The organism is Terriglobus albidus (assembly GCF_008000815.1).
In the GTDB taxonomy this organism is placed as follows: Bacteria; Acidobacteriota; Terriglobia; order Terriglobales; family Acidobacteriaceae; genus Terriglobus; species Terriglobus albidus_A.
The window spans coordinates 5,527,147-5,584,817 of the sequence record NZ_CP042806.1; the positions used below are offsets into that span (position 1 = coordinate 5,527,147).

Below are 57,671 nucleotides of genomic sequence, written 5' to 3' on the forward strand. Positions count from 1 at the left end.
GCAGGCTCACCTTACCCTGCGGGCCTTCAAAGGTGTAGGTCTTCTCGACAGGCATCCACGGCATCCGCCGGCGCTGGGCGGCCAGCGCATCCCGCGAACGGGTAAATTCCTTTTCCTTCACCAGGAGCTGCCGCCAGGCAGCCTCCCACTCCTGCTGGGACACGGTTGGAGGTGTCTTCATCCCGCGCAGCTCAGTCTCCCCGCTGCCGGTTGTCTGCGTTTTCACTGCGGTCGTCATCTGTATGTCTCCTTCGTTGCTTTCGTTGCGATCCTTGGAATGATCTTGATGGAAAGCGTGCCCAGGCTGAGAGTGACAAGTCTGACGTGATTCCGGCTCACGCTCATATCCGCGATACAGCTTCTTTTCTTTGTCATTTCGTAGCGGAGCGGAGAAATCTGCTTTTCTACTCGTTACTTTTGCCCGGGTCTCCCCCTGGGCCTGGAGAACTCAATTTGACATATTCCCATATCGGAATATACCGTTCTCCTCATGGCAAGAGCGAGCACAACCTCGGATGCATTCAACGCAATCGCTGAACCCCGTCGGCGCGAGATTTTGAGTTATCTCGCCGGAATCGAACGGCCGGTGGGCGAGATTGCGGAGTCGCTCGGTCTGGAGCAGCCCTCGGTCTCGAAGCACCTGCGTGTGCTGAAGGATGTCGGACTGGTCCGGATGCGTTGCCAGGGCCGCCAAAAGCTGTACCGCACCAACGCCGAAGCAATCCGGCCGTTACACCAGTGGGCCGCAACCTTCGAGCGCTACTGGCAGCACCAGTTGACGCGCGTGAAGGCACGCGCCGAAGCGATGGCTCGCCAGGGATCACCGCAATTGGATTCCGCGAAATCTAAGGAGAAATAGAGATCATGATGCCCACCGAACAGGCTCTCGAAAATCTGTCAGTCACCATCAATCAGGAGATTCACGTCGAGGCTCCGATCGATGTCACCTTTGCAGCGCTGCTGGAGCAGCTCGGCCCCGGCAACGAGACTCCCGACGGCAAGTCTCTCAACATGAAGATCGAACCATGGCCCGGCGGACGCTGGTACCGCGACCTGGGCGACAACAACGGACACTTCTGGGCCAACGTGCAGGCCATCAAGCGGCCTTCCCTGCTTGAGTTTGCCGGCCCCCTCTTCGCATCGTTCCCCATGGTTTCGAACGTGCAGTATCGTTTGAGCGAAGTCGACGGCGGAACCCTGATCGCCTTCCGGCACAGCGCGCTCGGCTTCATCCCTGACGAAGTGAAGGCGGGGATGGATAAGGGCTGGGCCGGGATGCATGAAGGCGTTCGCAAACTGGCTGAGGCCGCCGCGAGCAAATAGCAGCGCTCTCATCCGAATTCACCGTATCGCTACAGACTGAAAGGAAAACACCATGTCGATGGCGGAATACCTACTCGCAGAGTTTGAATCGCAGGCGCCGGTCACGCGGAAGTTCCTCGAGCGCCTTCCCGAAGATAAGCTCACCTGGAAGCCTCATAACAAATCGATGACCGCCGGCCAACTGGCTTATCATCTCGCCTTCGTTCCCGGTGGAGTTGTCCAGGGCGCGCAGAAAGACCAGATCCCGCCGCCGGGCTTCCAGTTCCCCCAACCCGCAAGTGTGCAGGAGATCCTCGAGGCCTTCGACAAGAGCATCGCCACCGTGCGCGAGGTTCTGCCGAGTTTCGATGATGCGACGATGAATGCAACCTGGCGCATCGTTGACGGCGACAAGGAGATCGCCGCCATGCCCCGCGCCGCCTTCCTGCGCAACATCATGCTCAACCACTGGTACCAGCACCGCGGCCAGTTCTGCGTCTACCTGCGTCTGCTCGACGTTCCTGTCCCCTCAAGCTGGGGCCCCAGCGCCGACGAACGCTCCGCACTTCAGCCTGAACTGCAGACGGCTTAAATCCTGGGCTTCGGCAGTGATTCGGAATGGACCTCGAATCACTGCCGCGCAGGCCTAGTTGCCGTTACCAGTGTTGCGGTTAGTTCTCTGTCAAATCGCCAATGTGGTCAACGATGGGGATATTCAGCATCGCTTTCTGGGGAGTAAGTTTCACTCCAAGCTGATTTTTGAGGGCTGATTCCAACGGCTCGCTGGAACTGTTTGCGTCTTCTCCCCCGGCACTCAGACGGGCCTTTGCATACTCCATTCCAAAGTCAATCGCATTGGAAAGGCCGCTTCCGTCCACAACGATGCGCCCAAGGCCGCCGACATTGGAGAGGAAAGCGCATAGCTGTTGCATGGTTGTATCGCGAGCAGCAACAAACACGCTTCCTCCCGGCCTATCTAGGGCAAAATACACATTGCATGGCAGCCAATCGAGAACGGTAATCGCCTCACCGGATTTCGGAGGCGCGCCTTCAACCGCGCAGGATTGGTGAAGATGGAGTCGGGGTCCCGGATGATCGGGCCGGATGAGGGTTAATACAAAGACTGGTTTCTCCTGCTTTTCAAAATGCATGGCCAGGTGAAACCTCTCTGCCAGCAGAGACTTCATCATCTCCCGGACTTGATCTTTGGTGGGGCTCCCTGGAACCCGTGCCCGGACGTTGTAGCTCTGAGTACTGGCCCATTTGGGCAGGTTCGTCAGCATCGAATTCTGCAGATCCAGCTTGTAGGCAAAAGCAATCAACGTACTCAAAGAAGCATCAGCAGCAAAGAACTCTTTCCCTGCGACAAAACTGTCATCGGAATCGAGTGAATAATCGGAAGTGAATCTCCACTTCTCATTCGGTCTTACGGACGCGACTTCGAAGCTCAGCTTTGTTGTCGAAGGTTCCGTCTGCGCCAAGCTTCGACCAGGAAATGCAAATGTCAATGTCAGGACGAGCGCCAAACTCCACATACCGATACGCTGCATACCAGTCTCCGATTTCCAGCTTCTTATCAGGCGAGTCTGCATTTGAGACGTGTTAGTCGAGGAATCGAAAGCACAGGGGCCCCCTCCTGAAATGCGCTGCTATGCCTCGCTTTCCTGCCCGACATCACGCTCTATAAAAAAACTGCGACGATAGCAGTACGATCATAATCCTATAAGTGATACTCGAACTCTCGACCTCCTAAAGGACTTTGTATGAAACTCACTGGTCGCACCATTCTCATCACCGGAGGTTCTGCCGGTATTGGGCTGGCCTTCGCTCTCAAGTTCTTAGAACTTGGCAATCAGGTCATCGTCACCGGCCGGCGCCAGTCGGTGCTTGACGAGGTAAAAGCGAAGTACCCAAACCTTCACACCATTCAAAGCGACGTCGCCGACCCGGCCCAGATTGCCGCGCTCGGATCACGCATCAAGAAGGACTTTCCCAGGCTCGACGTATTGATGAATAACGCCGGCATCTTCCTGCCCAGGAACCTCAAGGCTCCGACATCGGACCTCGATGGCTTGATGACGGAAGTGAACATTAATGTCGGTGGAGTGATTCGGACGACCTCGGCGCTTATTGACGTCCTGACGGCGAATAAGGGTACGGTCATCAACGTATCCTCCGGTCTGGCCTTCGTGCCGTTGCCCGCTGCGCCAATCTACTGTGCCACCAAGGCGGCTATCCACTCGTATACGATCTCGCTTCGGTTTCAATTGGAAGCGACCGGCGTGGAGGTTATCGAACTCATGCCGCCTGCCGTGAAAACAGATATGACGACAGAGCTTGTGGAGGGCGGTGCAAGTGCGATAACCACCGACGACCTGGTGAAGCAGTCCTTTTCGGCCCTGCGGTCTGGTTCCCTTGAGATTCATCCGGGACAGTCCAGAATGCTGGCGCTCCTGAGCCGCCTTGCCCCTAGTTTCATTAACAGGCAACTCTGGAAGGCGTCGAAGCCTCTCGTGCCGGCCAGGGCGTCGTGACTCCGTGGCGCGCTTGCGTCACACTCCAGGTCTTCTCTTACGTTCGTAATATGAACAGTAGGGACAGTGAAGAGAATGAGATACGAAAAGGGACACAAAGATGCCACGCGCGATCGCATCCTGGACGTTGCTGCACGCCGATTCCGCCAACAGGGTATCGCGGCATCAGGCGTTGCGGGCATCATGTCCGATGCCGGTCTGACAAATGGGGCCTTTTTTGCCCATTTCGCGTCCAAGAACGACCTGATCGCGAAGAGCCTCGAACGGACCACCGACGAACAGTGGCAGCAGTTCGAGAAAGCTCTGGAGGCGGGACGCCTGATGGAGATCGTACATGCTTATCTGTCCGAGGGACATCGGGATCATGCCGATGCCGGGTGTCCTTCGGCTGCGCTTCTTCCTGAAATCTCGCGCCAGGATCGTGCCACACGACGCAGCTACACTGCTTCGGTGAAAAGACTGTTGAGCTCAGTGGAGAAGCAATTACCCAGTATTCCGAAGGGGCCAAAGGGGCGCGAAATCGCCATCGGCCTCTTCGGCCTGCTCGTTGGCACGATCCAACTCTCCCGGGCCGTGGATGACCCTTCCCTTTCAAAAGCAATTTTGACCGCCGGCGCGCGTGTGGCCACCATGCTGATCGAATCATCCTTGCAAGCTGCAAAGACTTAATGAATGACCTTGCGGAATCTAGAGCATTTTCCCTGTACTTGCGGCTCGCTCAACAGTAAAAGTATTCTGGGTCCCCGCTCTGGAAGGGTGACTATGCCGAAAATTGTCTGTGGCTTCGCAGCACTGTTGTTTGGATGTGGGATCGTGAATGCGCAAACAGCACCGGCTGCGGCATCAACCCCTGCAACGACCCAGAACCCGTTGGCGAGGGCCGGTATATTTCCGTACGACCAGATGGCGGTAAGGAAAACTGCCAACGGAACTGAAAGCCGAAACGCCTTCACGGGAACCCTGGCTACAGGAGAAACGGTGGCCGTGCATGAATCCATGCAACCAGCGGGGACGGCGCCGGTGGAGCTTCACAGAATCGGCCATTCCGAGCTGATCGTAGTGCAGGAAGGCACCGTGGCATTCGAGCATGACGGCAAAGAGGAGCGGGTAGGGCCTGGCGGTTTAGTGTACGTCGCCCTGGGAACCGTTCACAGAATTAAGAACGTTGGCGATGTGCCTGCCAAATATGTGGTCATTGCGATCGGTGGCGACGCGAAGAAGTAGCGGCTGGAGCTTTTTCCCTGTAGGTGTAGTGCAGGGCTTCCGCATCTATGGGCGTTTTCCGCAATGAAAACGCCGCTGCAGAGCCTTTCCGGGCTAAGGGTTGCAGTCTTCTGGGCAACACAAGTCGGGTGAGCCGGCGAGCTCACAGGCAGCTCGAACCGGGTGGGAGCCGTGGGCTTCAGCCCGCGGTTTACAGGCTCTAAAAATGAACGGGCTTTAGCCCTGGGTTCTCTTGATGGGAAGCAAAAGGCCCAGGGCTAAAGCCCGACATTTTTTGTGGCCCAAATCAGCGGGCTGAAGCCCGCTGCTCCCACCCAGTCAATCAAACAGCAACAGGCGAAAATGCTCTAGATCGCTTCCCCTTCGCCGCACGGATTTGGCCTGCGGGAATCACAGAATCGATCGTGGTCGGTCGCAGGCAACGATAACCTCGATTGCGTCATCACACAAAAAGCGTCATGTCTCCCTTGTCTCCGAAGGCCATCGAAATGCTGCGCACTGCCCTGACACAAGTGGAGGGCCAGGCGGGCTTAACTTCCGATGATCCCGCACTTCTCGAGTTCAAGCGTTCGGTCATGCTCAATGTCGCGGCCTTGGAGATCGCAGAGACGGAGGGGATCGCCTCTTCCAAAACTGCGGATGCGTCCAAAGCGAGCGATTCTCCATCCAATAACGCGGCTTAGAGCCTTCTGCATCCAATCGGGCGTTTTTCGCAATGAAAACGCCGCGGCACGCCATTTTTGGAATACCCAGCTACCTTCGCACCCGTTCTCGGAACGCTTTCCTGGATTCACTGGGCTTTCACAATCACTCCATACGCAGCGCGCGTATCGGATCGGTGTTGGATGCCATCCTGGCCGGAATCATGCTGGCGACGAAGGCGCTCAGGATCAGGGCTACGGATGCGAGCAGGAAGATCGCCGGATCATACCCGCTTACCTGATAAAGCTGCGATTGCAGATAGTGTCCGCTCATGAATGCAATCGGAGCGCCTAACAGGAGACCGGCTGCGGTTTGCAGCAGGGCTCCTCGCAGGATCATCCGCATCACCTGACCGCGGTTCGCGCCGAGAGCAATCCGCAGACCGATCTCCGGGATTCTGCGCGCGACGGCATAAGCCGTAACTCCGTAGAGACCAACCGACGCAAGCAACAGTGCCAGTCCCCCAAAGATGGCCGTCAACCGGACGACCAGTTGTCTCTGTGTAAAGGAGTTGCTGATCTGATCCTGATAGGTCGTGACACGCGTGATCGGGATCCCCGCATCGACCTGTTCGATCGAGTGACGCATGGCCATCGCCGCGGCTGCGGGGTCTCCCTCATACCGGACGATGATGTTGGTCGCAAAGTGCTTGAACTCTGCCGCTTTATTCGACTGGTCAATGATCGCCGCGGTATATGGCTCGCTATTGAAGGTCGTAGTCTGTGACATCGGGATGAAGTACATTGGCTGGGGGCCCCTCGACGGGTCGCCGTACTTGGCGTCGTCGACCACACCTACAATCTCATACTCCTGGGTCATATCTACGCCGGGACCGAAGTGCATGCCGAGCGCCGGCGCGTCCTGCAGTACCCGGCGAACAAACTCACGATTCACGATCGCCACATGCCTGCTGCCGGCGTTGTCATGTTCCGTGAATGTTCTGCCCAGCAGCAAAGGGGTGCCTATCGCGCTGAAGTATCGAGTGCTGATCAGGCTGTAGCCGGCGCTTACCGTACGCTCAGGATGCGGCCCGGCGGCGTTTACCCCCGTTGCCCATCCATTGAAGGTCATGGGGCCGTAGGTCGCATAGGCCATGTCATGCAATGCTGGAACCGACGCGAAGGTTTGTTCAAGATGACGATAGAGCCCTTCGAGCTGCGGATAGGTGTATCCGGCGGCAGGCAGATCGATGAAGGCAATCAGCCGGCCCGTTGTCTCGAAATGTAGATCCTGTTGTTCAAGGCGCTGTAGGCTGCGGAGGAACAGACCCGCCATGCTGAGCAGCGCCACCGAAAGTGCCGTTTGCAGGATCACGAGCGCTCGCTGCAGCCCTCCGGAGTTGCCGGTGGCGCGATTGGCTGCGCGCAACGCATCCGCGGGATCCGCATTCGAGGCGATGAAAGCCGGCGCGATGCCGAATAGGATGCCGGTCATCGCCGATGCGATGATGGAGAAGGCCAGCACCGGCAACGAGGGCAGCGGAGAGAGCGGCACGATCGTCACGCCGCGCATCGCCAGCGCCAGCATTCCCTTCACACCGAGATAGGCGACGCCGATTCCCATGACTCCTCCCATGAGCGCGAGGAGCATGGCCTCGATCAGCATCTCTCGCACCAGGCGCACACGCGAGGCGCCCAGGGCGGCGCGGACACTCAGCTCCTGCCTGCGGGCTACACCTCGCACCAGCATCAGGTTTGCCAGATTCGCACAGGCAATCAACAGCACGAACGCCGCGGTTAGCTGCAGCATCAGCAGGCTTGTCTCATAGCTGTCGCGCAGTTCGTTAACGCCATCGGCTGCTGGAGCAAGCTCTGTCGACTCTCGCGCGATCTCCGCAATCGTGTGACCTGAACGAACATCAGGATTGGACATCAGCCAGGCGGTCAATCCGCCGCGAACGGCGCTCTCCACCGTGGCCACATTCTTTTTCTCGGGAATGCGCAGCATGATCCGCAGCCACTGGCCGTTCGGCGCTTTGTAAAGCTTCCGCGTGGGATTGAAGATGGGTTCCTGCGCCAGCGGAATCCACACTCCCGGCGGGTCGCTCATATTCCGCTCGCCAAGAAAGTCCTTCTGCGCAATGCCGACGATCGTGACCGGATGTCCGGTCATGATTACGGTGTCTCCCACAATGCCTGGATCGCTATGGAACTTCGACTTCCAGATCGCATAGCTGATGACGGCGACAATGGGAGCTCCCTCGCGGTCGTCCTCTGCGGTCAGCATCCTTCCCGCATAGGGAGCTACCCCAAGAACCTCGAAGTAGTTGCCCGCCACATGCCGTATGTCGAGTGGCTGAGCGTCAGTATCGCCCTTGCGATGCGCACTTACCTTAGCAGCGCCCGCCTGCATAGCCGTCATCTCGGCCATGCCGCCGACACGCTCGCGCATGGTCCGGTAGATGTCGTAGGAGAAGATGCTCCAGTGGCCCTGGTCTCCGCCACCGATGCAGCACTCGCTCTCCTTCCCGACCTTATAGAGCTGTTCCGGATGCTGCACCGGTATCGCTTTGAGAATGATCTGATAGGCCAGCGTGAAGATTGCCGTCGTTGCGCCGATCCCTAAAGCCAGGGTCAACAGGGCTGTAGCCATAAACCCAGGCGAACGCCTGAGTCTCCTGATCCCATAACGCACGTCCGCAACGATGTTGATCATCATCCTCTCCACTTGAAACCGAATCAGACTCTCCAGAAAGCGACTAGCAAGGGAAAGACCATCCGTCGGCCTCAATTTAATCCCAGAAGCAGCCTGTTTGCCGATGCCTGCAAGTACAGGGAGGAATCTCCATGTGTCCACTATCGAAAACGGTGTCCGCTAGTGAACACCGGGCCCGGCCCAAATGAACTGGTGAAACCCGACGGCTAGACGTAGAATGGCGCGGCATGAAACAAAGCGCTCCCAAATCGGTGGACGAGTACATCGCCGCGCAGCCCGAGGCGGTTCGGCCGAAGCTTGAACAGGTACGCAGTGCGATCCGGACGACGGTGCCGGAGGCTATGGAGGGCATAGGGTATGGCATGCCCGGATACAAGCTACATGGGAAGGCGATGCTGTATTTCGCCGGCTTCAAAGGGCACTACTCCCTGTTCGCAGCGTCAGGAACCTTCTTCGCGGTAATCGGAGATGAGCTTAAAGGCTATGAACTGCGAAAAGGGACGATTCATTTCCCTCTCGACCAGCCGGTTCCGGTAAAACTCATCCGCCGGATTGCAAAGCTGCGTGCGGATGGAATCGCCGCCACGATCAAGAAAACGCCGGCGGAGGGGAAAAAGCGCAAACCGGCATCTGTCAGGAGTTGAGGGTCTGTTTGGCAGGCGCTAGTGCGAGAAGCGCTACACCTATAAGGATAAGAACAGCCACACCGATCAGTTCACCACGCGCGACCATGTGACGCATTGCCTGAGTCCCCATCAACGCAGCATGGGCCAGGCTCGACCAGGCGGTGAACGCGATCAGGCTGCGATGCGCAGAGGGATTGCGAGCAGCAATCAGAAGGAAGATCCCAAGGGTGACGTAGAGGGACAGCATCATGGAGAGCGCCGGCTCCTCCCGCACAAAGAGCACCATGGGATAGGCCAGCGCCACAAAAATTATTCCGACCACGACCAGCACAACCTTGAGCGCTTTCATACCTGTCAGTTGCCGCGTGCCGCGGCTTCCAACGCGGGGATATCCAGTTTAATCATCCCCATCATTGCCTCCATGGCTTTGGGGTGATTGATCAACTCGCCGATATGGCTCGGAACGATCTGCCAACACAGCCCGAAACGGTCTGTCAGCCAGCCGCATGCCATGGTCTTCCCGCCGCCTTCCAGCAACTTATCCCAGTAGGCATCGATCTCCGCCTGGGTCTCGCAGCGGACAAAGAACGAGATCGCGGGCGTGAGTTGATGCGCGGGACCGCCGTTCAGAAAGACCATCTCCTGCCCTTCGAGCTCGATGGTGATGGTGGCGGTCTTCCCCTCGGGCCAGGGGCCTACTCCTTTCGAACGCACCTCGTCGATCTTGCGCGCGTGGGGGAAGACACTCAGATAAAACGCGGCTGCTTCTTCAGCGTTGTCATTGAACCAGAGGAAAGGCGCAACTTTGTTCATGGCAGGCATATTAGAGCATTTTCCCTGTTGCTGGGTATCCCGGAAGGGAGTGCAGCGGCGGTTCCTCGCGGAAAACGCCCATAGATACGGTAGCCCTACACTACACCTACAGAGAGAATGCTCTGGCCTGACAGCGTCGATTGAACCGTAATATTCCGTCAGCCTGGACGGTGAGCGGAGTTGCCGTTTGCGTCGGCTGCGGCCGCGACAAGGGATCAATCAAAAGGCTCAGGTTTTCAAGGATATTGTGCCAATGACGAGCATCGCGATTCCCTTTGTTCAATCGGGTTCTTATCCAACACGCTCCGGGAATTTGGTACGGCCGTTGATTGACGGGGAACCTGCATTTCGGCGCATTTGCGAAGTGATGGAGACAGCCCGACGGAGCATCTGGGTAACGGTGACTTTCATGTGGCAAGCCTGCGAGATGCCGGACGGCCGCGGAACCCCATTCGATGTCCTTGATCGTGCGGCGGCCCAAGGCATCGATGTGCGGATCATCTTCTGGCGTCCGGATGAGGAGACCGCGTGGCTACGGCAAAACGCGTTCTGGGGGTCGACGACGCACACCGACCTGCTCTCTCGGCGTCGATCTGGTGTGAAGATCCGCTGGGATCGGGCCGAACCAGGTTTCTGCCAACATCAGAAGAGCTGGCTTGTCGATGCCGGCGCCGCGGATGGAACGGCGTTCGTGGGCGGGATCAACCTCAATCCACATTCTATGGTTGCGCCTGGCCATCGCGGTGAAGGGCACAATCATGACGTGTACCTGGAGCTTGCAGGTCCATCCGTGGTGGACGTTCATCACAATTTTGTACAGCGCTGGAACGAAGCAAGCGAGCGATTGACCGAAGAAGGCCGCTGGGGGACAGGCAGCGAAGTAAATTTGCAGTTTCCAAATCGTGTTCCAGCAGAACGCGGCGCGGCGTTTGTGCAGATACAAAGAACGATGCATTCGGGACGTTATGCCGACGGACAAGCAACGCCGGACGGAGCACCGTACGACATTGCGTCGGGTGAGCGATCAAACTTCGAACAGTATTGTGCTGCCATCCTCGCTGCGCGCCGCTCCATCTATATTGAAAACCAGCAGATCGACGTGCCCGAAATTCTGGATTGTCTGCATCGGGCGCTTACGCGAGGCGTCGAAGTTGTTTTACTCGTACCTTCCGATCCGGAAGTCGCTGTGCAGACTCCGCTAGAGCTGCCGGCTTCTCTTAGACCTCTGGCAAAGTTCCGCATTTTCGATAACTTTATGGTGGCCGGTATTGCGGGAACAGGCGCTGACGGTCATCGAAAATCAGTCTATGTTCACTCCAAACTGATGTTAGTTGACGACGCATGGGCTACCGTCGGATCGTGCAACCTGCACCGCTTCTCACTGTTCGGAAACAGTGAAATGAATGCTGCCTTCTCAGATCCACGTACTGTTCGCACCTTCCGCTGCGAGCTCTTGCAGGAACACCTGGATCAGGACACATCCGGCGTCGATGATCGGAGCGCGCTCCGTCTATTCCGAGAGATCGCCAGGCAGAACCGTAAAAAATTAGAAGCAGGTGATTATGCCTGGCAGGGGCTGGCGTTCGAGCTTGAGTTAGCTCCCTGAACCGAAACTTCCATTCCTCGTATGGACATCGCAAAGGAGTAGTGGTATTCCTTTGGTGTATCCAAAGGAGCGACATGGCCGCGGACAAATCGGAAGTTCTTCAGGGAACCCTGGATCTCATGATCCTCAAGACTCTGCATGCCCTGGGCCCGTTGCATGGTTTTGGCATTGCGCGGCGTATCGAGCAACTCAGCGATGACGTCCTTACGTTGAACGAAGGGACCGTCTACACGTCGCTGCTCCGGCTGCAGCAGAAGAGCTGGATCGCCAGCGAATGGGGTGTCTCGGAAAACAACCGCCGCGCCCGCTTCTACCGGATCACCAAACGAGGCCTGAAGCAACTCGCCATCGAGACCGAAAACTGGGAGAGAATCTCCGGCGTAATCGGCCGCGTGCTCGCGCTTGAGACGAAGGTCGAGCCATGATGGACCGCGCGCTCGTCTTCCTCGCCAGGCTCAAGGCGCTCTTTCTGCGGTCATCCGACGATGCTGCCTTCGACAACGAAGTGGAAGCTCATCTCGAGATGCTGGCCGAACGCTACCAGAGCCAGGGCATGGATGCGGCAGAAGCGAAGCGAGCGGCGCGGCGGCAGTTCGGGAACGTAACCCTGCTCACTCAGAAGAGAAAGGAAGCGAGAACGACCATGTTCTTCTCCAACGTTGCGCGTGATCTGCGATATGGCGTGCGTCAGCTTGTAAAGACGCCTGTATTCACCCTCGTCTGCGTCCTGACCCTGGCTCTTGGGGTGGGAGCGAACACGGCCGTCTTCAGCGTGATGCATGCCGTCCTTACGAAGATGCTGCCGGTGCATGATGCCTCCCGGGTTGTTTACGTGCACACCAGCGATCTCCCCGACGGCGCCCATAACACAGGCGACTTCAACACCTCCTTCTCCTATGCCGCCTATCGTGAGTTCCGCGAGCACAGCGGTTTGCAGGAGGTCATCGGTTATATTCCGATGTCCTCAAGCGGAAAGGCGCCTGTCCGCGTTGGCGTTCTTCCCGAGGAGGCAGCGGGAGACATGGTGAGCGGGAACTACTTCAGCGGCTTAGGCGTTGGTGTGGAGCAGGGACGCGGATTCGTTCAGAAGGATGAAGACGACCACGCGGCCGTCACCGTGATCAGCGAGAACTTCTGGACGTCACACTATGCCCACAGTCCCGACGTGATCGGAAAGACGCTCTTGATCAAATCACACCCCTTCACCATTGTCGGTGTCGCAGCAAAAGGATTCGAAGGCACGGAAGGCCGTATTCCGCTGGATTTCTGGATTCCGCTGCAGAGCGATCCGGAGTTCAATGCATGGGGCAATCCAGCGGTCGACGGAACCTATCTCACGCTTCCCACCTTCTGGTGCATCCGCCTGCTGGCGCGTATACCTGATGGCGTCACTCAGGAGCAGGCGCTCGCCAAGGCGCAGGGCATCTTCCAGCAGGTGGCTTATCTTGGCATCGCGCAGAAACGCGCGGGAGAACGAGTCCCACAGCTCTCGTTCTTCCCGGCAAAGCAGTTCGATGGACAGGACGAGTCCTTTGCCCGCTCCCTTAAGACACTGATGGCGATGGTCGGTCTGGTTCTATTGATCGCTATGTGCAACATCGTAATGCTGCTGATGGCGCGCAACGCCAATCGCCAACGGGAGTTCAGCATTCGCCTGGCCATCGGTGCGGGCCGCAAGGAGATTGCGCGGCAATTGCTGACTGAAAGTTTTCTGCTGGTCACGTTGGGCGGAGTCACAGCGTGGATCTTCGCACTGGGTGCAACACGCGCTCTCGGAGCCTGGGCACAGATCGACTCCAATCTTCAACCCGACTCGGTCGTGCTTTGGTTCACCTTATGTGTGCTGATGCTCTCGGCGCTGGTCTTTGGTCTCGCGCCGCTACGTGCGGCTATTTCTTCAGGACCGGAGATGGCGTTACGCAGCTCTGCCACTGCTTCACAGGTAACGACTCGCAACGTACGCACGGGCAATATCGTGATCGTCATGCAGGTGGCCATGTGTGTCGTGCTCCTGGTAGGAGCCGCGCTGTTGATGGGAACGCTGCGCAACCTGATGAATATCCCCCTGGGGCAGAAGCCGGAGGGAGTCCTCGTCTTTGGTGTTCGACCGCAACACATTCAATCGAAAGAGGAGAGTATCGCATTCTTCGGCAATCTGCAGCAGAGGCTGCGGACGATACCTGGCGTCGAAGCCGTCTCCTTCGCCGCCAATCGCCCAGGCTCAGGCTGGTCCAGCAACAACGGAGGTCTCCGCGTCGACGGCCATAAACCGAATGGGGTTGAGCCTAAAGAGGCTTACTACAGACATAACACCGTTGGTAGTGACTACTTCCGCACCATGGGCGTGCCTGTACTGCAGGGTAGAGACTTCTCCGATGCCGACTCTGCCACTGCTCCCCCGACCGTCATCGTGAATGAGACCTTTGCGAAGAAGTATCTCGGCACCGTAAACGCGGTCGGCCATGTCCTGTCGAACTCGAAGGGGCTTCGCCCGAGACTGATCGTCGGGGTTGTGAAGGATCACAAATATACCGGCATCACCGAAGAGACAAGGCCCATGCACTGGACCGTCTTCATGCAGGAGGATCTTGAAAATCAACTGAATGTTGAGATGCGCGTACAAGGTGATCCCATGGCGATGCTGCCTACCGTGCGCAGGTTCATGCACGAGATTGATCCGGATATGCCACTGCTCGAGCCAATGGCGCAGAGCGAGGTCTTCCGGCTGTCCATCTCGCAGCAGATCATGTTTGCCCGGCTCGCGGGATGCTTTGGCGTGCTTGCAGTTGTGTTGATCTCTACCGGTCTGTACGGAACACTCTCGTACCGGGTGAACAGACGCAACGCGGAGATCGGGGTGCGGATGGCGCTGGGCGCACAGCGCAGACAGATCGTGTGGATGGTCCTGCGCGGAAGCCTGTTGCTTACGGCAGTCGGTGTAGTTATAGGAGTTCCAGCTGCAATCGCTGCTTCTAAAGGAATCGAAAGCTCGTTGTATGGCGTTAAAGCCCTGGACGTCGTCAGCTACCTCTTTGCGATCGCCGGGGTGACCATCGTTGCGCTGGCAGCCAGTGGCCTGCCAGCGGGACGTGCAGGCAGTGTTGATCCTTCTACCGCTCTTCGTGCGGACTAATCCCGGTTCAGAGGAGAGCAACACGATAAAAATTGGTGACCACCGTCGCAGTTAGCCGTCAAAACCACATTGCAGGCAGTTTGGGCTCGGCAGAAACTCGCCCCGGCTTGGGGTGAGAATCCGGGGTGTTTTCATGGCTATGAAGATCCGTGGTTTCTTTCTATTCGGTGCAAGCTTAATGTTTTCAGCGGCAGCCGCAAGACCGGTTGCCAACGCCCAGGAAGCTCCATCCGGTGATGGCAACGGCGCAGCCGCTAAGCCGCAGGTCGTGGAGCATCCTAACCCACTGAAGCGCCGACTCTCAGACAGTGAGCGCATCCGGCAGCAAAAAGATCTCCATAAAGAGATCAAAAGCGACTACAGGAAGTGGGTGGAACAGGACGTCATCTGGATCATCACAGACGAAGAACTGCAGGCATTCAAAAATCTCTCAAACAATGAAGAGCGTGACGCCTTCATTGAAGCCTTCTGGCAGCGCCGTAATCCGAATCCCGACTCACCCGACAATGAATATCGCGAAGAGCACTACCAGCGCATCGCCTATGCGAACGAGCACTTTGCCGCCGGTAAGCCTGGCTGGAAGACCGACCGCGGCCATATTTATATTGCCTACGGCAAGCCGGACAGTATCGATTCGCATCCCTCGGGTGGACAGTATGAGCGTCCCATCGATGAAGGCGGCGGATCCACGTCGACCTACCCGTTTGAGATCTGGCACTACCGCTATCTTGAAGGCGTCAGCGATAACATCGATATCGAATTTGTCGACACCTGCATGTGCGGCGACTACCACATGACCATCGACCGTTCTGAAAAGGACGCGTTGAAGATGGTTCCCGGCGCCGGCCCTACGCTCTACGAGCAGTGGGGGCAGGGCAACAAAACCGACCGCTTTACCCAGGGAGGCCTGGAACAGCTCGGTCTTGGGCCGCGCAGCTCCATGAACCAGTCCAAGCAGTTCGATCGCCTGAACACCTACGCAAAGCTGATGGCCGCTCCGCAGATCAAGTTCAAAGATCTGGAGCAGTATCTGACCACATCGACCATTCTGAATGGACCTCCGTTCCTCTTCGATGTCCGTATGGACTATGTGAAAGTCACAAACGAGACGGTGCTTGTTCCCATAACCCTTCAGGTGAAGAACCGTGATGTCACCTTCTCAAACAAAGATGGAGTGGCGACAGGTACGGTCAACATTCTGGGCCGCGTGAGCAACCTGAACCATAAGGTGGTGCAGACCTTTGAGAACACCGTCAACATCCAGGTTCCGAGTGAACTGCTCCCGAAAACGCAGGACAACGTTTCGGTGTATTGGAAGTCGCTGCCACTGAAGCCGGGTCTGTATAAGGTGGACATCGCCGTCAAAGACGTCAACAATCCTGACCACATCGGGACCTGGAAGAGCAGCGTGAACGTGCCAAAGTTTGATGACGACCGTCTCGCGGCCTCCAGCCTGATTCTGGCCGACAAGATGGACCGCGTGAGCACACACGAGATCGGTGCGGACAACTTCGTGATCGGCAATACTCGCATCCGTCCGCGTGTTTCGGCTGGCTCGGGAGTCCCGGTCACCTTCAAGCGTGACCAGAACCTGAACTTCTGGATGCAGGTTTACAACCTGGGCATCGACGAGAAGAGCAAGGTCAACCGCGCCAGGATCGAGTACCAGATCACTGATCTATCCAACAACAAAGCTTTTCTGGATGCGACAGAAGAGACAGCGAAACTAAATCCTCATTCCGACCAGGTAACGTTGGAAAAGAGCGTCCCGCTTGCCGGCCTTCAGCCAGGCAAGTATCAGGTGACCATCAAGGTGGACGATAGCGTCTCGAAGCAGGAAATTGCCGAATCAGCACCGTTCGTCGTGGAATAGGCAAATTAGCACGGAGCACCGGATAAGCAAATTGTCCTATGAAGCGCTTTTCCCCGATGTTGCATACTTGCAGGGTTGCGATTTCGACTTGATGAGGTTGCCCCATATGCGAGTGAAGTGGATGTGTCTGTCGTTGCTTGGTGTTCTTTCTGTGATCGCGCAGGCGCAGGGAACGGTTCCGGTCTTTCAGTACACAGCAGGCGACCAGGCCTTCACCCTTGCCGGGGGCGATCCCGCGAAGGCAACAACGACACGCATTCCGGTCACGCTGGTGCCGCTGAAGCTGAGCTTTCCCAACAGCCGGCCGGGGTTGCCGCCGCGTGTACTTGACGCCACGGCCGACGTTCCCTCGATCACCTCCTCGCCCATCTTCCAGAGCTTTGCATTTCCCGCAGGCGGCAACACGCAGTACACCGATGCCCTTCTGCGCAGCACAGCCGGCAGCACGGCTACTGGTCACACGCTGCTGGAGAAGCCGGTCGTGAAGGCCGTATCGATCGAGATCCCCGCCGGCCATGGATATCTACTGTCCTCGAAGAAAGATGGTGGCAAGATCGCTGTCGTCGATATGCAGTATGTGCAGCACGAACTATTCAAGCAACTCCCGAAACAGGATGGCCGCCTGGTACTGGCCGTGACCCACAACGTGACCTTCTTTGCAGAGGCAGATGACACCATCTGCTGCGCGACCGGAACACATGGTGTCGATAAGGCAACCGGAACCTCGTTTGTCCTTGGATCGTACTTTGCCAAGACGCCTGCCATCGTGCGTGAGCGCGATATCCAGCCGTTGACGCAGCAACTTGCGGAGTTCTTCAACGATCCGCTGCACGATCCTCTGATGCAGGGCAACAAGCCAACTGGCAATGTCGTACAGACCGGCTGGGCCATGGCGACAGGAGCCTGCGGAGGACGCGGTATCGGTTCGGCCTACTTCCTGCTGCAGCCAACGAACACGAATCACAAGAACAACTTTCCCTTCGCCGAACCATTTACAGCGAAGCAATACCATCTGAGCAATGTGGCGCTCGTGCCCTGGTACACAGGCGGAAGTGGAACCTATAGCTTTCCTGACAAGAACGCTCTGCCGGCTCCGGCAAAGCCATGCGGCGCCCGGCGTCCGGATAACTCCACCAGCGGCAGCGTCCCTACGAGCGCTGGGATACCGAACGATCAGCGGGGCGCGCATCGGCTGATCGGTTACTGGAATGGCTCGCGCGATTTCAAACTGACCGATGTGGCGCCGCAGTGGGACATCATCATTGAGGCATTCGCCGTGCCGGACCACTCCGCTCCTGAGGGCACGCTGCGGTTCACACCGCCGAACGGCTACACCCCGGAACAGTTGCAGGCCGATATCGCCCAGATGAAGTCGAAGAGCAAGAAGGTGATGATCTCGCTGGGTGGCGGCGGCCAGTTCTTCTCCATGGAAAAGCCCGAGAGCGTGCCTACCTTTGTAGATGCGGTTTCAAAGATCGTCTCGCAGTATGGCTTTGATGGTGTGGACATCGACTTTGAGACGCCGTCGCTGGATATCGATGCCAACGACCACGACTTCCGTCATCCCACCACGCCTTCGATTGTGCATCTGATCGAAGGCCTGCGGCAGCTGCACGATAAGTTTGGATCGGGGTTCATGATCAGCCTTGTACCCGAGGGCACACAGATTCCCGCCGCAGCCGTTGTCTATGGCGGGCAGTTCGGCAGCTATCTGCCACTGGCCTATGGGCTGCGCGACATCCTCTCGTTTGTCGATGTACAGGACTACAACACTCCTCCTCTGCAAGGCCTTGATGGCGAGATCTATCAGGCTGCGACGACCGACTATCACGCCATGATGACAGAGCTGGTGTTACGTGGCTTCGCCGTGGCCGGAAACCCGAGCCTGATGTTTCCTCCCATTCCGGCAGACAAGGTGGCCGTTGGCTTCCTGACCGGATATGAAGAGCCCGCAACCATGCGCGCGGGAGTTGAGTATCTGCTCACCGGCAAAAAGCCCGCAGATGCGACCTATAAGCTCGTGCATCCGGCAGGCTATCCAGACTTGCTGGGCGCGATGTATTGGACGATCGATGCGGACCGGCGCGAGAACTATAAATACTCGAACGTGCTGGGGCCGCTGCTGCACACCGCTACCGAAAAACGATAAGGCGCACTTTTGGATCCCGTCTGAGTTGAATGGAAGCGCTGCAGTTCATTGCCGAAAATATTGACTTAGCCTCACTTATCGATCTCTACGGGCACAAGTTGACCGATGAAAGCTCGCCAGAACCCAACCAGCCGTTGCGCGGAGGCGCAACCATTTCGCACCCAAGGTGCGAACGCCTTGCTTAAGGGCATGGCTTCAGCCATGCCGTAGCGACGCTACAAAAACTGCGGCTTTAGCCGCTGAGGGCATTGCTTGAACAGGCCCCCATCAACTCCCCATCGTCAATACAGCACGGAAGCGCGCCTTGCCGCTGTGCATCTGTTCATACGCCGCCGCAACCTCGCTCAGCGGATACTTTTCAATCATCGGATGCACGTCGCTCAGAGCACTGAACTTCAACGTGTCCTGCGAGTCGCGCCCCGTGCCGGAGTACCAACCGGATACCTGGCGGCGTCCCATAATCAACGGAAACACACCGATATTGAGTGGATCGCTCGGCGCAGCCGGAACGAGCAGGTTCCCATTGACGCCCAGCCCCTCCACCACCGAAGAGATCGCTTTCGCGCTGGGAGCGGTTGCCAGAATAATGCGCGCTCCGCCGAGCTTCTGTAGCTCCGCAACCGTGTCCGAAACGTCGGAATCGATATAGTGATGGGCGCCCAGCTTTTTCGCGAGCGCTTCCTTGTCTTTGCCCCGGCCCAGCGCCACCGTCTCAAATCCCATCCTGCGTGCGTATTGCACACCCAGATGACCAAGCCCTCCAATGCCCTGCACCGCGACAACATCGCCGGCGCGCGCGCCCGCATTGCGTAAGGCATTGAAGACTGTGACTCCCGCGCACATAAACGGGCCGGCCTCTTCCGCCGGGAGCCCGTCGGGAATCGCGGCCAGCGACTCCACGGGTGCGACCATGTACTCGCCATAGCCGCCATCGAAGTCGATGCCCGTAATCTTGCGGTTGGCGCACATGGTGAAATCGCCGCGCCGGCATTGGTCGCAGGAAAAGTCGTGTCCACCGTGCCAGCCGACACCGACGCGATCCCCAACCTTCCAGGTCGTGACGCGATCCCCGACAGCATCAATACGGCCGGCGACCTCGTGTCCCGGCACACGGGGATACTGCAGCCCGGGCCAGGCCCCGTCCTTCACCAGGACGTCACTGTGGCAAACACCGCAGGCCTCGACCTTCACGCGGACCTGCCCTGCGCCTGGCTGCGGAATCTCACGCTCTACAAGTTCAAAATCCCCACCCGGCTTACTGATTTGCGCAACCTTCATTGTGTTTGCCATGGACATGCTCCTGGTATGTTTTGCGAATCGGCTGGAACAGCAGAATGGCCTAACAGCATGGCAAGAACCGTGCGGAAGTTCAAGGTTGCCGCCCTGTAGCCGCCACGATAGACCACTGTTTCACAGGTTTGATGCCGGCTGGATATAGGTGGTGTCAACCTTTATCGAAGCTTCACGAAAACATCTTTGTTCGCCTTGCATGCTTTGTGACAGAATGGCGGCTCCTGCTTTTCTGCTCGGCTCATCCCTCTGCGGTTTGCTCCCATGGGATGCAGTACCACCACGTTGTTACAGGAGATGATCGACCATGAGTACGACACCTGCACCCGTTACGCCCGAACGCATCATGCAGTTTGGCTGGGGATACGCCCCGACACTTGCGATCGAAGCTGCCATTCATCACCACGTCTTTGACGTCCTCGATGGCGAACCCAAAACGCTCGCCGAAACGGCAGCTGCCACCGGAGCCTCAGAACGCGGGCTGCGCAGCATCATGAATCTCCTCGTCGGTCTGGGCTTTCTGGCGCGTAATGGAGACAAGTTCACGCTTACACCGGAGAGCGAAGCCTTTCTCGTAAGTACCAAGCCCAGCTTCCAGGGCGGCATGTTCAAACACATCAGCCGGCAGCTTCTCCCGAAGTGGCTGGGGCTGAATGAGGTGGTCGCCTCCGGCAAGCCGGCATACTCCGTGAACGTTGAGGGTGATGGCACCGCCTTCTTTCAAGCCTTTGTGCATGACATCTTTCCGATGAGCTATCCGGCGACGCAGGTGCTGGCCGCGCATCTCGCCCTGGGCAAACGTGAGGGAACGGTACGCATCCTCGACCTGGCCGCCGGCTCCGGCGTGTGGAGCATTGGACTGACGCAGAGCGCGCCGAACGTGGAAGCAACAGCCTTCGACTGGGAGGGTGTGCTGCCCGCCACACGCGCCATGGTGGAGCGCTTCGGACTTACCGCGCGCTACAACTTTATTGCCGGCGACCTGAACACGACTCCCTTCGGCAGCGGCTACGACGTTGCGACTCTGGGGCACATCCTGCACAGCGAAGGCGCAGCTCACAGCCAAACGCTGCTGAAGAAGACCTTCGACGCCCTGAAGCCGGGCGGCACCATCGTCATCGCCGAGTTCCTGGTCAACGCCGATCGCACCGGACCTCCGGGATCGCTGATCTTCGCCGTCAACATGCTGGTCAACACAGAGGACGGTGACGCCTTCTCATTCGAAGAGATCAGCGAGTGGCTTAAGGCAGCGGGCTTCGTCGATGCCCGCACGCTCGACGCTCCAGGACCATCGCCGCTGATACTGGCGACGAAGCCTTAGTCTCTACGACTTCTCACGAGGGATAGATCGAGCCGGAAGCCTAAGGCTCGATCTATCCCTGGCCGCCATCTGATAAGGCCAAGACCGTTGCGGCGGAGTGCATGGCATGGTACCTTCAAACTGCCTCGGAGAAGCTGAGTCATGGATGCGCATCGATACCGCCGCTTGCACGCCGCACTGAGCTTATCGCTGTTTGTCGGTTACTTGACGAGCCGATTCTCAGAGTCTGCGGTCAGCGGACTGGTAGCATTTGCCGGCTTCCTGATCTTCTCAAGCCTGGTCCTCTTCATCGTTAGTTCCTCCTCGTCGATCCATGAAGCAATTGCCACAAGCCTTAGTAATCGGCTTGGCGTGCTGGTTGCACCTGGGCTCTATCGACGCGTGGTGAGACAGCCGGTCGCTGTCTGTCTGGCCACAACCACTCTGGTTCTTCCCTTCCGCTTCCAGCTTCCTCCTCCAAGCTCCTCTCGTTAGCGCTGCAGCAGTAATGACCGTTCTGGTGTAGATGACCAGCCCGGTGCCGTGTTGTCTGCCAGGGCAGATCTGCATACTTCTGCCTTCGCCTGACATGCGGACGCGAATACCCACAGAGCATCAACGCGCATACGGCCGTGGCACGTGCCAACCGTCCGTGTGTCCGCGAGAGGAGAAGTTTATGGCGGAGTTTAAAGACCCGCGCCAGGACAATGGCGTGCGGTTGTTCGTAATCCTGTTCGTCTTTGTAGCAGCAATGTTTTTCACCTTTCAGCGGCGTCCTGCACCGTTGACGCAGCAACAGCGGGTCCCGAACAAGAGCTTCCGGGAAGCAGTTTCTCCTGCTCCGGTGCCGATGAATATCGTTGAGCAGGAGCTTTTTGTTGTGTTGGCGTTCGCTCAATCCCATGTAGCTGCGAAGTGGCAGGGCTCATGGGGCTGGGCAATCGTATTGCTTACCGTTGGGGTCAACCTGCTGATACTGCCATTGCGTATCGCCAGTATGCGGAACGGCCTTAAGATGCGGCGCATACAGCCAGAGATCGAGATCATCAAGGCACGATACAAAGGCATTAAACTGACGGACCCGCGACACAATGACATGGCCGCTGAGATCGCAAAGCTACAAAAAGACAACGGCGTCAACGTCTTTGGTGGATGCATCCCTCTGCTTATCCAAATGCCGCTTTTATTTGCCTTCTTCGGAATGTTACGAAAAGCGGTCGCGCTGCGTGGCGCAGGGTGGCTCTGGCTACATGATCTTTCCACTGCTGACCCGCATCACATCCTGCCGATTCTTATGGTTGTCTTCCAACTCCTGATGCAGTGGTATATGCCGTCGCCTGGAGTCGATGCGAAACAGCAGAAGATCATGGCGTGCATGATGACGATAGGGTTCGGCTATGTCAGTTGGCATTACGCATCGGGACTGGCGCTGTATGCCCTGACAGGCAGTATCTTCTCGATTGCGACGCAGGCGGCAATTAACCTCTCACCTTTAGGGAAAGAGATGAGAGCACTACCGGCGAACCAGATGGGCTAAAGTGGATTTTCGAGTGTAGCCCGAACTAGGTGGGAGCCGTGGGCTTCAGCCCACGGTTTATCGACGCAAAAGTGAACGGGCTTTAGCCCTGGGCTTTCCCTGATAAACAGAGAAGGCCCAGGGCTAAAGCCCATTTCCTTTTTATGCTTCATCAGCGGGCTGAAGCCCGTTGAACACCCCAGCCAGCAAAGCTGGCCGGGGACCCGCTGCTCCCACCATTCGAGCTACGCTCGAGTGCCTGCTCCAGACTCCTTAGCCACGATCGTGCAATACTGGCGCTTCATTACCATGGAGTTCCAATGAAGCGTTTTGTCTTTGTTGCCGTATTGCTCGTGCTTACCTGTGCCGCACCCGCGCAGGTCACCACCTCGCGAGAGCGCATTCTGTTCTACACCGGTGAGTGGCATGGCGAGCGCTTTCCTGATGGCCGGCCGAAGGTACCCGATGCATTGCTCTCCCGCGCGCTCGACGTCACCATCGAGGATGTGTGGGACTTCCTGCAGGGGCATGGCTACAAGAACCAGTTCGAAGGCGGCTGGCAGTCGCTTCACGCCGAACGTCCCTTCGCCGGACGCGCGCTGACCGCGCAATACATGCCATCGCGGCCGGACATGATTGCCGCCATCAAGGCCGAAGGCAAAGCTGAGGGACGCGTCGGCGATACCAATAGCTGGCCTATCAAACAGCTCGAGCAGGGCGATGTGTATGTCGCCGATGGCTTCAGCAAAATCGTCGAGGGAACGCTGATCGGCTCGAATCTCGGCAGCGGCATCGCAGCCCACACTCACGGAGGATTCGTCTTCGACGCCGGCATCCGCGACCAGGAAGAGAATCGTGAGATTTCCGGACTCAACGGCGTCTACCGCGGCTACGATCCATCGGCCTGGGCGCAGATGACGCTGACCGCCATCAATGCTCCCCTGCGCATCGGCAGAGCCGTAGTACTTCCCGGAGATCTGGTAATGGCACGAGCAGATGGCGTCGTCTTTGTTCCCGCGCAGCTTGCGGAAGAAGCCATCAGCAGCGCCGAGTTCACCAAACTGAAGGACGAGTTCAACTTCGAGCAGAACGCGAAAGGCTCCAACGGCGGTCAGTTTGAAGGCGGATGGACAGCAGCAAAGTACCAGGCCTTCCGCGCCTGGGTGAACAGTCACCCTGAGAAGCTGAAGATGTCACAGGAAGAGTTTCAGAAGCTTCTCGCAGCGGCGAGACAGGATTAGGGTGCAGCAACGAACTAGGATTGCTTCTACATCCATCACTGCTTTTGCCCTTGCCCTCAGCGGCTAAAGCCGCCTTCCTTCTGGAGCTCTGTACGGCACGGCTGAAGCCGTGCCCTTAAGCAAAACCATCCTGTGGCATCAATAAGAAACGCGACCCTTGCGAGAGAGTTTCACATCGCATGCTCAACCAGTTCGCGCCGCAGGTGCGAATGCCTTGCTTAAGGGCACGGCTTTAGCCGTGCCGTTCCAGCTTCGAAAGATACGCGGCTTTAGCCGCTGAGGTACGAGGACTCAACGGCATTCACCTACTGCGGCGGCTCTGCCGGGGGCGGTGTCGCATCTTTGCTCTCGCTCTTCTTCGAATGATGGAACGGCTTCGCCACAGCTCTTCCCGTGCCTTTGGCGATCTTGCCAGTTCCCTTCACTGTTCCTACGCCGACATCCTTACCGGCTTCTCCGGCGCCTTTGCCTACATTCTCAGCCGCACCGATTGGATGCAGCGTCACCAGATCTCCAGCGCCTTTGCCAACACCTTCGGCAGCATGGCCTGCGCCCTTGCCTGCACCTTTGCCGATGTCACCACTGCCGCTGCCCACGTCTCCCCCGGCACTTCGTTGATGAGGCTGAGACTGTGACTGAGCAGGCTTGGGCGGCGGAGCCTGCGACGAAGAAGAGTTCTGTCCCATGGCGGCAAGACCAAAGACCAGCGGAGTCACAGACAACAATACGACAGGAGTTCTCATAGCAACCCTCCTCGGGCATTGGATGCGGAACAGCACATATCTGGCTATACCAAGTCCAAAAGCATCGAACTCTGCCGCCAAGCATCAGATTTCATGGGAGATCACTACGCTGCATGAAAAAACTGGGCTTCCTCTCGTTCGGTCATTGGACACCTTCCCCGCAGTCAGGAACACAGTCGGCTGCCGACGCGCTGCTGCAATCCATTGACCTCGCCATTGAGGCTGAGCGTCTTGGAATGGACGGCGCCTATTTCCGCGTCCATCACTTCGCACGGCAACTGGCATCGCCGTTCCCGCTGCTTGCGGCCGTGGGAGCGAAGACCAGCAAGATCGAAATCGGCACAGCCGTGATCGACATGCGGTATGAGAACCCTCACTACATGGCGGAGGACGCCGGTGCTGCCGATCTGATCTCCGGTGGACGCCTGCAGTTAGGCCTCAGCCGCGGATCGCCCGAACAGGTCATCGACGGCTGGCGCTACTTTGGTTATCAACCGGCTGAAGGTGAAACCGATGAAGATATGGGCCGCCAGCATACCGAAGTCTTTCTCGATGCGCTCAGCGGCAAAGGCTTCGCGCAGCCGAACCCGCGGCCGATGTTTCCCAATCCGCCGGGATTACTGCGGCTTGAACCACACTCCGATGGTCTGCGCGACCGCATCTGGTGGGGATCAGCCACGAATGCAACGGCCGTCTGGGCTGCGAAGCTCGGCATGAATATGCAGACCTCAACACTCAAATTCGACGAGACCGGTGAACCACTCCACATCCAGCAAGCCGCGCAGATTCGCGCCTTCCGCGATGCATGGAAAGAAGCGGGCCACTCCCGTACTCCGCGTGTCTCTGTCAGCCGCAGCATCTTTGCCCTGGTCAATGGCCTTGACCGCGCTTACTTCGGATCCGGCAGAGATGAAGAGGACAAGGTCGGCTTTATTGATGCAAATACACGAGCGATCTTCGGCCGCAGCTACGCCGCCGAACCCGACGTCCTGATCGAACAGCTTAGGAAGGATGAGGCGATCACAGAAGCCGACACGCTGCTGCTCACCGTCCCCAACCAGCTCGGCGTTGCCTATAACGCGCATGTACTGGAAGCGATTCTGACGCATGTCGCACCGGCGCTGGGTTGGCGATAAGGCGGGTCATCAGGTTTGACGTAATCCACAGACTGGGTGGCCCATATCCGGGGTCCCCAGCGAGCTTGCTCGTTGGGGTGGTGTCTCGGCATAGCCGAGATGTGGGTTTACAGAAACTACCGTGGCACCCATTCCCACATCTGGCGAAAATGCCGCCAGATATGGGGCACCCCTTACTCGATGTCACATAGCTGAGGAGAACTCGCTCCGCAGAATCTGCTTCTTCCAGAACCCCGGTAACAACTCCAGCGCGCGTACGCGCTGCTGCGTCTCCAGGTCAGCATCTTCAACCAGGCTGTACCGCCAGATATCGGCAACGCTGATCTGTTCCGGCGCTCTGCTCACGATCGTGATCTCATCCCCTGCCGTCAGCGAGCCTTCCTGCACAACCGAGGCATACCAGCCAGGACGATTCTGATGAACAAACAACGCAACCATATCCGGACGCTGGAACTTGATCTGCAGCTTGTAGCAGGGGCTTCTCGGCTGCAGCACCTGCAGCAATGTACTTCCAATCTGAATCACATCGCCGATACAAAGATCAGCTTCTGAAAATCCTTCGGAAGTAATGTTCTCTCCGAAGGCTCCGGGAGCGAGCGGCCCTATGCCCAGCAGCTTCTCCCACATCGCATAATGTTCCCGCGGATAGAAGTACACGGCTTTCTGCGGGCCGCCGTGAACCGTCAGGTCGGCTTGCTTATCGCCCTCCAGTCCCAGGTGGCGGGCAGTCACGGCGCCGGATACCGACTCCTTGAAGATGGCGGTACTCACAACCTTCCCGAAGAACTCAACCTCACGCGGCTTGCCAACATTGACCGAGTACACCTTGCCTACACCTGACACCGAACACCGTCCTTTCGATCTATCAAAAAGGTTAGATGTTTCTGGGGCATCGCTGGAAGCAACAAAATCAATCGTGGCGGAGCGCCTCCATTGGCTCAATGCGAGACGCACGCGCAGCAGGGATCCATGCGGCCGTAACTGCAATGGCCAACAGCAGCAAACCGGCGCCGGTGAGTGAGATCGGGTCATTGGGCCCGAGGCCAAAGAGCATGGATTTGACCAGCCTGCCAAGCGCGACTGCGGAGACGAGCCCGGCGGCAATGCCGATGACCGTAAGCCAAATGCTCTCCCGTAGCACCATGGCGCGGACGCGTGCACGCTGCGCTCCAAGGGCGAGACGGATGCCGATCTCGCTGGTACGCTGAGCCACGGTGTACGTCATGATCCCATAGATGCCGACACAGGCCAGCGCCAGGGCGAGGACGCCGAAGCCAACCGTGAGCGAGGCGAAGATGCGCTCCTGCTGGGTGGTGGCGTCGATCTGTTCCTGCTGCGTACGGATGTCGATCAGAGGGAGATCTTTGTCGATGCGCTGCACCGCGGCACGGAGCGACGGAACGATGGCTTCGGGTGGCATTGCAGTACGGACGATATAACTAGCTCCGCCGATCTCGTGCTGCTGGCGGTAGAGGTCGAAGTGCAACGCTTCAGGCTTGCGGCGGAGGCTGTTGTAGTGGACGTCGGCACAGACGCCGACGATCTCGTACCAGATCATGCGACCCGGATCATCGTCGGTGCTGAAGCGTTTGCCGATTGGATTTTCTCCCGGGAAAAACTTCTTTGCGGCTGATTGCGTGATGACAGCCGTAGCGCGCGGCGACTCAGCATCCTGCTGGGTGAAGGCGCGTCCTGAAACGATAGGGATACGCATCACCTGAAAGAAATCCGGGCCGACATTGGCGAGGTCAGAGTTTTCGTCGGAACCGTTATGCCGAGACCTGCCTTCGACGTTAAAGTTTGCGTTGGAACGAGAGTTGGCAATGAGGACGACGTCTGAGAGCGCTACATCTTCAACGCCTGGAACAACACGGATGGCATCTTCAAGACGATGGTGCAGGGCGATATCCTGCGGCGCCGGGTAACTCTTCGACGGAGGACTGATCTCGAAGAGAAGTAGATGGTCGGCGCGGAAGCCAGGGTCGATGTTATTGAGATGAATCAGCGTGCGGATGAAGAGACCGGCCCCTGCAAGCAGCAGCGTGGAGAGCGCGACCTGGAAGGCAACAATCGCACGTCCGCTTAGCGCTTTGCGATGACGCGTAGCTGTACCCGCGCCTTCTTTGAGGGAAGAGTTAATCTCCGCCCGCGTGGCCGCCCAGGCTGGAAGCGCGGCGAAGAGGATTCCCGACAACAGCGTCAGCACCGCGGTAAAAGCAAAGATCTTCCAGTCGAAGGGGATGTGAAGATCCTGACTCTCCCATACGTTGAAAAGAAACCTGGGAAGCGTCGAGTGTCCAAAGTATGCGGCGACAAGACCGAGCGTGCCTCCAGCCGCGGAGAGCAGCATGCCCTCGGTGATGACCTGGCGGAGGATGCGCGAACGGCCTGCGCCAAGAGCCAGACGGACAGACATCTCGCGCTGCCGTGCGAGCGTACGCGCCAACATAAGATTGGCGACATTGGCACAGGCAAGCACAAGCACCAGGCCGACAAACACCAGGAGCACGTTGAGCGGCTTCGCCAAATGCTTTCCGGAGAAGTTCAGGCCCCGGCTTCCGTCGGTAACCTCGAGGGTAGGCAGGGTCTCGTCGGCCTCTGGTGACATCGTGGAACGGATGGCGGCATCCAGTGAGACCTGTAACGCCGCACGTGCCTTCTCGTCGGAGATGCCCGGTTTGGTACGCGCCATCACGTTGATCCAGAAGAGTAGCCGACTGGAGAGAATAGGACCCAGACGTGCAGATTCCGCCCGCAACACCGGTATCATCGAGATCGGCATAAAAATGTCAGGCGAGACCTGAACTGATTTGGCCCCGGTGAAGGATGGCGGATTCACCCCGATGACCGTAATCGGCAGGGTGTTTACCGTGATGACCTTGCCGACGACGTTGGGGTCGCTTCCGAAGGAGTGTCTCCAGAGAGCGTTGCTGATGACGGCAACGGCGCCCGTCCCCGGAGCTCCATCATCAGAGGACACGATAGGACGGCCCACCACAGGACGAATGCCGATCTGTTCATAGAGATTTCCGGAGACGAGCTCGACCTGGACGACTCGAGCCTGGCCATCAATCGTCGCATTGGCCTGCCCGAGATTCTTAAAGGCAAAGATCTCGCTAAGGACGGTGTTATCGCGGCGAAGCTGCTGATAGACCGGATAAGAAAAAGAGTCGAACTCCGAACGGCCGCCATCATCCTTGTCCCACTCTCCCCAGGAGGCATGGACGACAACATTCTTATCTCCTGTCAGGTGAAGCAGACGAAGCTGCTCCGGATGCGGAACCCCGAGCCGCTCATAGAGCGCCGCATTGGCGACGGAGAAGATCGTCGTGTTCGCTCCGATGGCGAGCGCAAGAGAACCGGCAGCAATCGCAGTGAACGACGGATTCTTGCGAAGAATACGGGCGGCGTAGCGAAGATCGGCGAGTAGATCATCGAACCAGCGCACGCCGAGCGAGCGGCGAACCTCATCGTGATGAGTATTCGCAGAGCCTAGCTCCATGCGGGCCTGGCGAGCGGCTTCGGCAGGCGACAGGCCCTGGCGAACCAGGTCATCAGCGCGGGCCTCGAGATGGAAACGAAGCTCCTCCTCAATCTGCGAGGCAAGCTCCGAACGGCGGAAGAGTGAAACGACCGTAGACCGCAGACGCGCGAAGAACTTCATTCACCCCTCCTATTCGTTTGCCGGCACTGACGTAAGACTCAGGATCGATCCCATGATGCCGGCCATACGATTCCATTTCTCCGTCTCGGCAGCCAGACGCTTGCGGCCCTGGGGCGTGAGCGAGTAATAGCGGGCGCGGCGGTTGTTCTCGCTCTCGCCCCACTCACCGCGGAGGTCCCCATCATGCTCCAGCCGATAGAGGGCGGGATACAGCGACCCCTGCTGGATCACAAGCTGATCGCCGGAGATCTGCTGAATACGGAGCAGAACGCCATAGCCATGCAGCTTGCCGAGCGAGACCGCCTTGAGAATCAGCAGGTCAAGTGTTCCCTGGAGCAGGTCGGCGGGTTTGGGTGGCATACACTCTCCTTGATTGTCTAGGAGAGTAGAACGGACTCTCCTAGATCGTCAAGGAGAAGATTCTTCGGTCCCAATGAACTGGTGCCCCCACACCCGGGGTCCCAATGAGCTTGCTCGTTGGGGTGGTGTCTCGGCTATGCCGAGATGTGGGTTTTCAGAGCGCTGGATAACTTCAACTGCCGTGGTACTTTCCCACATCTGGCGATGATGCCGCCAGATATGGGGCACCCGATTTCCTGCGAAGACAGAAGAGATTATTGACATCACCATCCGCCCTGTGACACCGTACCGGTAGCGCGCTCTGGGGCGCCTCCTGTCCGCGGCAAGGGAGAGTACTCCCACCCACCTTCAACCTGTGTTTCTGCAAGGACCTTTCATCCGGCCCTGAGCTCAGCGGACCTGGGCAATTACGGAAGGAAGGTACTATGTCCCGCCAGATCACGCCCTCTACCTCACTCGACAATCTGCGCCGCGAAGCCAAACGCTGGCTTGCCGCTCTGCGCGCAGAGGACCCCGTTGCGCGCGAACGTTTCACCCACGCTTATCCAAAACACACTGGAACAATGGTCCTGCGCGATGTGCAGCATGCCCTTGCCCGCGAGTTCGATTTCGCAAGCTGGAACGAGTTGAAGCTTGCCATTCAGGAGACAGCAAAGTCCCGGACACTCGCGATGCATCAACAGGCCGCAGTGGATTTTGTCGCTGCCTACAAGGGCGACGCCGAAGCCCTGCAACGCCTGAACCGCTACTACCATCGCGAGTTCACGATGGCGGATCTCAAGGCAGAGATCTGGCGGCGCGATTATGCCTATCGCCAGCGTGCCTGGAAACGTGCCGAGGGGAAGGGGACCGACAACGAGTTCCCCCTCGAAGAAGCGCAGCTCCTGCTGGCGCAGGATGCAGGCTTCGGCAGTTGGGAGAAACTGGTCGCCGCGGTCAGCACAGGCCAGCCTCCACAAGGTGAACCGTACGCGATCGATACCAAAGACAACCGCATCGGCCCACGCCGCCGCATGTCCGCCGCCGATTGGGACGCGCTCATTGTGGTTATGCGGGAGCAGCGCATTTCGACGCTCGACGCCAACGGACACATGACCGACGACGCGCTCGCGAAGATCGCCTCACTCGACTTCGTCACCCGCCTGAACCTCGGCGGGTCGCGCGAGCTCACCGACGATGGCCTGCTGCACCTCGCACGTATGCCGCAGCTGGAACAACTCGACTTGAGCGAATATCCCGGCGGCAAGCTGACCGACCGCGGCCTCGAGGTATTGCGCCATCTCCCTAACCTCCGCAAGTTCGAGATGACGTGGCAGTCGGCCATCACGGATCGCGGCGCAGCCAACCTGCGTTTCTGCGAGCTGCTGGAAGAGGTCGACCTGATGGGCTCGCCCACCGGAGATGGCGTTATTGAAGCGCTGCAGGGCAAGCCGCATCTTCGCCGCTTCAGTACTGGAAGATACGTGACCGATGCGGGCATTCCGCTGCTTCACAACTTCCCTCTGCTCAAGACACACACCGGCGAGCGGGCAAAGCTGGTGCTTGATGGGCCTTTCACCAACGCGGGCCTGCAGGCACTCGCCGGGCTCGATGGCTTGCTGGAACTCGATCTCTTCTGGCACGTCGACCGCATCACCACTGACGGCTTTGCACACCTGCTCAAGCTGCCCCATCTCGAATCGCTCGGCTGCGATGGACGACTCAGCGACAACGTCGCGCTGCAACACATCGGAACCATGCCCCGGCTGAAGCGCCTGCGGATTCAGGAGGCTGCCGCCGATGATGATGGCTTTATGGCTCTGGCACGGTCGCAGAGCATTGAACAGATCTGGGGACGCATCTGCGAACACTTCGGCAACCGCGGCTTTCTCGCTTTCTCCAAAATGCCGGCGCTACGCAACCTCGGCATCGGCTGCAGGAATGTCGACGACGCCACGCTTGCCTCGCTGCCTGACTTCCCTGCATTGCGCGAGCTGACGCCGATCGACTTCACCGACAGCGGCTTCCGCCACATCGGTCGGTGTCGCCTGCTAGAACACCTGAGCTGCATGTACTGCCGCGAGACCGGCGACGCCGCTACTGAAGCGATCCAGATGCTGCCGCTGAAGCACTACTATGCCGGCCTGACACAGATCACCGACAGCAGCATGGAGTTTCTCAGCAGGATAGAAACGTTAGAGAAGATCGAGTTCTACGAGTGCCTAAAGATCACCGATGGCGGTCTGCCATTCCTCGCGAAGCTACCACGGCTGCGCGAAATCCATCTCGACCACTTACCCGGAGTCACGCTGGATGGAACCAAAGTGTTCGGACCCGAGGTCAACGTCTACTACTCCACGTAGTGTTCTATAGACATCGAGCGAAGCTCGAGCTGTTTTGCTTAAGGGCACGGCTTCAGCCGTGCCGTATGTGGACCAGAAAGCTCGCGGCTTTAGCCGCTGAGGGCATGGTCTGCGTACCTCAGCGGCTAAAGCCGCATCTCTTTTTGCTTTTGTGCGGCACGGCTGAAGCCGTGCCCTTAAGCAATACACTCGAGCGAAGCTCGAACGCCTACTCATGCTTCGCATGAGTAGGCACTAAGCTTACTTACTTGTGTGCAGTCAACGGGCGAATCTTGATGTTGCGGAAGTAAACGACGTCGCCGTGGTCCTGCAGCAGGATGTGCCCATCGGAAGCATCGCCAAAGCCTTTGAAGTCCTTGAACTTGCTCTGCGCCAGGGCCTCCCGGAAGGTCGGCGAGGTGCGGTCATACTCCAGCACCTTCACCCCGTTGAGCCAGTGTTCAGCGTGATTGCCGCGCACCACGATGCGCGCTGTGTTCCACTCACCGATGGGACGCGTTGGCTTGTTCTCTGCCGCCGGCAGAATGTCATAGAGCGAGGCCGTCTTGCGATCGCCGTTACGTCCGAGCTTGGCATCGGGGTGCACATCGTCATCCAGCAGCTGGTACTCAAAGCCAATGACGGAGTGCGCCGCCTCATTCACCTTGTCGTTGACGAAGTACTTCACGCCGCTGTTGGCGCCGCGCGTCAGCTTGAAGTCAACGGTAAGTTCGAAGTCGCCGAAGATATCGTCCGAAACGACATCGCCCTGGTGCGACTCCGAGGACCGCAGATGCAGCACGCCGTCCTTGATCTCTGCGCCGTCCACCGGCACGTTCGTACCCTTGGCGCTATGCCATCCCTGCATCGAGGCGCCATCCCACAGCAGCCGCCAACCGGCAGCCTTTTCCTTGGGAGAGAGGGTGTTGTTCTGCGCGTAGACGGCAGGCACGAGAAGAAGCAACAGGGCAGGAGCGGTAAATAGCGATTTCATAGGAATCCAATGGTACACGCACTCAACTATCCCTTTGCAAACGCTTGACGCCCGCCGGCTCCCGCACTACGCTGATGCCAGCGCGAGGGGCGCATCCAGTCCGCGGAAAGGGCCGTGCCCACCCATTTACACAACTGAAGGACGAACCTTCTTTCAGCCTGATCTGTGCGGACTCCAGGCACGCCGTGAAAGGAGATTCGCATGTTTCCCAATCCGCAGGACGCCCTTCCGCAACCCGCCCGCCTCAGCCTGGAACAATACCGCAAGCTCGCCAAGGACCTGGTTAAGGTCTGCAAAACCGGAGACCCAGAAGCCATCCACAACCGCATCACCCTATGGATTCGCGACCTGGTAAGCCATAGCGGCCTCGACCTCACACCCACCCTTCCGGTTGCCGTCGAAGGTTGGATCGACGAGATCACAATCTTCACCACACAAACACTGCTCAACGGCAAGCGCACCTGCGCGCTGACCGATGCGCAGTTCGTGATTGCGCGTTCCCATGGATTCGCAAGCTGGCCAAAGTTCATGCAACACATCGAGCAGGCCAGTGTCGTTACGTCTGCGGTCGCAGAGTTTGAGGCAGCCGCTGACGCCATCATCTGCGGCGACCTGGCAACGCTGAAACGGCTGATCGAGAAAAACCCCAGTCTGGTGGGGCAACACTCCACTCGCGAACATCACGCGACTCTGCTGCACTACACCTCTGCCAATGGAGTGGAAGGCTATCGCCAGCGAACCCCGGCCAATATTGTTGCCATCGCGGAGTTCCTTCTGGAAGCCGGTGCGCAGATCGATGCCGAGGCCGATGTATATGGCGGCGGATGCACCACGCTTGGCCTGGCAGCCACGAGTGTTCATCCTGAAACAGCAGGCGTGCAGGAGGCACTACTGCAGCTCCTGCTCGATCACGGCGCGCAGATCGAAAAGCCAAACCTCGCCGGCAATGGCACAGGCGCTGTCGTCTCCTGCCTGGCGAATGGACGGTTGCAGGCTGCTGTCTTTCTTGCCTCGCGAGGCGCGCACCTCGATCTTGAAGGCGCAGCTGGTGTGGGCAGGCTCGATACAGTGAAGACTTTCTTCGACACATCCGGACAATTGCTGGCGCCTGCAACCAAACGCCAACTGCAGAAGGGATTTCTCTGGGCCTGCATGTACGGATGGAACGATGTCGTTGTCTTTCTGCTGGATCATGGCGCGAACGTGCGCGATCCCGCAGAGACCGGCGCCACCGGCCTGCACTGGGCCGCCGGCGGAGCGCATCTTGGCATCGTCAAACATCTGCTGCTTGCCGGCTCTTCACTGGAGGACCTCAACCGCTGGGGAGGCACGGTTCTGGAACATGCGGGATACGGCCTCGAACACAACACCGCAAACGCCGACTTCGCTGCAACCTTTGAAGCATTGCTGGCAGCAGGCGCAGCAATACGCGGTCCGGAAGTTCCGGGATCCTGGCTGCGATGGATCGACCGGCTGAAAGATCTCCCTGCTGCGCAGAAAAATAGGATTGCCGAGATTTTTCGCCGCTATGCGTCAACTCGATAAATCATCGCCCGTCTTATGTAAACACGAGAACATTCAGGCTCCGCGCAGGCAGATAAAGATGCCGTACGTCGGTGCGGGGATGGTGTTTTCACTCGGCTGGAATCAATCCGTGCTACAGTGCACGTACTAAAGCAAAAAAATCTGTCTTCTTTTTTCCCGCAAGGGGTAGGGGTTCTGCCATGTCGCTCTTTCCGTATCGGTGTCCCCAATGCTTGTCATCCCACGCGGTGCGTGAATCGCATCCGCGCCTCTTTGACCTGCTTTCGCGTTTTCTTCTGCTGCGTCCCTATCGCTGCGAAAGCTGCCAGAGACGCTTTTATGCGTGGAAGAAGTAGAGCTAGAGATATGTTCAACAACCCGGAATCTGGGTGCCCCATATCTGGCGGCATTATCGCCAGATGTGGGAATGGCCACGACAATCGCTGCAAACCCACATCTCGGCTATGCCGAGATATGGGGCACCCGCACCCGATTCTCGTTACGAAATGACAAACAAAAGAGCAGTATTCCCGGCTTAGTTCCTCATTGCCGCCATATCGGGCACATCCTCATCAGCGAAGACGATGCGATTTCTGCCTTCATCCTTCGCACGATAGAGAGCGTCGTCAGCCAGATCGATCAGACGTTGCGCCGTGCTGCGTCCAAGCTCATACCAGCTCACTCCGATCGAGCAGGTGATATTGATGTAGTGTCCGCTGCAGCCAATCGGCTCCGCACAAAGCTCCGCATGCAGTTCAGGCAGGCGCGTGCTTGCTGTCAACCGGGTCAGACCGGGAAGCAGCATCATCATCTCTTCACCGCCATAGCGGCCCACTACGTCGTACGGGCGTGCCAGCGCACCCAGGCGCCGCGCATATTCACGCAGCACATAGTCACCTGCCGAGTGTCCCCAGGTATCGTTCACTCGCTTGAAGTGATCGATATCCAATAGAAGCAGAGCAAAGGTGGCGCCCTCGCGGCGGGCCCGCTCGACCTCCTGCTCCAGGTGCTCCATGATCGCGCCGCGATTGAGAAGCCCGGTCAGTGAGTCGTGTGTCGCCTGAATCTGCAGCTCCTGCCGCGCCTTGAGCAGCTCACGTTTCTCCTGCTCCAGCTCGCGTGTGCGTTCCTGCACAATCGCTTCCAGATGGCGCTGCCGCTGGACGAAGAAACGCACGCTCCAGCGCCACACCAGCAGGCATAGCAATAGCGGCGACAGGATATAGACCGCCCACATCGTCCGCGTCTTCCACCATGGCGGAAGAATGCGAAACTCAGCCGACGCCGTCTCGGACTTGCGTCCGGTTCCTTCATCCACCGCGACAACCTCAAGACGATACTTACCCGCCGGCAGTGCCGGATAACGCAGGTCGTGCTGCGGCGTATCCTGCCAGTCTTCTTCCAGACCTACCATGCGATAGCGGAAGGTGATCGAGCTCTCGCGCTGAAAGTCAGTGGAGACAAGATGCGCCGTCAAGGAGTCGCGGCCCCACGGGACTTCTCCTTCATGAAAGAGCGTCAGCGGCTTCTCGCCGATCTTCACCTCGGCAATCTGCGCCGTCAGCTGTTCCTGCGTGAAAAGGTGTTCCGGATGCACGAAGTGCGTCATGCCTCCGCTGGTGCCGATCCAGACCGTACCATCCTTATCTTCGTAGAAGCTGTTGCTGTTAATGTCGTTCCAAACCAGACCGTCTTCTACACCGCAGTGGCTCCATCGGCTGCCGTTGAAGAGGTAGAGGCCTTCTCCTGTCCCGGCCCAGATCCAGCCGCGGCTGTCGGTCTTTACCAGGAAGACTTTGGCATCGCCGCTGGCCCACGGTATCGGCTCCAGCAGCTCTGCCTTGTTGCCGCGCACGCGAAGATGCACAAGGTTGGGCTCGTTGCCTGAGATCCAGAAGGTGCCGTCGTTGCCAATGCTGAGCTGTGCAGAAAGCGTGGGATGGTATGCGGCCGGAAGCTCGATCTTTGTCCACGTCCCGCCCGTCAGCCGGAACAGGCCGCCCCCAGCAATAAACCAGAGAGCGTTGTGCTTGTCCTCCACACCGACATAGACCTGCCCTGATGGAGCTTCGTTGCCGGTGATCATCTGTACGCTCCGCGAAGGATTATCGGGCGCCACAACATAGAGTCCGTTCAGCGTGCAGATCCACATACGTCCCGAGCTGTCGCGAAGGATCTGGAAGACTCCTGTGAGCTGAGCCACCTTGTGTCCCTCGCCGGTAGCCGGATCGTAGTCAAAGACACTGCCGTCGTCGCTTCCTGTCCAGAAGTGTCCATCGGCTGCCATCGCAATCGACTGCACGCGGTGAAGCGGAATTCTGCTGGATGCGGCTCGCTGTCTGATCGATCGGCTTCCCGCTTCAATCATCTCGAGACCGCTCTCGGTTGCAACCCACATGCGGTCTCTGCGATCGCGGGCAAAGTTCCACACGATGTCCGATCGCAAGCCGTTCATCGTTGTCCAGTTCACGGTGTCGTCGTATCCAAGCCACCGCCCCAGACCTTTGCCGTTCCAGCCCACCCAGACGGAACCCTGCCGATCGACGAAGAGTGTATCGATCATGCGGACGGGGAGATCCTCGCCGCCTTGCAGCACGTTCCAGTTGCCGCCTTCCAGACGCGCCAGGCCCTCGCCCAGATTGATAAGGATGCGGCCCTGCTTGTCCTCGACGATTGCAGTTCCGCGCGCGGCAAGAGCTCCACTCGGCAGACTCAGTCCTGCAGGAACAAATGCTTTCGCATCACGGTCCAGCCGGTAGAGCGATGCCTCACTCCTTACCCACAGCCGGTGTTTGCTGTCTGCAAATGCCACGCGCCAGCGCTGCTGCGGCAGGTTCTCCGCGGCTCCGTAGATATGCAGTCCCGCCGCAGCCGAGAAAGAACAGATCTCGAATCCGCAACCGACCCAGAGGCGGTCGTCCTGGCCGGCGACAAACGTGATGTCCTTCAACTGCGGATGCTCACGGACAAGCTCAGGAGAAAATCCCGGAACAACGATCCATCCGGCGGAGCGCTGTTCTGCGACGTAAAGCGTTCTCCGGCTGACGAAGTAAAGCCGGCCATGCTCGCTGGGCAGCGCGGTCAGCGTTGCGTGCAGATCGAAGTCGAAACCGGCCGGCGGTTCGGGGATGGCATGCACCCCGGTACGATCCATCGTGTAGAGCCCGCGTAGCGTCGAGAACCAGACGCGGCCCTCATTGTCGCGAGCCGCGCCGGTAACGTACTGCTCGTCCGATGCGTTGAATACGATTCGTTTGAAGTCGGCTCCGTCGTACCGGTACACGCCTCCCTCGGTGCAGATGATCAGCGACCCCTCGGCATCCTGCACGATGTAGCGAACGCTTAAACTCTTCAGCCCCTCAGAGAGCCCGTAGGTGCGAAACGCAAAATGCTGCGCCGCCGCCATCGTGGCCAACACGCCCAAAAGGCATGCGCACAGTGCAGCGACGATAGATTTTCGCGTCATCCCGGGAACCCTTAAACGGCATATCGGCAGCCACCGGGAAAGATTGATCTGTGACGTAAAAATTGACTAGGACCGATTCAGTCCTATATTAATAGGACCAGATGAGTCTTATATAGACTGTCCTGCTCTGCCCTGGCGCAGAGGCAGGCAAACAAAGGAGTACAGTCTCGGTTTTCGTGTGTGGGCCGGTCTGGATCTGAACAGAACTAGAAAGGTAAGTCCATGCATCTAAACCGGTTTCTGACCAGGGCATACACCTGCGCCTTGTTGCTTCTTCTCTGCTCCGCCGCGATTGCGGAAGACAAGAGTACGACACCCGATACAACCGAGGATGAGAATCCGCCGGTCGCCTGCGCCCAGACGCCGGGCAGCCCTTCCCGAATCCTTTCAGGCGTCGTCACCGATCCCTCCGGCGCAGGTGTCGCCCACGCGCAGCTCACCCTAACCTGCGACAGCTTCCGGGTGACCGCCACGACCGATTCCGCCGGAACATACACACTCACCGCACCTGCCGGAAACTATCGCCTGCTGGTCGAAGCTGCGACCTTCGGCAATGCCAGCCAGGACGTCACGCTGACCGACGCCTCCACGGTCGTGAACCCGGTGGTGCGTCTTGGCCAGGTACATAGCGTGGTCACGGTCACGGGAGAGAACGAGTACTCGGTCTCGGTCGCCAGCGGCGGCACCAAGACCGACCTTCCGCTCAGCGAAGTCCCGCAAGCCATCACCGTCATCAATCGCGATCTGATGAACGCACAGAATGTCGTCAAGCTGGATGACGCGCTCAGGAATGTTGCCGGTGTGATGGCCGGCGGCTACTACGACGGCTGGGATTACTACCGCATCCGCGGCTTCGATGCCTCGTTCAACACCTACATCGATGGCCTGCGCGGCGGCAACGGCATGTCAGAAGAGACCTGGGGACTGGAGTCCGTCGAAGTGCTCAAAGGGCCATCGTCCGCTCTGTATGGACAGAGCGTTCTCGGCGGCCTGGTCAACATCGTTACCCGCAAGCCCATACCCGATCGCTTTGCGCATGTGCAGCTGACCGCCGGCTCCTTCAACTTCCTCGATCCTGCTATTGATGTAGGCGGATCACTGAACTCGTCGCGCACCGTGTACGGCCGGCTTGCAGCGCTGTATCACTCGGCGAATACGTTTGTGGACCACACTTATCGCCATCGCTACTACCTGGCTCCGTCGCTGACATGGCGTCCTACAGCGGCAACCTCGCTGACACTGATCGGCCGCGTGCAGCGCGACAACGGCCGCCAGGGCATGCCGCTGCCTGCAGTCGGCACCGTGCTTCCCAATCCCAACGGACTGCTTCCGATCAATGTCTACAACGGCGAGCTGGACGCGCACGCTAACCAGCTCGCGCAGGCTAACCAGCAGTTCGGCTACCAGTTCCGCCATACCTTCAGCGATCGCCTTTTGCTGCGGCAGAACTCCCGCTTCGCCTGGTATCAGCAGCATTGGAACCGCATCTACTATCCATCGTTCCTCGGCGCCGATCAGCGGACACTCTATCGCTATCCGCTGGACTGGGATGGGCCCTGGCAGACGCACGACATCGACACCAACATGGAAGCCAAAGGCAGCTTCTGGGGCATGGAGCACAGCGCTCTGCTCGGTGTGGACTTCTACCGCAACCCTGCAAACTCACGCGGCTGGTCCATCGACTTCAGCGACCTTTCGCAGTATGAGCCGCTGGATCTCTACGCCCCCAAATATGGAGCGAACCCTTATCGCGCACTGCAGCTCTACACCAGCAGCAATACGGTGACGCAGTATACCGGCATCTATCTGCAGGACCACATCCGTCTGCCGCGGCACGTCACCATCACCGGCGGTGGACGCGTGGACTTCGCTAAGAACGAATCGAAGGGATCGCCCAACCAGAACTCCACCGGCCTGACGCCGCGCCTTGGTGTCACCTGGCAGTTCATTCCATCCACATCGATCTACGGCAGCTTCAGCAAGAGCTTCATGCCGCAGTCGGGCATGGTCTATGACGGCAGCACCAGCGGACACTTCATCGCTCCGGAGCGCGGACAGCAGTGGGAGGGCGGTGCGAAGTCGACCTTCTTCGGTGGCCGCCTGCTCACCACGCTGGCCATCTTCCAGTTGAACCGCAACAACGTTGCCACCAGCGACCCCGCACACGCGAACTTCTATCTCGTCACCGGCCAGCAGCGCAGCCGCGGCGTCGAGCTGGAAGCGACCCTGCATCCGCTCGCGGGCTGGAACGTCACCTCTGCCTACTCCTATATCAATGCTGAGGTTACGCACGACACGACCCTGCCCGCGGGCACACCGACGCTGAACGCTCCAAAGCATCTGTTCAACCTCTGGACGACCTATGAGATTCCGCGCGGCAAGATTCGCGGACTCACCTTCGGCGCAGGCGGCCGCCACTTCACCAACCAGTCCGGAGATCTGGCTAACACCTTCCAGCTTCCCGGCTACGGCTTGGTTGATGCATCGATCAGCTATCGCCGCGGACCCGCGATGTGGCAGCTCAACGCGAACAACATCGGCAACAAGCGCTACTACAGCGGTTCGTACAACGACCTCTACGTCAAACCCGGCGAGCCCCGCGTCATTCGCGGCACCGTCTCGTGGAATTTCTAACGAACCGGGAATGTATCGAGCGAAGCTCGATCTGGTTTTACTTAAGGGCACCGCTTAAGCCACTGAGGTCAAAAATGCAGGTCGTTAGTTGTAGGGCAAAGCATTCGAAAGCACAGACGAAATGCGTACCTCAGCGGCTGAAGCCGCGTCTCTTTTTCCGTTGGTACGGGACGGCTGAAGCCGTCCCCTTAAGCAAGACAAAGCCCCTTTGGCGCTTGCCCTGCCGTCGGAGCTGGCTCGGGACAACTCAAGCAATGCGGCGAGTCTTGCTCATATATCTCCGTGAATTTTGTTCTGGAATGCGCGCTTATATCGAAGTATCGCTGTCCTGCAAATGAACTTGGTTCTCCGGCGTTGATGTATCGAGCGAAGCTCGATCTGGTCTTGCTTAAGGGCACGGCTTTAGCCGTGCCGAACAGGAGCAGAAAACAGGCGGCTTTAGCCGCTGAGGTCACAAATGCAAGTCGCTAGTTGCAACGAAAAACATCGAAAGCAAAAAGAAGATGTTGTAACTCAGCGGGATGATGCATTCGAGCGAAGCTCGATCTGGTCTTGCTTAAGGGCACGGCTTTAGCCGTGCCGAACAGGGAGCAGAAAACACGCGGCTTTAGCCGCTGAGGTCAAAATGCAAGTCGTTCGTTGTGGGGAACAACTTCGGAAGCAAGAAGATGGTGCCGTACCTCAGCGGCTGAAGCCGCGTCTCTTTTTCCGTTGGTACGCGACGGCTAAAGCCGTCCCCTTAAGCAAAACGGGGCGCCTTTGGCGCTTGTCCCAACCAGCAAAGCTGGCTGGGGGACATCTTCAGCAATACCAATACCGCTTGCTCACATATAGAGCCTCACCGAACTTCGTTCGCTGGAGTGAATCAACCAGGTGCGGCCTCAGATGATCGCTACGCTTCTTCACCATCCACGAAAGCTCTGGCTGCGCCGGGCGCTCTTCCAGGTGCATCTCTGGCTGGGCGTTCTGCTCTCGCTGTATGTCATCGTCATCGGCCTGAGCGGAGCGACGCTGGTCTTTCAGGATGAGATCCGCAAAGCCAGCATGCGGCATGTCTCCTTCGATAAGGACCACGTCGCACCCGTCAGTGCCGTCATCGCTACTGCGCAGCAATTCTTCCCCGCATGGCGGCTGACCTTTATCTCACCACCGCAGCCGCAGAACCCACGCTGGACGCTCTACTTCGAAGACACGCGCAAGAAAGACCACACCATCTTCGCGGATGCGGCCACAGGTGCTCCTTATCAAAGTCAGCGCAAGCTCTTCATCGACTACGTACTGGACCTGCACGTCAACCTGCTGATGGGCGAGACCGGCTTCATCCTGAACTGCTCGGCCGGCATCGGCCTGCTGGTGCTCGCCATCACCGGAGCCGTTCTGTGGTGGCCTGGCATCAAGCTGTGGACGCGCGGTCTCTTCGTCTCGCTTCGCCGTGGATGGAAGCGCATCAACTACGACGCGCATAACGCCATCGGCATATGGACGCTGTTGATTGTGAGCTGGTGGGGCGTCACCGCCGTCTACTTCCTCTTCCCTCTCAAGATCGCCGCTGTGGTGAATGTTGTCTCGCCGTTGATCGGGATGAAGCAGCCGCAAGCGCCGGAGCCTTCAGCAGGCACGTCAATTGCGAAGATGGAAGACATCCTCATCCATCAGCAGGAGGTCTCCCCCGGATACCTGACCGGCATCGGCCTGCCGGAGAAGCCCGGCGGCAATGTCACCCTCTATATTGACCGCCGTAGCCCCGGCGACTTCAGCCTGCGCGACATCGACACCTTCGACGGCCACACCGGCAAACTTCTTACCGTCTGGCACTACGGGGAGAACAAGTCTCTCGGTGACTGGTTCCTGTGGCTGATGTATCCGCTGCACTTCGGCACACTGTGGGGTCTTCCGGTAAAGATTCTGTGGTGTCTGCTGGGGCTTTGTCTGCCGGTACTGAGCATCACCGGTCTGCTGATGTACTGGAACCGGTATCTGCGAACACGCTGGCGGGCTTTGCTTTAAAAACCCCTACGAATTGCTGCAGATTCATCCAGGGATCGGCACGATATTTTCATCCCATATTGGCATTTGCCTGCCTGTCAGAGGCGTTGCAGGCTCCTCCGCTCACGCACTAACCCGAGGGGCTCGCCGTTGGGCCTCCCACCATACATCCCAAAATGGGACCACCCAGAGATTTTGCGCTTTGATCTCAAAAATCATTTTTTGGTTGCCTGCGATACTGATTTTGCCCAGGCGAGCACTCCTGGGCACTCCCTTAGAATGATGGCCCGCAAATGGGCTGTTTTGAGACTTTGCACCATGAGATCCTTGCTCCTGGCGTCTTTGCTTCTCTGTGTCGTCTATGTTGTACCCGCCTCCGCGACAGTCGCGGTTTCTTCTCCCATCAATAATTCGACCGTCAGCTCATCTGCCCGTGTAGCTGCCACAGCGACCACTCCGTGCGCGAAAGGCGTTGCGTCGATGGGCGTGTACGTCGATAACAGCCTGAGATATACAGTAGTGGGCATTAAACTCGACACCTCCGTGGCACTGACACCCGGATCTCATCTCATCGTGGTCACTGAATGGAATTACTGCGGCGGTTCGAGCACTGCTTCCATCAACGTGACCTACCCTCCGACCGCGGGCGTCACCGTCACCTCCCCCGCGAACAACAGCACCGTCGGAACCCCCGCGATGTTTGTGGCCAGCGCAACCACAAATTGCCCGACGGGCATCGCCGCCATCGGCGTCTATGCCAACGACAAGCTGCTCTATACGGCTGCGGGCTCCACCTTGAATGCGCCGATTACCCTTGGCCTGGGTCAGCAAAATACCGTCGTTCAGGAGTGGGACAACTGCGGCGGCTATACCAAAACGCCCGTCAAGGTTACAGTGACGGGTACAACGCTCAAGAACCTGCAGGCTGCCCCAGGATGGAATCAGTGGGGGCAATTGCCGCCCATTTATGACATCTGCGATGCTCCTTGTGCCGGAGTCACCTGGTCGATGAAGCAGCATCTGATCACACCATCGAAGAGCGGTAACGCCACCCAGTTCAATCTTGGCGGTACAGTTCCATACTCCGCCGTCCTCTTCTCCAATCCCGTACTTGGCCAGGGCAATAAGATGGGGCTTACGGACGACAGCCACACGCTGCTTCCGACACTCAACAACTTCATCTATGACGCAGATGTCTACATCACCAACTGGGACATTACGCAGTTACAAGAGTTCGACGTCAACATGTATGCCGCCGGGCTGGGGATGGAATGGGGAACGGAGTGCAATCACCTCAATGGCAACGTATGGGATTACTGGAATAACGTCGAGGCCAAATGGGTTCCGACGTCTATTCCATGCACCATGAAGACGGGCTGGAACCATGTCACGCTCCAGGTGCAAAGAAAGCCTAACAACGATCTCCTCTATCAGTCCGTAACCGTCAATGGAGTTGTATATCCCATGAACATCACAGTAGCTCCGAAAAAGATCCCTGTCGGCTGGTGGGGCATGACGATCAACTATCAGATTGGTGGGAACTACAAAATCGCAGCCAACACTACCTATATCGACAATCTGCACTTTACGTACTGGTAGCTCAGGGGAATTGCCGCCGCGCCAGATCACCGATTGTATTTCCGTAACGCGAGACTTCGAGGTTCGGGCAACGTCCTGAACCTCGAAGTCTTTTACCAACAAGCAGACCGCAAGCCAGGCGATGCTCTATGTGGTAGGGTGCATGATGCTGGAGGCGCCGCTCGAAACGACGACGGGATGTCGCTCGATGGCCGATTTTGCCTGCCGCCGGCGCTCCCGGAGTTTCCCAGTGGCGATCCGATGACAGCGCAGGCAAAGTGTGCGGATATTGTCGAGGTCGCATTCGCCCCCGCCCTCGCTCACCGGCAGAATATGGTCAGCATCCCAAAGACTCTTACGAGAGCGGGTGCGAAGCCCCCAGTGCTGCAACAGCTCCTGCCGGCGGCTTCCGCGCGAGTACCGGAGAGTCCGGGCAGCAGCGATAGTATCTACCTCGCATCGCGCACAGATGCCTTTGTCTCTCAGAAAAACCTGCTCCCGCAGATAGCCAGGCTGCGATCGCAACTTCCATTCATGCACGCAGAACTCCGAACAGAACGTGAAGCGTCCGCGAGGGACTTCTAAATTGCACCAGCGGCACAGACCGCGACCATTCGCGCCTTTGGGTACCGATTTTCGGTCGACCCAACCTCCAACCATGATGCGTGCGGTGCTCATCTCGTATGACTATTTTCGCCCAACAAGACCGGAATCCCATATGAGAGAAAGGTGCTGGAATCATGAATGACATCGATGGTTGATTACCCCGGACAAACTTAAAAGCCAACACTCCGGGTGCCCCACATACGCGCCGCGAGCCCTGGCCAGCTTCGCTGGCTGGGTGCAAGCTTATGTGGGAGATTCGAGCTATGCTCGAACCGGGTGGGAGCCGTGGGCTTCAGCCTAATGTCTATCGGCTCAATATAGAAATGGGCTTTAGCCCTGGGCCTTTTCCTGACGGGTTGACAAAGGCCCAGGGCTAAAGCCCATTTACTTCTACGTCTTATCAGCGGGCTGAAGCCCGCTGCTCCCACCCGTCTGCCGTTCTTCGCTATGAAACTCTTGCTACCTTCAACAACCCACTAACATAAGCAGGCGTAAGCGGAATTCGCCTGGGATGAATGCCTGTAGCGTCGTGGAAGGCCGCCGCTACGGCGGCTGGGCACACCGCATTTGCAGCCTCGGAACCGCCGCCATAGCCTTTGTCATCGCGAGAGATCTGCACGGTCTTGATCTCCGGCATCTCGGCCATGGTCAGGATCTTGTAGCTGCTCCAGTTGGTGCTGGTGATCTTGCCGGTGTCGAAGGTGACCTCTTCTTTCAGGGCTTCACTGATACCCATGACAACACCGCTGAGCATGCAGCGTTCGAGCTGGCGAGGATTGATGATCTTGCCCGGTTCTGCGCCGATGGTGAACCGCGTCACCTGGATCACTCCCGTCGATGGCGTAACGATGATCTCTGCGATACCGACCCAGTAGCCGTTCTGACGCATCATCAGGCACATTCCCCGCCCATACAGTTCCTTCCCATCTTTACTGCGGACCTTGGGATTGGGTGACGGCCGCGGTTGCCATTCCGCTGCCTTCGCCGTGGCCTGTACGAGTTCGATAAGACGCTGGTCAGATGTGAGGGAGAGACGAAACGCGATCGGATCTAGGCCCGCCGACGCAGCCGCCTCATTGAGAAGCGCTTCAATGGCGAAGTTCTGCTGTCGCTGTCCGGGAGTGCGCATGATGAGTCCGCGCATGCCGACGCCGCTCGGTGCATCGCTGCCAAGGTTAGGCGTGCCGTAGACCTCTTCCCGGCGATGCGGAATGCCATCATAGGGCCACTCGGTCGCAATCCAATAACCCGGCTTCGGATCGCTGGTGGGCATGCCGGCAAGGATCGCTCCAACGATGCGTGCGTCGTTCGATTGCGTTGAATAGAACGAGCTTTTGAGAGCGGTGATCCGGTTGTTCGCATCGAGGCCACAGGTGATCTCTTCCACCCAGCCGGGAGAGCTGGCGGACCAGGCGAAGTCGTCCTGCAACATCCATTGCACACACACCGGCCGTTGCAGCATCTGGGAGAGGATCGCTGCGTCACCTTCGGCGCCGTCTCCGCCGAAGGTCGTGCGGCCGAACTGCGCGGCATGATCGAGCCAGCGCACCACGACCTTATCGACGGTGGTTGAAAGCGTATTGGCGATCTGCGCGCGCAGCCCCTGGACATTGGCTGAGTGGGACCATACGATCGCCGAGCCGTCCGTATGAACGTCGGCCACGGCTACGAAAGGGCCGATGGGGGCATGTTTGATAAAGGGCTGCTCGTAGGTGGCGGAGACCTGCTTTACGGATGTGCTGAGTGCGGCTGCTGTCTCCTCAATGCTGCCTTTCGCTTCCGAGGGAGCCTTCCATGGATAACTGCGCAGAAAGGCGGTGAGCTTGTCACTGCCAGGCAGGCCTGCCCACTCTGTCCACTTCGTCGCAGAGGCAACAGCGCGCGAGGCCCGGACGGCCTCCCACTCATTGGGCGAGACCACGGCAACCAGGTTCTTCTTCACGACAACCTGTGCACTGGGGAACTTCGTCTTGTCGAGCGTGCCTGCCGCGATCAGCGTCGAGCCCAGCGTTGGAGGACGCACGACGCGTGCATGCAGCATGTTCGGCAGTGTGACATCGCACGTCCACTGCGTGCGGCCGGTCACCTTGTCGGGGATGCCGGGCATCGGGTAGGAGCTCCCTACGACCCCATACCCGCTCAACGGCCGCATCGGCGGATTGCCCAGCACGACAAGTCCGTCGAGCCCGGAGAGACCGTTCCACGCCTTCGGATCGACGCGAGCGGCTTCGCCGGAGACAGGGATGGTGAGATCGAGTTGCTGATTGCGGACAAGCTCGGCATAGCTGATCGTTCGCCCATCGCCGGAGACGACACCATCGCTAACCGTAAGTAGATCCGCGGACAGATTCAGCTTCTTCGATGCCAGGCTCAACAGCGCCTGATAGGTATAGGCAGCCACTTTGCGGAGATTCTCGGCTCCGGTAAGAAAGCCGGCGGAATAACCACCGTCGGGCGTACGGTCGGTATCGCCCATGATGAGGGAGATGGTTTCGGGCCGGATGCAGAGCTCCTCGGCGACGATCTGCGTATAGAAACCGCTCATGCCGGTGCCGATCTCAGCGCGCCCGGTGCGCACGATGACTTTGCCGTCATCGTGCAGCTCAAGCCAGGAGGTGACCGGCATCTCGCGCTGCGATACAGCCTGCGATGCTTGTGCCGTAAGTCGCGGCGTTGCCAGGGAGACGAACAGTGCGCCTCCGGTCTTGAGAAAACCGCGACGGGTAAGCTGCGGCAGAAACTCTTGAGAGGACGCGGGGCTCGAAGCCGGAAGCATGATCTTCATGCGGGCCTCCCGTTTGACGTCATCACCGTCGAGGCTCGCTGCACCGCGCGAATGATCGCGGCATAGGTTCCGCAACGGCAGAGGTGTGGCGATGGAGGCTTGTTCGTGTACGCATCCTTGATCTGGGCCACGCTCGGCGTGGGATGCGTAGCCAGCAGCTCAACGGCAGCAATCATCATGCCACTCTGACAATAACCGCACTGCGGAACCTGTTCGTCGATCCAGGCCTGCTGCACCGGGTGAAGCGTCTCCGCATCGGCGGCCGCGCCTTTACTCTGCGCCCAGAGAGCAGGAAGCCCTTCGATGGTGACGATCTTCTTTCCGGCCGTGGCAGACACAGGCGTGATGCAGGAGCGGACCTCTGTCCCGTCGACCAGAACAGCGCAGGCGCCGCATTGCGCCATGCCGCAGCCGTAACGCGGACCGGTACAACGCAGCTCATTCCGAAGCACATAAAGCAGGGGCGTCTCCGCCGTGGCGTGGACGGGATGCTCCCGTCCGTTGACGTTGAGGATGAGCTGATCTGCCATGGGTGAGGCTCCTTCAGGGCCGTATTCAAACCCGGCCGCCGATAAGAACTACATTGTGATACTAATCAAAACACCCTGTCAAACCAATGATTCTGGGTGCCCCATATCTGGGGTCCCCAACGAGCTTGTTCGTTGGGGTGGTATCTCGGCACAGCCGAGATGTGGGCTTTGCAGGAATACTGTCTAGCTCCTGAATAAAGAAACCCACATCTGGCGATAAAACTGCCAGATATGGGGCACCCAAACTGTGGGCAGCATGCCACTCTGTTGCGTCTCAGACGCAGATTCGATAGGTTTGTCCCATTACAACAATTTGAAAATCGTCCCGCGACAGCATGCCGGCTGGACTTGCAGGGGATTTCTCCAGCTTCTGTCCCTCGGATTCCTTTTTGTCCGCTTAAAAGCATTTTCCCTGTTGCCGGGTATCCCGGAAGGGGCGTGCAGCGGCGTTTTCATTGCGGAAAACGCCCATAGATGTGAATGCCCTGGTCTAGACCTACAGGGAAAACGCTTAATCAGATTTCTCTTCGAAAGCGAGAAGCTCCATGAATCTGTATCGCATCACGCAGGCCGCCGCCCTGGCCGCGGCGCTGCTGGTTATTCCGCCCGCAGCCGCGCAGGAACAAGCAGGTGACAAGGTTGATCTGGACGTCCTGGCACAGATCAAGCACGAGGCCTTCCAAAACTCGCAGGTGATGGAAAACCTCTACTACATCTCCGAGGTGTACGGCCCGCGCGTCAACAACAGCCGCAATCATCGCGCAGCCGCCGAGTGGGCCATGCAGCAGATGAAGGCGTGGGGACTGAAGAATGTCCACATGGAAGCATGGGGTCCCTTCGGCTATGGCTGGCAGATCAAGAAGTACTATGGCGCGCTGGAGTCTCCGGCCTATGCCGCGCTGACCGGCTTTCCGCTGGCATGGACACCTGGCACCGATGGTCCCATTACCGCCGATGCGGTATGGGCTCCCATTCATTCGAAGGACGACTTCGCCAAGTACAAGGGCAAGCTGAAGGGCAAGATCGTACTGATCTTCGATCCGCCTCAGCTCAAGCTGCACTCCACAGCAGAAGCGGCGCCGAGCCCGACCGATGAGGAGGTCGAGACACGCGCCAAGACGCCTCCGACTGGGCCTCGCGGTGGCGGCGGCCGCGGACGCGGCGGTGAGGGAGAGTGGGATTACACGCCGACCTCTCTTGCCTTGTCAGGACCGAAGGGCCACACTCTTCGCAACGAGGTCAACGCCTTCCTCAAAGAAGAGGGCGCGGCTGTCGTGCTGACACCGGGCTACAACGGCGATGGCGGCACGGTCTTCTCAACCTACGGCGGATCCGAAGATCCGAAGGACCCAGTCCCGCCGCCGATGGTGGCGGTTACGCCTGAACAGTACAACCGCGTCGTGCGCCTGCTGCAGCATGGCACCACACCGAAGCTGACCTTCGACATCCAGGTCGACTATCAGAAGACGGACCAGATGGCCTTCAACGTCGTCGGCGAGATTCCGGGTACAACCAAGGCCGACGAAGTAGTGATGGTGGGCGGCCACTTCGATAGCTGGCAGGGCGGTACCGGCGCTACTGACAACGGCACCGGCTCGTCGGTTGCACTGGAAGCGGTACGCATCCTGGCCACGATGCATAAGCCCATGGCGCGCACGGTCCGCGTTGCCCTGTGGGGCGGCGAGGAAGAGGGTCTCTACGGCTCCATCGCTTATGTGCAGCAGCACTTCGCACAGCGCGAGACCATGAAGAAGACACCGGAGTACGACAAGCTGGACGTCTACTTCAACGACGACTCTGGCTCGGGCCGCTTCCGCGCCGTGTCGGCGCTGGGTAATCCGCAGCTTGCGACGATCTTCAAGTCCTGGATTGAGCCCATCAAGGATCAGCACATTGTTGCCGTGACCGGCGGTACTGAGTTCAGGCCCACGGCACAACCCGGCGGCACTGATTCCACCAGCTTCTCGTGGATCGGGTTGAACGGCATCGGCTTCCAGCAGGACTCGCTGGAGTACGGCACCCGCACCCACCACTCCAACGCAGATCTCTATGACCGCGTACAGAAAGACGATGTGATGCAGGGCTCCCTGGTCGAAGCCTGGTTTGCCTACAACGCAGCCACCCGCGCGGAGATGCTGCCCCGCATCCCAACACCGGAACCGCTGAAGAAGTAACCGAAGTAGAAAAGCGAAGGGTGAGGCGAAGCCTCACCCTTTTGTTATTGCAGTCGGTGTATTAGCGCTGAAGGCGCGTTCTATACCAGCCTGGGGCAACGCCCCAGGTACAGCGCGCACAAGATGTTAAAGGGCTGAAGGCCCGCTCTATATTTCTTCGAAATGGGTGGGAGCAGCGGGCTTCAGCCCGCTGATAAAAGCGTAAAAATAAATGGGCTTTTAGCCCTGGCCTTTTGCTTATGGAAACAGAAGGCCCAGGGCTAAAGCCCATTCCTTCTAGAGCTAACAACGGTGGGCTGAAGCCCACCGCTCCCACCGGTTTGAGCTTCGCTCGAATGTCCCACTCACGCTTCGCGTGACCACCCCAACGAACACGTTCGTTGGGACCCCGTGAATGGGGCACCCGGTGTATGGGTTCCAAATCTGTCGATGAGCCTATTCAATGGACACCCCTATGACTAGAGGTCACCGTTACTGGCGGTTCTGTCCGCTTCGGCCCGAACGTCATAGAAGACATCATGGAGCATCTCACCGTTTTCTGGATTGACCACGGTCCGGCTCCCTTTCGCGTCCATCGCAACCAGCCGGAATGAGCCCTCGTACGATCCGATTCCGTCCAGCACGTTAAGGAACGTAACGGCGGAGAGTTCGGCGCATTCCTGCAAGAGTTCTTTCACAAACTCGCGGCCATTGTCGTCGAGATCATGGAACCAGCGTGCCCGACGCTCTTCAATCTCTGCTCGAGCATGCAGAGACACGCCTACGCTTTTGTCGACCTCAGAGGTCCAGGCCTCCATCGGGATGGTAGGTTTCGGCTGCAGCAGTTGCTTCAGTATTTGCTTGTACGGATAGTCAATCGCGTCGCGCTGTATGACTTCAATAAACTCACGTGCATCCATCGTCAAAATCCCTTAGCGTAATTACCGTTTTGCAGCATTCGAGAGTCTCGCCACACCTACCCAGGTAGCCCATCCCATCCGCGTCTATCCCGAACTTTACACATCCGTTCCCAGATGTCGTCGTTCATCCTGTTCTTCCATACTCCACCTAACATACGCGCGAAAGTCGGATCCGCTTTGGCTTGCCGTTCGACATTCTCAATAAACAGAGGTCCATGCTTCACCAGCAGGTCCTCCATTGGCCCGGCTGAAAGGTTCTCCATGATCGTGTTGGATCGATCTCTCGCCAGCACCGCAAGAATCAATCCCCAGAGGGTGTCCGGCTCGCCGTCAACCAAATCGAACGCCATTTGGACGGCATACCAGGTCTCTTCTCGCTCAGACGAACCTTTTGCTGCGACTTGGTAGCGTATCCAATCCTGGGCGAGTGTGTTGAGCTCCTCAGGGAACATGCCGTCAGCATAACGCGCTTCATTCACATCGGTCTCGGCAAATGTGCGACCAACTTTATGCGCAGTCCTCATTTTGCAGTATTCCAGATCCCTCGTAGAATTCTGCCGGAGTAGACATGCGCCTCTACGTTGCGTTTCAGCTTGGCATCTCCGCCTGCCTGGTTTTAGGGCCAGGCCCAATCCTGTCGCAGGATAGCTCTCAATCACTGGACGAGATCCTGAACAGAGCCCAGGCGAACATTGAGAGTTATCGCACCTCCGTGCCCAATGTGTACTGCACGGAACACGCAATTGCCAACCGAAAAATCCCGAACTCTTCCCCAGTATCCGGAGGGGCTGCTCCTGGAGGCTCAACCCCAGCCCCTCGCGAAGCCACCATCGAAGACTCCTCAGAGAGCTCGGCCATATTCCGGCTGAAACGACTGCCGGAACCTTCTGACAAAGGCATCTTTGAGGAGTCGCGCATCTCCCAGCACGTTACCTACACCTCAGACGCTCCTGGATACGAACAGTTCGGAATCCCGGCGCTTCTTTATGGAGTATTCAGCAATGGCCTGAACATCCTGTCGCCTGAAGGCAGACAGTGTTTCTCGTTTAATCTTCGCAAGGTAAAGCAAGGCAAGCCCATTGTGGTCGAGTTCGCTGATCTGCCATCCGATCAACGAGCCGCGGCTTGCCTTGCCTTCCAGGACGGAAAAGGCACCATCCAGATCGATCCAGAGAGCATGCACGTCACCCAGATAGAGAGAAACGTTCCTCATCACCTGCTTGTCGGCAACATCAAAGGAGACTGGACATGGAAAGAAAAGTACTCTCCAGTCACTCTTATGGGGAAAACCTTCTGGCTGCCCAGTTCGATTACATCGCGAAGCGTCTCAGCAGACCAGAGGAGCATTTGGACCTTCGATGCCACGTATAAGGACTACCACCTCTTCTATTCCACGACCCGCATTCTGCCTGACCAGCCATGAGCCGTAAGTCAGACACTGCCTCCGTTGCCAGGAGGCTGCAAGGGCAAAGGAAGCTGCTGCGCTCTCGATCCCGCACCTAATGCACAGCCGTCTTCAACCGGCCGTGCGTCGCTCATTCAACCATCGATACAACGCCGGCAGGACCAGCAACGTCAGGAAGGTTGATGTGACAAGCCCTCCAATCACCACGGTTGCAAGTGGCCTTTGCACCTCCGCTCCGGCGCCTGTAGAAATTGCCATCGGGATGAATCCGAGACTGGCTACAAGCGCAGTGGTAGCTACAGGCCGGAGACGAGTCTCCGAGCCTTCGATCACCGCATCTGCCACCGATCGGCCCTTCGACGTCAACTCACGGATATAGCTAAGCAGAACGATGCCGTTGAGTACCGCAATACCGAACAGAGCGATGAACCCGACTCCCGCTGAAATGCTGAACGGCATCCCGCGCAAAAGCAGCGCAACGATTCCACCGGTAGCCGCCAACGGGATATTGAGGAAGATCAGTAAAGCGGGCATGACAGTCCCGAAGTTCATGAAGAGCAATACAAAGATAAGAATCAGCGCGCATGGCACCACAATCATCAGGCGTTTGCTGGCGCTGGTCAGTTGCTCGAATTGGCCGCCCCACTGTAGTTCATAGCCGCTTGGAATCCTGACCCGGTCCGCTACGGCTCTCTGCGCCTCGGAAACGAACCCTGCGAGATCACGGCCGCGGACATTGACCTCCACGCTGATGCGCCGCTGGCCGCCCTCACGGCTGACCTGGGCCGGCCCCTCCTCATCGGCGATGTCAGCCAGTTGGGCAAGCGGGATGAAGTGGCCATCCTTGTCGCCGACCCGGAGATTGGCGATCGCATCGTTGCTATTGCGCTGAGCTTCAGGAAAGCGCACCTGGATCGCGAAGCGGCTGTTGCCTTCCAGTACTTCTCCAACCGGTTTGCCCCCAACCGCCTGAATGGTATCCAGAACATCGGAGGCATCAAGGCCGTGCCGCGCAAGGTCTTCCCTGCGGAGCTTGATGCGGAGATATGGCAGCCCGGCGATGCGTTCGGGACGGACATCGCCTGCTCCCTTCACCTTGCTGACGACCTTCGCAATCTCGTCAGCCTTGGTCTTCAGCACGTTCAGATCGTCACCAAAGATCTTGATGGCCAGGTCGCTGCGTGAACCGCCTTCCATCAGTTCCTGCACGCGCATCTGGATAGGCTGAGAGAAGCTGTAGCCCGAACCCGGCGCCTCTGCCTCCAGCCTCTCCTTCATCGCAGCGATCAGTTCGTTCTTGGTGCGCTTCTTCGGCCATTCGTCCATTGGCTTAAGCGAAATGTAGACATCGCTCACGTCGATGGACATAGGATCAGTGGCTACTTCAGGACTGCCTGTCCGTGTGACCACGCGATCGACTTCGGGAAACTCCCGCAGGACGCTTTCGATGATCTGATTGCCGTGCAGAGACTCATCGATGGAGATGCCTGGAACGCGGAACATCTCAATCAGGATGGAGCCTTCATCCAGCGATGGAATGAACTCAGCGCCGAGAAACGGAATCGCCGTGAGTGACAGAAGAAACAGGCCCAGGGCAATACCTCCGGTGATCTTTGGATGTGCAACGGCGCGAAGCAGCATCGGACGGTAGGCGCGATCCAGTTTGCGCATCACCCATGTCGGCATCTCTTCTTTTTCTTTCCGCAGCAGATACCAGCTCAGCACGGGCATCAGCAGAAGGGCCAGCAATAGCGATGCGAACAATGCGAAAAGCACTGTCGCCGCCATCGGCTTGAACATCTTGCCCTCAACCCCGCTGAGCGCCAGGATCGGAACATAGACAAGAAAGATAATCGCAACACCGAAGAAGATCGGCTTTGCCACTTCCATTCCGGCAAGCCGTATGGTGTCTTCTACCGGCTCTTCCGGATCGCGGTAGTGGAGGCGACGCAGTACGTTCTCGATCATCACGACGGAGCCATCCACGATAAGCCCGAAGTCAATAGCGCCGAGGCTCATCAGGTTGCCGGAGATCTTTGCCTGCACCATACCCGTAACCGCGATGAGCATCGAGATCGGAATCGCAACCGAAACCGCGATTCCCGCCCGGAAGCTACCCAACAACAGAAACAGGACCGCGATGACCAGCAGACCGCCTTCGATCAGGTTGCGTGTAACCGTATGGATGGTGCGGCCCACCAGCTCTTCGCGATCCAGCAATGGCGTGATCTTCACGCCCGCGGGTAGAGTCTGCTGCAGCGCCTCCAGCTTGGTCTTGACGTTCGCCGCGACGTCGCGCGAGTTCTCGCCGAGCAGCATCATCGCGATGCCGACCACAATCTCACCCTTGCCGTCCTGCGTCGCGAAGCCGCGCCGCACCATAGGGGCAAAATGCACCGTAGCGATGTTACGGATAAGAATCGGTGTGCCTGTCGGAGAGGCAGAGACAACGATGTTCTCGATATCCGTGAGGCTGGTGATCAGACCTTCGCCCCGAATCAGCGATTGCTGTTCATAGTGTTCAAGGTATGCCCCGCCGGCATTCGCATTGTTCTTTGACAACGCCTCAATCACGCGTCCGAGGGTGACGTGATAGCTGGCCAGTTTGTCGTTATCTACCTCAACCTCATATGTCTTCAACTCGCCGCCGTGGCTGTTCACCTCGACGATACCCGGCACCAGCCGGAGTTTTGGAGCGATCTGCCAATCGAGGATGGAACGAAGCTCCATGGCGGAACGCCCGCCGCCGCTGACTTTGAACTGATAGATCTCACCCAGTCCGGTTGAGATGGGGCCCATCTCAGGCACGCCGACCGTGGCTGGAATCAGCTCTTTGGCTTGCGTAAGGCGTTCGTTAACAAGCTGACGGCAAAAGTACGGATCCGCACCATCATCGAAGTACACGGCGACGTATGACAAACCGTACTTCGAGGTTGACTGCACCCGCTTCAGGCCCGGCAAGCCGCTCATGGCCGTTTCAACGGGAAACGAGATCAGCTTCTCCACTTCCAATGGAGAAAGGCTAGGGGCGCGGGTAAGAATCAACACCTGGTTGGGTGTGATGTCCGGTTCCACATCAATGGGGAGCTCGCGCAACGAGATCATGCCAATCCCGATGGCAAACAACGTTCCCAGGATGACCAGGATTCGATACCGCAGAGCAATGGCGATGAGCTTTTCCATTAGTCCTCATCTCCCAGTTCTCCGCCGGCCACGATGGACTTCAGGTGGAATGCTCCCTGCGTGACAACCTGCTCACCATCCTTCAGGCCGCTCACAATCTCAACACGGTCTTTGACGGTAACGCCCTTCTCCACCCGCCGGATGGCGAACTTCGTCGGAGCGATACGAACAAAGACAACATCCTTTCCTTCGACCTCCTGCAAGGCGCTGCTGGAGACGGTAAGCGCATGCTTACTGAATGTCGTCGGAAGCTCGATGCTGGCGTACATGTCAGCCTTCAGACGCATATCGGCATTCGCAACCTCGCATCGGACACGGGCTGTGCGGGTCTGCGGGTCAAGCACATCACTGATGTACGTGACTCGTCCCGGAAATGCGGTATCGGGGTAAGTCTCCACACGGATCGAAGCATCCTGCCCCAGACGAATGCGGCCCAGGTCTTTCTCGTACACCTCGGCCTGTACCCACACATGTGAGAGGTCGGCCACCTGAAGCGCAGCGCGGCCGGGCTCCAGAACATCGCCGGCGGACATCTGCACCTTGATGACGGCGCCGGAGAAGGGGGCTCTCAGAACGGTCATGCCGGCAGGGCCTGATGCACCGAAGCGTTGAAGCCGCTGCTGCAGCCCGCGAACAACAGCCTCCTGCGACTGGATATTGGCGCGGATGCCTTGCTCTTCGGCCTTATTGAACTCATAGTCTTTTTCGGCCACCGCGCCAATATCGGCGAGATGCCGGGAACGTTCCGTCTGCCGCGCCGCCGGTACAAGCTGCGCCTGCAGCTTACTCAGCTCCGCCTTCGCGGACTGCTCCTGCGCACTTAGATCGACCGCATCCAGATTGTCGAAGGTAGCCAGAACCTGCCCAGCCTTTACGCGGTCACCGACCTTGACCTTAACCTCTGCGACTCGCCCGCGAGCGAGTGTAGAAACCTCGCCCACACGGCTGTCGATCGGCTGAACCGTGCCCGTCGCACGGAAGAACTCATTCATCTGTTCCAGCGTCGCGGCTTCGGTCTGCAGCCCCACGTGCTGCTGTGCGGGAAGCTGCATCTCCACTTCATTGCGTTTGGTTTCCTGCTCTGACGCGATCTTGTCACTCTCCGCGGTGGAGGTCTTGTTTTTGCAGCCGGTCGTAAGAACAGCAGTGAATAGAACAACAATCCAGATCTTCTTCATGGGAGATTTCCTCCAATCGCACGCTCCAGTTCCGCCCAGGCGCGCTGTACTTCCGCTTGCGCATCGATATAGGCGACCCGGTTATCCACTACCTGCCGCTGCTCATTGATCACGTCCAGCAACCGAAGTTGTCCCAGCCTGTAGGCTTCGCGAATCACTTCAAGGTTCTTTTCGGAGCCGGGAACAACATCGGTGTCGAGCGTCTTCAGCGAGGCTTGCGCCGCCTCCAACCTGCGGAAGGCTGCCTCTACTTCGGTTGGAATGCTTTTCTCCAGATACTCGCGATGCAGTCTTGCGGCATTGTTGCGGGCGGTCGCCGCCTCAACCTCGCCGCGTCCGCTACGGTTGCTCTTCAGCGGGACCGAGATTGAAAAGCTGAGAATGTCGTCACGATCGCGCAGCGGAGCGATTGCCCCGGTTGGAGTAAAGCCGAAGAGATCGTCAAACTGCGAGGTCTGCCGGATGTACCCGGCCCCAAGACTGACGTTCGGTTTTGCATTCGCCCGGGAGAGATCAATCGAGGTCTTCGATTGCGCTTCGT

45 protein-coding genes (2 of these 45 only partly in view) are annotated in these 57,671 nt (G+C 58.3%); 25 read left to right on the forward strand and 20 right to left on the reverse strand.

What is annotated here, in order from left to right:
• On the reverse strand, positions 1 to 238 hold the start of the coding sequence (locus FTW19_RS22125; protein ID WP_147649755.1) for a DUF899 domain-containing protein. 581 nt of this gene lie to the left of the window's left edge; the window shows 238 of its 819 coding nt (coding positions 1–238); the start codon lies at positions 236 to 238; its stop codon lies beyond the left edge, outside the window.
• Positions 239 to 490: 252 nt separating this feature from the next.
• Here FTW19_RS22125 and FTW19_RS22130 point away from each other — a divergent pair, with 252 nt between their 5' ends.
• From FTW19_RS22130 to FTW19_RS22140, 3 genes are read left to right on the forward strand one after another with little or no spacing between them, the layout of a single operon-like run.
• Positions 491 to 859, forward strand: coding sequence for an ArsR/SmtB family transcription factor (locus tag FTW19_RS22130; RefSeq protein WP_147649756.1), 369 nt, complete (start codon positions 491 to 493; stop codon positions 857 to 859).
• Positions 860 to 864: 5 nt separating this feature from the next.
• Positions 865 to 1,323, forward strand: a complete 459-nt coding sequence (locus tag FTW19_RS22135) for an SRPBCC family protein (RefSeq protein WP_147649757.1) — start codon at positions 865 to 867, stop codon at positions 1,321 to 1,323.
• A 52-nt stretch (positions 1,324 to 1,375) separates the two neighbouring features.
• The gene (locus FTW19_RS22140) at positions 1,376 to 1,894 is read left to right on the forward strand and encodes a DinB family protein (RefSeq protein WP_147649758.1); all 519 of its coding nucleotides are present in this window, start codon (positions 1,376 to 1,378) and stop codon (positions 1,892 to 1,894) included.
• Positions 1,895 to 1,973: 79 nt separating this feature from the next.
• On the opposite strand, the gene FTW19_RS22145 is transcribed toward FTW19_RS22140, so the two are convergent.
• Positions 1,974 to 2,894 carry a TIGR03435 family protein gene (locus FTW19_RS22145; RefSeq protein WP_147649759.1) on the reverse strand — a complete coding sequence of 307 codons (921 nt, stop codon included), beginning with the start codon at positions 2,892 to 2,894 and terminating at the stop codon, positions 1,974 to 1,976.
• A 171-nt stretch (positions 2,895 to 3,065) separates the two neighbouring features.
• Here FTW19_RS22145 and FTW19_RS22150 point away from each other — a divergent pair, with 171 nt between their 5' ends.
• The 4 genes from FTW19_RS22150 (at position 3,066) to FTW19_RS22165 (ending at position 5,743) form a co-directional block, all read left to right on the forward strand.
• The gene (locus FTW19_RS22150) at positions 3,066 to 3,836 is read left to right on the forward strand and encodes an SDR family oxidoreductase (RefSeq protein ID WP_147649760.1); all 771 of its coding nucleotides are present in this window, start codon (positions 3,066 to 3,068) and stop codon (positions 3,834 to 3,836) included.
• A gap of 75 nt (positions 3,837 to 3,911) precedes the next feature.
• Positions 3,912 to 4,505, forward strand: a complete 594-nt coding sequence (locus FTW19_RS22155) for a TetR/AcrR family transcriptional regulator (protein WP_147649761.1) — start codon at positions 3,912 to 3,914, stop codon at positions 4,503 to 4,505.
• A gap of 93 nt (positions 4,506 to 4,598) precedes the next feature.
• On the forward strand, positions 4,599 to 5,060 hold the full coding sequence (locus tag FTW19_RS22160) for a cupin domain-containing protein (RefSeq protein ID WP_147649762.1): 462 nt from the start codon (positions 4,599 to 4,601) through the stop codon (positions 5,058 to 5,060).
• A gap of 458 nt (positions 5,061 to 5,518) precedes the next feature.
• The gene (locus tag FTW19_RS22165) at positions 5,519 to 5,743 is read left to right on the forward strand and encodes a hypothetical protein (protein ID WP_147649763.1); all 225 of its coding nucleotides are present in this window, start codon (positions 5,519 to 5,521) and stop codon (positions 5,741 to 5,743) included.
• Between the two features lie 124 nt (positions 5,744 to 5,867).
• On the opposite strand, the gene FTW19_RS22170 is transcribed toward FTW19_RS22165, so the two are convergent.
• A complete protein-coding gene (locus FTW19_RS22170; protein WP_246153448.1) occupies positions 5,868 to 8,420 on the reverse strand; it encodes an ABC transporter permease in 2,553 nt (850 codons plus the stop codon).
• Positions 8,421 to 8,644: 224 nt separating this feature from the next.
• Here FTW19_RS22170 and FTW19_RS22175 point away from each other — a divergent pair, with 224 nt between their 5' ends.
• Complete coding sequence (locus FTW19_RS22175) at positions 8,645 to 9,061, forward strand: iron chaperone (RefSeq protein ID WP_147649764.1); 417 nt, start codon at positions 8,645 to 8,647, stop codon at positions 9,059 to 9,061.
• On the opposite strand, the gene FTW19_RS22180 is transcribed toward FTW19_RS22175, so the two are convergent.
• Together FTW19_RS22180 and FTW19_RS22185 are read right to left on the reverse strand one after the other, a co-directional pair.
• Positions 9,051 to 9,392 (reverse strand): DUF6632 domain-containing protein, encoded by a 342-nt coding sequence (locus FTW19_RS22180; RefSeq protein WP_147649765.1) that lies wholly within the window; start codon positions 9,390 to 9,392, stop codon positions 9,051 to 9,053. The genes FTW19_RS22175 and FTW19_RS22180 overlap by 11 nt on opposite strands.
• A 5-nt stretch (positions 9,393 to 9,397) precedes the next feature.
• The gene (locus tag FTW19_RS22185) at positions 9,398 to 9,865 is read right to left on the reverse strand and encodes a VOC family protein (RefSeq protein ID WP_348641833.1); all 468 of its coding nucleotides are present in this window, start codon (positions 9,863 to 9,865) and stop codon (positions 9,398 to 9,400) included.
• Between the two features lie 244 nt (positions 9,866 to 10,109).
• Between FTW19_RS22185 and FTW19_RS22190 the strand changes: the two genes are divergently transcribed.
• From FTW19_RS22190 to FTW19_RS22210, 5 genes are all read left to right on the forward strand, one after another.
• Positions 10,110 to 11,462 carry a phospholipase D-like domain-containing protein gene (locus tag FTW19_RS22190; protein ID WP_147649766.1) on the forward strand — a complete coding sequence of 451 codons (1,353 nt, stop codon included), beginning with the start codon at positions 10,110 to 10,112 and terminating at the stop codon, positions 11,460 to 11,462.
• 74 nt (positions 11,463 to 11,536) lie between these two features.
• A complete protein-coding gene (locus FTW19_RS22195; RefSeq protein ID WP_147649767.1) occupies positions 11,537 to 11,887 on the forward strand; it encodes a PadR family transcriptional regulator in 351 nt (116 codons plus the stop codon).
• Complete coding sequence (locus FTW19_RS22200; RefSeq protein WP_147649768.1) at positions 11,884 to 14,595, forward strand: ABC transporter permease; 2,712 nt, start codon at positions 11,884 to 11,886, stop codon at positions 14,593 to 14,595. Before FTW19_RS22195 ends, FTW19_RS22200 begins: the two co-directional genes overlap by 4 nt.
• Positions 14,596 to 14,734: 139 nt before the next feature.
• Positions 14,735 to 16,468 carry a GWxTD domain-containing protein gene (locus FTW19_RS22205; RefSeq protein WP_147650796.1) on the forward strand — a complete coding sequence of 578 codons (1,734 nt, stop codon included), beginning with the start codon at positions 14,735 to 14,737 and terminating at the stop codon, positions 16,466 to 16,468.
• A 106-nt stretch (positions 16,469 to 16,574) separates the two neighbouring features.
• Positions 16,575 to 18,617, forward strand: coding sequence for a glycosyl hydrolase family 18 protein (locus tag FTW19_RS22210; RefSeq protein ID WP_147649769.1), 2,043 nt, complete (start codon positions 16,575 to 16,577; stop codon positions 18,615 to 18,617).
• Between the two features lie 267 nt (positions 18,618 to 18,884).
• On the opposite strand, the gene FTW19_RS22215 is transcribed toward FTW19_RS22210, so the two are convergent.
• Positions 18,885 to 19,907, reverse strand: coding sequence for an alcohol dehydrogenase (locus FTW19_RS22215; RefSeq protein ID WP_147649770.1), 1,023 nt, complete (start codon positions 19,905 to 19,907; stop codon positions 18,885 to 18,887).
• A gap of 307 nt (positions 19,908 to 20,214) precedes the next feature.
• Here FTW19_RS22215 and FTW19_RS22220 point away from each other — a divergent pair, with 307 nt between their 5' ends.
• The 4 genes from FTW19_RS22220 (at position 20,215) to FTW19_RS22235 (ending at position 23,964) form a co-directional block, all read left to right on the forward strand.
• On the forward strand, positions 20,215 to 21,228 hold the full coding sequence (locus FTW19_RS22220; RefSeq protein ID WP_246153449.1) for a methyltransferase: 1,014 nt from the start codon (positions 20,215 to 20,217) through the stop codon (positions 21,226 to 21,228).
• 141 nt (positions 21,229 to 21,369) lie between these two features.
• Complete coding sequence (locus tag FTW19_RS22225; RefSeq protein WP_147649771.1) at positions 21,370 to 21,702, forward strand: hypothetical protein; 333 nt, start codon at positions 21,370 to 21,372, stop codon at positions 21,700 to 21,702.
• A gap of 181 nt (positions 21,703 to 21,883) precedes the next feature.
• Complete coding sequence (locus FTW19_RS22230) at positions 21,884 to 22,744, forward strand: membrane protein insertase YidC (RefSeq protein ID WP_246153450.1); 861 nt, start codon at positions 21,884 to 21,886, stop codon at positions 22,742 to 22,744.
• A 299-nt stretch (positions 22,745 to 23,043) separates the two neighbouring features.
• The gene (locus FTW19_RS22235; protein ID WP_147649773.1) at positions 23,044 to 23,964 is read left to right on the forward strand and encodes an RraA family protein; all 921 of its coding nucleotides are present in this window, start codon (positions 23,044 to 23,046) and stop codon (positions 23,962 to 23,964) included.
• A gap of 305 nt (positions 23,965 to 24,269) precedes the next feature.
• Here FTW19_RS22235 and FTW19_RS22240 read toward each other — a convergent pair whose 3' ends face one another.
• On the reverse strand, positions 24,270 to 24,707 hold the full coding sequence (locus FTW19_RS22240) for a hypothetical protein (RefSeq protein ID WP_147649774.1): 438 nt from the start codon (positions 24,705 to 24,707) through the stop codon (positions 24,270 to 24,272).
• A 113-nt stretch (positions 24,708 to 24,820) separates the two neighbouring features.
• Between FTW19_RS22240 and FTW19_RS22245 the strand changes: the two genes are divergently transcribed.
• Positions 24,821 to 25,843, forward strand: coding sequence for an LLM class flavin-dependent oxidoreductase (locus tag FTW19_RS22245; protein WP_147649775.1), 1,023 nt, complete (start codon positions 24,821 to 24,823; stop codon positions 25,841 to 25,843).
• A gap of 183 nt (positions 25,844 to 26,026) precedes the next feature.
• Here FTW19_RS22245 and FTW19_RS22250 read toward each other — a convergent pair whose 3' ends face one another.
• From FTW19_RS22250 to FTW19_RS22260, 3 genes are all read right to left on the reverse strand, one after another.
• Positions 26,027 to 26,686, reverse strand: coding sequence for an MOSC domain-containing protein (locus tag FTW19_RS22250; protein ID WP_187143489.1), 660 nt, complete (start codon positions 26,684 to 26,686; stop codon positions 26,027 to 26,029).
• A 67-nt stretch (positions 26,687 to 26,753) separates the two neighbouring features.
• The gene (locus FTW19_RS22255; protein ID WP_147649777.1) at positions 26,754 to 29,507 is read right to left on the reverse strand and encodes an ABC transporter permease; all 2,754 of its coding nucleotides are present in this window, start codon (positions 29,505 to 29,507) and stop codon (positions 26,754 to 26,756) included.
• Between the two features lie 9 nt (positions 29,508 to 29,516).
• Positions 29,517 to 29,867, reverse strand: a complete 351-nt coding sequence (locus tag FTW19_RS22260) for a PadR family transcriptional regulator (protein WP_147649778.1) — start codon at positions 29,865 to 29,867, stop codon at positions 29,517 to 29,519.
• Positions 29,868 to 30,292: 425 nt separating this feature from the next.
• Between FTW19_RS22260 and FTW19_RS22265 the strand changes: the two genes are divergently transcribed.
• Complete coding sequence (locus FTW19_RS22265; RefSeq protein ID WP_147649779.1) at positions 30,293 to 32,209, forward strand: hypothetical protein; 1,917 nt, start codon at positions 30,293 to 30,295, stop codon at positions 32,207 to 32,209.
• Positions 32,210 to 32,453: 244 nt separating this feature from the next.
• Here FTW19_RS22265 and FTW19_RS22270 read toward each other — a convergent pair whose 3' ends face one another.
• Positions 32,454 to 33,182, reverse strand: a complete 729-nt coding sequence (locus FTW19_RS22270) for a 3-keto-disaccharide hydrolase (RefSeq protein WP_147649780.1) — start codon at positions 33,180 to 33,182, stop codon at positions 32,454 to 32,456.
• A 201-nt stretch (positions 33,183 to 33,383) separates the two neighbouring features.
• Here FTW19_RS22270 and FTW19_RS22275 point away from each other — a divergent pair, with 201 nt between their 5' ends.
• Positions 33,384 to 34,727 carry an ankyrin repeat domain-containing protein gene (locus tag FTW19_RS22275; protein WP_147649781.1) on the forward strand — a complete coding sequence of 448 codons (1,344 nt, stop codon included), beginning with the start codon at positions 33,384 to 33,386 and terminating at the stop codon, positions 34,725 to 34,727.
• A gap of 514 nt (positions 34,728 to 35,241) precedes the next feature.
• Here the strand turns inward: FTW19_RS22275 and FTW19_RS22280 are convergent.
• Entirely contained in the window at positions 35,242 to 38,172 is a 2,931-nt protein-coding gene (locus FTW19_RS22280) for a ligand-binding sensor domain-containing diguanylate cyclase (protein ID WP_147649782.1), read from the reverse strand.
• A gap of 222 nt (positions 38,173 to 38,394) precedes the next feature.
• Between FTW19_RS22280 and FTW19_RS22285 the strand changes: the two genes are divergently transcribed.
• The 3 genes from FTW19_RS22285 to FTW19_RS22295 all read left to right on the forward strand — a co-directional run bounded on the left by FTW19_RS22285 (position 38,395) and on the right by FTW19_RS22295 (position 44,391).
• Entirely contained in the window at positions 38,395 to 40,806 is a 2,412-nt protein-coding gene (locus FTW19_RS22285; RefSeq protein WP_147649783.1) for a TonB-dependent siderophore receptor, read from the forward strand.
• Positions 40,807 to 41,691: 885 nt separating this feature from the next.
• Positions 41,692 to 42,813 (forward strand): PepSY-associated TM helix domain-containing protein, encoded by a 1,122-nt coding sequence (locus FTW19_RS22290; RefSeq protein WP_147649784.1) that lies wholly within the window; start codon positions 41,692 to 41,694, stop codon positions 42,811 to 42,813.
• Positions 42,814 to 43,110: 297 nt separating this feature from the next.
• Positions 43,111 to 44,391, forward strand: a complete 1,281-nt coding sequence (locus FTW19_RS22295) for an Ig-like domain-containing protein (RefSeq protein ID WP_147649785.1) — start codon at positions 43,111 to 43,113, stop codon at positions 44,389 to 44,391.
• Positions 44,392 to 44,517: 126 nt separating this feature from the next.
• Here FTW19_RS22295 and FTW19_RS22300 read toward each other — a convergent pair whose 3' ends face one another.
• The 3 genes from FTW19_RS22300 to FTW19_RS22310 form a co-directional block, all read right to left on the reverse strand.
• A complete protein-coding gene (locus tag FTW19_RS22300) occupies positions 44,518 to 45,048 on the reverse strand; it encodes an HNH endonuclease (protein ID WP_147649786.1) in 531 nt (176 codons plus the stop codon).
• A gap of 373 nt (positions 45,049 to 45,421) precedes the next feature.
• Complete coding sequence (locus FTW19_RS22305) at positions 45,422 to 47,761, reverse strand: molybdopterin cofactor-binding domain-containing protein (RefSeq protein WP_147649787.1); 2,340 nt, start codon at positions 47,759 to 47,761, stop codon at positions 45,422 to 45,424.
• Complete coding sequence (locus tag FTW19_RS22310; RefSeq protein WP_147649788.1) at positions 47,758 to 48,291, reverse strand: (2Fe-2S)-binding protein; 534 nt, start codon at positions 48,289 to 48,291, stop codon at positions 47,758 to 47,760. The genes FTW19_RS22305 and FTW19_RS22310 overlap by 4 nt, the downstream gene beginning before the upstream one ends.
• A gap of 545 nt (positions 48,292 to 48,836) precedes the next feature.
• On the opposite strand from FTW19_RS22310, the gene FTW19_RS22315 reads away from it, so the two are divergent.
• Positions 48,837 to 50,465: a M28 family peptidase gene (locus FTW19_RS22315; RefSeq protein WP_147649789.1), complete on the forward strand. Its 1,629-nt coding sequence runs from the start codon at positions 48,837 to 48,839 to the stop codon at positions 50,463 to 50,465.
• Positions 50,466 to 50,923: 458 nt separating this feature from the next.
• Here FTW19_RS22315 and FTW19_RS22320 read toward each other — a convergent pair whose 3' ends face one another.
• Both FTW19_RS22320 and FTW19_RS22325 read right to left on the reverse strand, forming a co-directional pair.
• Positions 50,924 to 51,364: a hypothetical protein gene (locus tag FTW19_RS22320; RefSeq protein WP_147649790.1), complete on the reverse strand. Its 441-nt coding sequence runs from the start codon at positions 51,362 to 51,364 to the stop codon at positions 50,924 to 50,926.
• Positions 51,365 to 51,420: 56 nt separating this feature from the next.
• Positions 51,421 to 51,888 carry a DUF6869 domain-containing protein gene (locus FTW19_RS22325; protein ID WP_147649791.1) on the reverse strand — a complete coding sequence of 156 codons (468 nt, stop codon included), beginning with the start codon at positions 51,886 to 51,888 and terminating at the stop codon, positions 51,421 to 51,423.
• A gap of 44 nt (positions 51,889 to 51,932) precedes the next feature.
• On the opposite strand from FTW19_RS22325, the gene FTW19_RS22330 reads away from it, so the two are divergent.
• Complete coding sequence (locus FTW19_RS22330; protein ID WP_147649792.1) at positions 51,933 to 52,787, forward strand: hypothetical protein; 855 nt, start codon at positions 51,933 to 51,935, stop codon at positions 52,785 to 52,787.
• Between the two features lie 93 nt (positions 52,788 to 52,880).
• Here the strand turns inward: FTW19_RS22330 and FTW19_RS22335 are convergent, their stop codons facing one another.
• The 3 genes in view from FTW19_RS22335 to FTW19_RS22345 are tightly spaced (each overlapping or abutting the next) and all read right to left on the reverse strand, a layout consistent with a single transcriptional unit that may run on beyond the window.
• Entirely contained in the window at positions 52,881 to 55,952 is a 3,072-nt protein-coding gene (locus FTW19_RS22335; RefSeq protein WP_147649793.1) for an efflux RND transporter permease subunit, read from the reverse strand.
• Positions 55,952 to 57,130 carry an efflux RND transporter periplasmic adaptor subunit gene (locus tag FTW19_RS22340; RefSeq protein WP_147649794.1) on the reverse strand — a complete coding sequence of 393 codons (1,179 nt, stop codon included), beginning with the start codon at positions 57,128 to 57,130 and terminating at the stop codon, positions 55,952 to 55,954. Before FTW19_RS22340 ends, FTW19_RS22335 begins: the two co-directional genes overlap by 1 nt.
• A protein-coding gene (locus FTW19_RS22345; RefSeq protein WP_147649795.1) for a TolC family protein crosses the window boundary here: on the reverse strand, positions 57,127 to 57,671 show its 3' end. It continues 739 nt past the right edge of the window; only the last 545 of its 1,284 coding nucleotides appear in the window; its start codon lies beyond the right edge, outside the window — the gene reads right to left on this strand; it ends in the stop codon at positions 57,127 to 57,129. Before FTW19_RS22345 ends, FTW19_RS22340 begins: the two co-directional genes overlap by 4 nt.

Excerpts from the sequence above, each read along its gene's own strand:
- FTW19_RS22130 (WP_147649756.1), top strand. The coding sequence starts at position 491 with ATGGCAAGAGCGAGCACAACCTCGGATGCATTCAACGCAATCGCTGAA.
- FTW19_RS22135 (WP_147649757.1), top strand. The coding sequence starts at position 865 with ATGATGCCCACCGAACAGGCTCTCGAAAATCTGTCAGTCACCATCAAT.
- FTW19_RS22140 (WP_147649758.1), top strand. The coding sequence starts at position 1,376 with ATGTCGATGGCGGAATACCTACTCGCAGAGTTTGAATCGCAGGCGCCG.
- FTW19_RS22145 (WP_147649759.1), bottom strand. The coding sequence starts at position 2,894 with ATGCAGACTCGCCTGATAAGAAGCTGGAAATCGGAGACTGGTATGCAG.
- FTW19_RS22150 (WP_147649760.1), top strand. The coding sequence starts at position 3,066 with ATGAAACTCACTGGTCGCACCATTCTCATCACCGGAGGTTCTGCCGGT.
- FTW19_RS22155 (WP_147649761.1), top strand. The coding sequence starts at position 3,912 with ATGAGATACGAAAAGGGACACAAAGATGCCACGCGCGATCGCATCCTG.
- FTW19_RS22160 (WP_147649762.1), top strand. The coding sequence starts at position 4,599 with ATGCCGAAAATTGTCTGTGGCTTCGCAGCACTGTTGTTTGGATGTGGG.
- FTW19_RS22165 (WP_147649763.1), top strand. The coding sequence starts at position 5,519 with ATGTCTCCCTTGTCTCCGAAGGCCATCGAAATGCTGCGCACTGCCCTG.
- FTW19_RS22170 (WP_246153448.1), bottom strand. The coding sequence starts at position 8,420 with ATGATGATCAACATCGTTGCGGACGTGCGTTATGGGATCAGGAGACTC.
- FTW19_RS22175 (WP_147649764.1), top strand. The coding sequence starts at position 8,645 with ATGAAACAAAGCGCTCCCAAATCGGTGGACGAGTACATCGCCGCGCAG.
- FTW19_RS22180 (WP_147649765.1), bottom strand. The coding sequence starts at position 9,392 with ATGAAAGCGCTCAAGGTTGTGCTGGTCGTGGTCGGAATAATTTTTGTG.
- FTW19_RS22185 (WP_348641833.1), bottom strand. The coding sequence starts at position 9,865 with ATGCCTGCCATGAACAAAGTTGCGCCTTTCCTCTGGTTCAATGACAAC.
- FTW19_RS22190 (WP_147649766.1), top strand. The coding sequence starts at position 10,110 with ATGACGAGCATCGCGATTCCCTTTGTTCAATCGGGTTCTTATCCAACA.
- FTW19_RS22195 (WP_147649767.1), top strand. The coding sequence starts at position 11,537 with ATGGCCGCGGACAAATCGGAAGTTCTTCAGGGAACCCTGGATCTCATG.
- FTW19_RS22200 (WP_147649768.1), top strand. The coding sequence starts at position 11,884 with ATGATGGACCGCGCGCTCGTCTTCCTCGCCAGGCTCAAGGCGCTCTTT.
- FTW19_RS22205 (WP_147650796.1), top strand. The coding sequence starts at position 14,735 with ATGAAGATCCGTGGTTTCTTTCTATTCGGTGCAAGCTTAATGTTTTCA.
- FTW19_RS22210 (WP_147649769.1), top strand. The coding sequence starts at position 16,575 with ATGCGAGTGAAGTGGATGTGTCTGTCGTTGCTTGGTGTTCTTTCTGTG.
- FTW19_RS22215 (WP_147649770.1), bottom strand. The coding sequence starts at position 19,907 with ATGGCAAACACAATGAAGGTTGCGCAAATCAGTAAGCCGGGTGGGGAT.
- FTW19_RS22220 (WP_246153449.1), top strand. The coding sequence starts at position 20,215 with ATGAGTACGACACCTGCACCCGTTACGCCCGAACGCATCATGCAGTTT.
- FTW19_RS22225 (WP_147649771.1), top strand. The coding sequence starts at position 21,370 with ATGGATGCGCATCGATACCGCCGCTTGCACGCCGCACTGAGCTTATCG.
- FTW19_RS22230 (WP_246153450.1), top strand. The coding sequence starts at position 21,884 with ATGGCGGAGTTTAAAGACCCGCGCCAGGACAATGGCGTGCGGTTGTTC.
- FTW19_RS22235 (WP_147649773.1), top strand. The coding sequence starts at position 23,044 with ATGAAGCGTTTTGTCTTTGTTGCCGTATTGCTCGTGCTTACCTGTGCC.
- FTW19_RS22240 (WP_147649774.1), bottom strand. The coding sequence starts at position 24,707 with ATGAGAACTCCTGTCGTATTGTTGTCTGTGACTCCGCTGGTCTTTGGT.
- FTW19_RS22245 (WP_147649775.1), top strand. The coding sequence starts at position 24,821 with ATGAAAAAACTGGGCTTCCTCTCGTTCGGTCATTGGACACCTTCCCCG.
- FTW19_RS22255 (WP_147649777.1), bottom strand. The coding sequence starts at position 29,507 with ATGAAGTTCTTCGCGCGTCTGCGGTCTACGGTCGTTTCACTCTTCCGC.
- FTW19_RS22260 (WP_147649778.1), bottom strand. The coding sequence starts at position 29,867 with ATGCCACCCAAACCCGCCGACCTGCTCCAGGGAACACTTGACCTGCTG.
- FTW19_RS22265 (WP_147649779.1), top strand. The coding sequence starts at position 30,293 with ATGTCCCGCCAGATCACGCCCTCTACCTCACTCGACAATCTGCGCCGC.
- FTW19_RS22270 (WP_147649780.1), bottom strand. The coding sequence starts at position 33,182 with ATGAAATCGCTATTTACCGCTCCTGCCCTGTTGCTTCTTCTCGTGCCT.
- FTW19_RS22275 (WP_147649781.1), top strand. The coding sequence starts at position 33,384 with ATGTTTCCCAATCCGCAGGACGCCCTTCCGCAACCCGCCCGCCTCAGC.
- FTW19_RS22280 (WP_147649782.1), bottom strand. The coding sequence starts at position 38,172 with ATGACGCGAAAATCTATCGTCGCTGCACTGTGCGCATGCCTTTTGGGC.
- FTW19_RS22285 (WP_147649783.1), top strand. The coding sequence starts at position 38,395 with ATGCATCTAAACCGGTTTCTGACCAGGGCATACACCTGCGCCTTGTTG.
- FTW19_RS22290 (WP_147649784.1), top strand. The coding sequence starts at position 41,692 with ATGATCGCTACGCTTCTTCACCATCCACGAAAGCTCTGGCTGCGCCGG.
- FTW19_RS22295 (WP_147649785.1), top strand. The coding sequence starts at position 43,111 with ATGAGATCCTTGCTCCTGGCGTCTTTGCTTCTCTGTGTCGTCTATGTT.
- FTW19_RS22300 (WP_147649786.1), bottom strand. The coding sequence starts at position 45,048 with ATGAGCACCGCACGCATCATGGTTGGAGGTTGGGTCGACCGAAAATCG.
- FTW19_RS22305 (WP_147649787.1), bottom strand. The coding sequence starts at position 47,761 with ATGAAGATCATGCTTCCGGCTTCGAGCCCCGCGTCCTCTCAAGAGTTT.
- FTW19_RS22310 (WP_147649788.1), bottom strand. The coding sequence starts at position 48,291 with ATGGCAGATCAGCTCATCCTCAACGTCAACGGACGGGAGCATCCCGTC.
- FTW19_RS22315 (WP_147649789.1), top strand. The coding sequence starts at position 48,837 with ATGAATCTGTATCGCATCACGCAGGCCGCCGCCCTGGCCGCGGCGCTG.
- FTW19_RS22320 (WP_147649790.1), bottom strand. The coding sequence starts at position 51,364 with ATGGATGCACGTGAGTTTATTGAAGTCATACAGCGCGACGCGATTGAC.
- FTW19_RS22325 (WP_147649791.1), bottom strand. The coding sequence starts at position 51,888 with ATGAGGACTGCGCATAAAGTTGGTCGCACATTTGCCGAGACCGATGTG.
- FTW19_RS22330 (WP_147649792.1), top strand. The coding sequence starts at position 51,933 with ATGCGCCTCTACGTTGCGTTTCAGCTTGGCATCTCCGCCTGCCTGGTT.
- FTW19_RS22335 (WP_147649793.1), bottom strand. The coding sequence starts at position 55,952 with ATGGAAAAGCTCATCGCCATTGCTCTGCGGTATCGAATCCTGGTCATC.
- FTW19_RS22340 (WP_147649794.1), bottom strand. The coding sequence starts at position 57,130 with ATGAAGAAGATCTGGATTGTTGTTCTATTCACTGCTGTTCTTACGACC.